This window comes from Mycobacterium sp. KBS0706 (genome assembly GCF_005938675.2).
Taxonomy (GTDB): domain Bacteria; phylum Pseudomonadota; class Alphaproteobacteria; order DSM-16000; family Inquilinaceae; genus Inquilinus.
On the sequence record NZ_VCCH02000041.1, the window covers coordinates 1 to 53,990 of the forward strand.

General features: G+C 70.9%; 59 protein-coding genes (1 of these 59 running past the window's edge). 30 read left to right on the top strand and 29 right to left on the bottom strand.

Annotation, left to right across the window (positions count from 1 at the left end; genetic code table 11):
* From FFK22_RS21705 to FFK22_RS21715, 3 genes are all read right to left on the bottom strand, one after another.
* The coding region (locus tag FFK22_RS21705) for a chromosome segregation SMC family protein (RefSeq protein WP_143956856.1) at nt 1-2,102 on the bottom strand (2,102 nt) is incomplete at its 3' end.
* A gap of 18 nt (nt 2,103-2,120) precedes the next feature.
* Nucleotides 2,121-2,747 (bottom strand): DsbA family protein, encoded by a 627-nt coding sequence (locus FFK22_RS21710; RefSeq protein ID WP_186002575.1) that lies wholly within the window; start codon nt 2,745-2,747, stop codon nt 2,121-2,123.
* 38 nt (nt 2,748-2,785) lie between these two features.
* Nucleotides 2,786-3,232 (bottom strand): DUF721 domain-containing protein, encoded by a 447-nt coding sequence (locus FFK22_RS21715; protein WP_186002576.1) that lies wholly within the window; start codon nt 3,230-3,232, stop codon nt 2,786-2,788.
* 102 nt (nt 3,233-3,334) lie between these two features.
* Here FFK22_RS21715 and mutY point away from each other — a divergent pair, with 102 nt between their 5' ends.
* The 6 genes from mutY to rimI all read left to right on the top strand — a co-directional run bounded on the left by mutY (nt 3,335) and on the right by rimI (nt 8,069).
* Nucleotides 3,335-4,414, top strand: coding sequence for an A/G-specific adenine glycosylase (gene mutY / locus FFK22_RS21720; protein WP_138888775.1), 1,080 nt, complete (start codon nt 3,335-3,337; stop codon nt 4,412-4,414).
* A 135-nt stretch (nt 4,415-4,549) separates the two neighbouring features.
* Nucleotides 4,550-5,176: a NifU family protein gene (locus FFK22_RS44820; RefSeq protein WP_221938761.1), complete on the top strand. Its 627-nt coding sequence runs from the start codon at nt 4,550-4,552 to the stop codon at nt 5,174-5,176.
* A gap of 118 nt (nt 5,177-5,294) precedes the next feature.
* A complete protein-coding gene (locus FFK22_RS21730) occupies nt 5,295-6,248 on the top strand; it encodes a glucosaminidase domain-containing protein (protein WP_138888777.1) in 954 nt (317 codons plus the stop codon).
* A 21-nt stretch (nt 6,249-6,269) separates the two neighbouring features.
* The gene (locus tag FFK22_RS21735) at nt 6,270-6,857 is read left to right on the top strand and encodes a malonic semialdehyde reductase (RefSeq protein ID WP_138888778.1); all 588 of its coding nucleotides are present in this window, start codon (nt 6,270-6,272) and stop codon (nt 6,855-6,857) included.
* Between the two features lie 88 nt (nt 6,858-6,945).
* The gene (gene tsaB, locus FFK22_RS21740; protein ID WP_138888779.1) at nt 6,946-7,617 is read left to right on the top strand and encodes a tRNA (adenosine(37)-N6)-threonylcarbamoyltransferase complex dimerization subunit type 1 TsaB; all 672 of its coding nucleotides are present in this window, start codon (nt 6,946-6,948) and stop codon (nt 7,615-7,617) included.
* Nucleotides 7,617-8,069 carry a ribosomal protein S18-alanine N-acetyltransferase gene (gene rimI, locus FFK22_RS21745; protein ID WP_138888780.1) on the top strand — a complete coding sequence of 151 codons (453 nt, stop codon included), beginning with the start codon at nt 7,617-7,619 and terminating at the stop codon, nt 8,067-8,069. Before tsaB ends, rimI begins: the two co-directional genes overlap by 1 nt.
* A 7-nt stretch (nt 8,070-8,076) precedes the next feature.
* Here rimI and FFK22_RS21750 read toward each other — a convergent pair whose 3' ends face one another.
* Entirely contained in the window at nt 8,077-8,985 is a 909-nt protein-coding gene (locus tag FFK22_RS21750) for a methyltransferase domain-containing protein (RefSeq protein WP_138888781.1), read from the bottom strand.
* 80 nt (nt 8,986-9,065) lie between these two features.
* On the opposite strand from FFK22_RS21750, the gene FFK22_RS21755 reads away from it, so the two are divergent.
* From FFK22_RS21755 to FFK22_RS21785, 7 genes are all read left to right on the top strand, one after another.
* Nucleotides 9,066-9,812: an SDR family NAD(P)-dependent oxidoreductase gene (locus FFK22_RS21755; protein WP_138888782.1), complete on the top strand. Its 747-nt coding sequence runs from the start codon at nt 9,066-9,068 to the stop codon at nt 9,810-9,812.
* Nucleotides 9,813-9,899: 87 nt separating this feature from the next.
* The gene (gene ggt, locus FFK22_RS21760) at nt 9,900-11,777 is read left to right on the top strand and encodes a gamma-glutamyltransferase (protein ID WP_138888783.1); all 1,878 of its coding nucleotides are present in this window, start codon (nt 9,900-9,902) and stop codon (nt 11,775-11,777) included.
* 9 nt (nt 11,778-11,786) lie between these two features.
* Nucleotides 11,787-12,551: a ComF family protein gene (locus FFK22_RS21765; RefSeq protein ID WP_138888784.1), complete on the top strand. Its 765-nt coding sequence runs from the start codon at nt 11,787-11,789 to the stop codon at nt 12,549-12,551.
* A gap of 96 nt (nt 12,552-12,647) precedes the next feature.
* Nucleotides 12,648-12,917 carry a glutaredoxin 3 gene (gene grxC, locus FFK22_RS21770; RefSeq protein WP_138888785.1) on the top strand — a complete coding sequence of 90 codons (270 nt, stop codon included), beginning with the start codon at nt 12,648-12,650 and terminating at the stop codon, nt 12,915-12,917.
* Between the two features lie 19 nt (nt 12,918-12,936).
* Nucleotides 12,937-13,788, top strand: coding sequence for a carbon-nitrogen hydrolase family protein (locus FFK22_RS21775; RefSeq protein ID WP_138888786.1), 852 nt, complete (start codon nt 12,937-12,939; stop codon nt 13,786-13,788).
* 10 nt (nt 13,789-13,798) lie between these two features.
* The gene (locus FFK22_RS21780) at nt 13,799-14,473 is read left to right on the top strand and encodes a YukJ family protein (RefSeq protein WP_138888787.1); all 675 of its coding nucleotides are present in this window, start codon (nt 13,799-13,801) and stop codon (nt 14,471-14,473) included.
* A 276-nt stretch (nt 14,474-14,749) separates the two neighbouring features.
* Nucleotides 14,750-16,504 carry an ABC transporter ATP-binding protein gene (locus FFK22_RS21785; RefSeq protein WP_221938762.1) on the top strand — a complete coding sequence of 585 codons (1,755 nt, stop codon included), beginning with the start codon at nt 14,750-14,752 and terminating at the stop codon, nt 16,502-16,504.
* Between the two features lie 66 nt (nt 16,505-16,570).
* On the opposite strand, the gene FFK22_RS21790 is transcribed toward FFK22_RS21785, so the two are convergent.
* The 5 genes from FFK22_RS21790 to FFK22_RS21810 all read right to left on the bottom strand — a co-directional run bounded on the left by FFK22_RS21790 (nt 16,571) and on the right by FFK22_RS21810 (nt 20,417).
* Entirely contained in the window at nt 16,571-17,284 is a 714-nt protein-coding gene (locus tag FFK22_RS21790) for a hypothetical protein (protein WP_138888788.1), read from the bottom strand.
* A 97-nt stretch (nt 17,285-17,381) separates the two neighbouring features.
* A complete protein-coding gene (locus FFK22_RS21795; RefSeq protein WP_186002578.1) occupies nt 17,382-17,942 on the bottom strand; it encodes an isoprenylcysteine carboxylmethyltransferase family protein in 561 nt (186 codons plus the stop codon).
* A 45-nt stretch (nt 17,943-17,987) separates the two neighbouring features.
* Nucleotides 17,988-18,683: a gamma-glutamylcyclotransferase gene (locus tag FFK22_RS21800; RefSeq protein WP_221938763.1), complete on the bottom strand. Its 696-nt coding sequence runs from the start codon at nt 18,681-18,683 to the stop codon at nt 17,988-17,990.
* On the bottom strand, nt 18,680-19,684 hold the full coding sequence (locus tag FFK22_RS21805; protein WP_138888790.1) for a Gfo/Idh/MocA family protein: 1,005 nt from the start codon (nt 19,682-19,684) through the stop codon (nt 18,680-18,682). The genes FFK22_RS21800 and FFK22_RS21805 overlap by 4 nt, the downstream gene beginning before the upstream one ends.
* Before the next feature lie 178 nt (nt 19,685-19,862).
* Nucleotides 19,863-20,417: a bifunctional 2-polyprenyl-6-hydroxyphenol methylase/3-demethylubiquinol 3-O-methyltransferase UbiG gene (locus FFK22_RS21810; RefSeq protein WP_221938764.1), complete on the bottom strand. Its 555-nt coding sequence runs from the start codon at nt 20,415-20,417 to the stop codon at nt 19,863-19,865.
* A gap of 94 nt (nt 20,418-20,511) precedes the next feature.
* On the opposite strand from FFK22_RS21810, the gene FFK22_RS21815 reads away from it, so the two are divergent.
* The 3 genes from FFK22_RS21815 to FFK22_RS21825 all read left to right on the top strand — a co-directional run bounded on the left by FFK22_RS21815 (nt 20,512) and on the right by FFK22_RS21825 (nt 23,481).
* Nucleotides 20,512-20,946, top strand: a complete 435-nt coding sequence (locus FFK22_RS21815) for a DUF1178 family protein (protein WP_138888792.1) — start codon at nt 20,512-20,514, stop codon at nt 20,944-20,946.
* A gap of 190 nt (nt 20,947-21,136) precedes the next feature.
* The gene (locus tag FFK22_RS21820; RefSeq protein WP_138888793.1) at nt 21,137-22,519 is read left to right on the top strand and encodes a UDP-N-acetyl glucosamine 2-epimerase; all 1,383 of its coding nucleotides are present in this window, start codon (nt 21,137-21,139) and stop codon (nt 22,517-22,519) included.
* Nucleotides 22,516-23,481 carry a Wzz/FepE/Etk N-terminal domain-containing protein gene (locus tag FFK22_RS21825; protein ID WP_138888794.1) on the top strand — a complete coding sequence of 322 codons (966 nt, stop codon included), beginning with the start codon at nt 22,516-22,518 and terminating at the stop codon, nt 23,479-23,481. Before FFK22_RS21820 ends, FFK22_RS21825 begins: the two co-directional genes overlap by 4 nt.
* 21 nt (nt 23,482-23,502) lie before the next feature.
* On the opposite strand, the gene FFK22_RS21830 is transcribed toward FFK22_RS21825, so the two are convergent.
* From FFK22_RS21830 to ubiG, 4 genes are all read right to left on the bottom strand, one after another.
* Nucleotides 23,503-24,459, bottom strand: coding sequence for an NAD(P)-dependent oxidoreductase (locus tag FFK22_RS21830; protein WP_186002579.1), 957 nt, complete (start codon nt 24,457-24,459; stop codon nt 23,503-23,505).
* A complete protein-coding gene (locus tag FFK22_RS21835; protein ID WP_138888796.1) occupies nt 24,447-25,589 on the bottom strand; it encodes a glycosyltransferase family 4 protein in 1,143 nt (380 codons plus the stop codon). Before FFK22_RS21835 ends, FFK22_RS21830 begins: the two co-directional genes overlap by 13 nt.
* Nucleotides 25,590-25,720: 131 nt before the next feature.
* Entirely contained in the window at nt 25,721-26,608 is an 888-nt protein-coding gene (locus FFK22_RS21840; protein ID WP_138888797.1) for an NAD(P)-dependent oxidoreductase, read from the bottom strand.
* Complete coding sequence (gene ubiG, locus FFK22_RS21845; RefSeq protein WP_138888798.1) at nt 26,605-27,351, bottom strand: bifunctional 2-polyprenyl-6-hydroxyphenol methylase/3-demethylubiquinol 3-O-methyltransferase UbiG; 747 nt, start codon at nt 27,349-27,351, stop codon at nt 26,605-26,607. The genes FFK22_RS21840 and ubiG overlap by 4 nt, the downstream gene beginning before the upstream one ends.
* Nucleotides 27,352-27,523: 172 nt before the next feature.
* Between ubiG and FFK22_RS21850 the strand changes: the two genes are divergently transcribed.
* The 8 genes from FFK22_RS21850 to FFK22_RS21885 all read left to right on the top strand — a co-directional run bounded on the left by FFK22_RS21850 (nt 27,524) and on the right by FFK22_RS21885 (nt 37,892).
* Nucleotides 27,524-28,744: an aspartate kinase gene (locus FFK22_RS21850; protein WP_138888799.1), complete on the top strand. Its 1,221-nt coding sequence runs from the start codon at nt 27,524-27,526 to the stop codon at nt 28,742-28,744.
* Nucleotides 28,745-28,757: 13 nt separating this feature from the next.
* The gene (gene ptsP, locus FFK22_RS21855) at nt 28,758-31,040 is read left to right on the top strand and encodes a phosphoenolpyruvate--protein phosphotransferase (RefSeq protein ID WP_221938765.1); all 2,283 of its coding nucleotides are present in this window, start codon (nt 28,758-28,760) and stop codon (nt 31,038-31,040) included.
* 157 nt (nt 31,041-31,197) lie between these two features.
* Nucleotides 31,198-32,379: a helix-turn-helix domain-containing protein gene (locus tag FFK22_RS21860; RefSeq protein WP_138888800.1), complete on the top strand. Its 1,182-nt coding sequence runs from the start codon at nt 31,198-31,200 to the stop codon at nt 32,377-32,379.
* A gap of 112 nt (nt 32,380-32,491) precedes the next feature.
* Nucleotides 32,492-33,631: a flavodoxin-dependent (E)-4-hydroxy-3-methylbut-2-enyl-diphosphate synthase gene (gene ispG / locus FFK22_RS21865; RefSeq protein WP_138888801.1), complete on the top strand. Its 1,140-nt coding sequence runs from the start codon at nt 32,492-32,494 to the stop codon at nt 33,629-33,631.
* A 75-nt stretch (nt 33,632-33,706) separates the two neighbouring features.
* On the top strand, nt 33,707-34,786 hold the full coding sequence (prfA, locus tag FFK22_RS21870; RefSeq protein ID WP_138888802.1) for a peptide chain release factor 1: 1,080 nt from the start codon (nt 33,707-33,709) through the stop codon (nt 34,784-34,786).
* Between the two features lie 298 nt (nt 34,787-35,084).
* On the top strand, nt 35,085-35,975 hold the full coding sequence (prmC, locus tag FFK22_RS21875; RefSeq protein WP_138888803.1) for a peptide chain release factor N(5)-glutamine methyltransferase: 891 nt from the start codon (nt 35,085-35,087) through the stop codon (nt 35,973-35,975).
* 146 nt (nt 35,976-36,121) lie between these two features.
* Nucleotides 36,122-37,273: a DUF4167 domain-containing protein gene (locus FFK22_RS43920; protein ID WP_221938766.1), complete on the top strand. Its 1,152-nt coding sequence runs from the start codon at nt 36,122-36,124 to the stop codon at nt 37,271-37,273.
* A 118-nt stretch (nt 37,274-37,391) separates the two neighbouring features.
* A complete protein-coding gene (locus FFK22_RS21885; protein ID WP_138888804.1) occupies nt 37,392-37,892 on the top strand; it encodes a PRC-barrel domain-containing protein in 501 nt (166 codons plus the stop codon).
* A 250-nt stretch (nt 37,893-38,142) separates the two neighbouring features.
* On the opposite strand, the gene FFK22_RS21890 is transcribed toward FFK22_RS21885, so the two are convergent.
* The 8 genes from FFK22_RS21890 to FFK22_RS21925 form a co-directional block, all read right to left on the bottom strand.
* Nucleotides 38,143-39,426: an aminotransferase class III-fold pyridoxal phosphate-dependent enzyme gene (locus FFK22_RS21890; RefSeq protein ID WP_138888805.1), complete on the bottom strand. Its 1,284-nt coding sequence runs from the start codon at nt 39,424-39,426 to the stop codon at nt 38,143-38,145.
* A gap of 8 nt (nt 39,427-39,434) precedes the next feature.
* Nucleotides 39,435-40,196, bottom strand: a complete 762-nt coding sequence (locus tag FFK22_RS21895) for a cytidylyltransferase domain-containing protein (RefSeq protein WP_138888806.1) — start codon at nt 40,194-40,196, stop codon at nt 39,435-39,437.
* Entirely contained in the window at nt 40,193-41,434 is a 1,242-nt protein-coding gene (locus FFK22_RS21900; protein WP_186002580.1) for an aldo/keto reductase, read from the bottom strand. Before FFK22_RS21900 ends, FFK22_RS21895 begins: the two co-directional genes overlap by 4 nt.
* A complete protein-coding gene (locus tag FFK22_RS21905) occupies nt 41,431-42,207 on the bottom strand; it encodes a GNAT family N-acetyltransferase (RefSeq protein ID WP_138888808.1) in 777 nt (258 codons plus the stop codon). Before FFK22_RS21905 ends, FFK22_RS21900 begins: the two co-directional genes overlap by 4 nt.
* A 148-nt stretch (nt 42,208-42,355) precedes the next feature.
* Nucleotides 42,356-43,294 (bottom strand): electron transfer flavoprotein subunit alpha/FixB family protein, encoded by a 939-nt coding sequence (locus FFK22_RS21910; protein ID WP_138888809.1) that lies wholly within the window; start codon nt 43,292-43,294, stop codon nt 42,356-42,358.
* A gap of 17 nt (nt 43,295-43,311) precedes the next feature.
* Complete coding sequence (locus FFK22_RS21915) at nt 43,312-44,061, bottom strand: electron transfer flavoprotein subunit beta/FixA family protein (protein WP_138888810.1); 750 nt, start codon at nt 44,059-44,061, stop codon at nt 43,312-43,314.
* A 170-nt stretch (nt 44,062-44,231) separates the two neighbouring features.
* Entirely contained in the window at nt 44,232-44,717 is a 486-nt protein-coding gene (locus tag FFK22_RS21920) for a hypothetical protein (RefSeq protein WP_138888811.1), read from the bottom strand.
* A 77-nt stretch (nt 44,718-44,794) separates the two neighbouring features.
* Nucleotides 44,795-45,391 carry an SCO family protein gene (locus tag FFK22_RS21925; protein ID WP_138888812.1) on the bottom strand — a complete coding sequence of 199 codons (597 nt, stop codon included), beginning with the start codon at nt 45,389-45,391 and terminating at the stop codon, nt 44,795-44,797.
* 99 nt (nt 45,392-45,490) lie between these two features.
* Between FFK22_RS21925 and FFK22_RS21930 the strand changes: the two genes are divergently transcribed.
* Nucleotides 45,491-45,706, top strand: coding sequence for a hypothetical protein (locus tag FFK22_RS21930; protein ID WP_138888813.1), 216 nt, complete (start codon nt 45,491-45,493; stop codon nt 45,704-45,706).
* Here FFK22_RS21930 and FFK22_RS21935 read toward each other — a convergent pair.
* Nucleotides 45,660-46,547 carry an AEC family transporter gene (locus FFK22_RS21935; RefSeq protein ID WP_138888814.1) on the bottom strand — a complete coding sequence of 296 codons (888 nt, stop codon included), beginning with the start codon at nt 46,545-46,547 and terminating at the stop codon, nt 45,660-45,662. The two genes, FFK22_RS21930 and FFK22_RS21935, sit on opposite strands and share 47 nt — an antisense overlap.
* Nucleotides 46,544-47,233 (bottom strand): phosphatase PAP2 family protein, encoded by a 690-nt coding sequence (locus tag FFK22_RS21940; protein WP_138888815.1) that lies wholly within the window; start codon nt 47,231-47,233, stop codon nt 46,544-46,546. The genes FFK22_RS21935 and FFK22_RS21940 overlap by 4 nt, the downstream gene beginning before the upstream one ends.
* A 225-nt stretch (nt 47,234-47,458) precedes the next feature.
* Here FFK22_RS21940 and FFK22_RS21945 point away from each other — a divergent pair, with 225 nt between their 5' ends.
* The 3 genes from FFK22_RS21945 to dmeF are packed head-to-tail and all read left to right on the top strand — an operon-like array spanning nt 47,459 to nt 48,907.
* The gene (locus tag FFK22_RS21945) at nt 47,459-47,725 is read left to right on the top strand and encodes a metal-sensing transcriptional repressor (RefSeq protein WP_138888816.1); all 267 of its coding nucleotides are present in this window, start codon (nt 47,459-47,461) and stop codon (nt 47,723-47,725) included.
* Between the two features lie 13 nt (nt 47,726-47,738).
* Nucleotides 47,739-47,924 carry a hypothetical protein gene (locus FFK22_RS21950; RefSeq protein WP_138888817.1) on the top strand — a complete coding sequence of 62 codons (186 nt, stop codon included), beginning with the start codon at nt 47,739-47,741 and terminating at the stop codon, nt 47,922-47,924.
* A 17-nt stretch (nt 47,925-47,941) separates the two neighbouring features.
* Nucleotides 47,942-48,907, top strand: coding sequence for a CDF family Co(II)/Ni(II) efflux transporter DmeF (dmeF, locus tag FFK22_RS21955; RefSeq protein WP_138888818.1), 966 nt, complete (start codon nt 47,942-47,944; stop codon nt 48,905-48,907).
* 7 nt (nt 48,908-48,914) lie between these two features.
* On the opposite strand, the gene FFK22_RS21960 is transcribed toward dmeF, so the two are convergent.
* Entirely contained in the window at nt 48,915-49,889 is a 975-nt protein-coding gene (locus tag FFK22_RS21960; RefSeq protein ID WP_138888819.1) for a dipeptidase, read from the bottom strand.
* A gap of 153 nt (nt 49,890-50,042) precedes the next feature.
* Here FFK22_RS21960 and FFK22_RS21965 point away from each other — a divergent pair, with 153 nt between their 5' ends.
* Nucleotides 50,043-50,747, top strand: a complete 705-nt coding sequence (locus FFK22_RS21965) for a hypothetical protein (RefSeq protein WP_138888820.1) — start codon at nt 50,043-50,045, stop codon at nt 50,745-50,747.
* Nucleotides 50,748-50,804: 57 nt separating this feature from the next.
* Here the strand turns inward: FFK22_RS21965 and FFK22_RS21970 are convergent, their stop codons facing one another.
* The 5 genes from FFK22_RS21970 to FFK22_RS21990 form a co-directional block, all read right to left on the bottom strand.
* Nucleotides 50,805-51,335 carry a peptidylprolyl isomerase gene (locus FFK22_RS21970; protein ID WP_138888821.1) on the bottom strand — a complete coding sequence of 177 codons (531 nt, stop codon included), beginning with the start codon at nt 51,333-51,335 and terminating at the stop codon, nt 50,805-50,807.
* Nucleotides 51,336-51,433: 98 nt separating this feature from the next.
* A complete protein-coding gene (locus FFK22_RS21975; RefSeq protein ID WP_138888822.1) occupies nt 51,434-51,829 on the bottom strand; it encodes a type II toxin-antitoxin system VapC family toxin in 396 nt (131 codons plus the stop codon).
* A complete protein-coding gene (locus tag FFK22_RS21980; protein ID WP_138888823.1) occupies nt 51,829-52,068 on the bottom strand; it encodes a type II toxin-antitoxin system VapB family antitoxin in 240 nt (79 codons plus the stop codon). Before FFK22_RS21980 ends, FFK22_RS21975 begins: the two co-directional genes overlap by 1 nt.
* 69 nt (nt 52,069-52,137) lie before the next feature.
* Nucleotides 52,138-52,767, bottom strand: coding sequence for a hypothetical protein (locus FFK22_RS21985; protein WP_138888824.1), 630 nt, complete (start codon nt 52,765-52,767; stop codon nt 52,138-52,140).
* Nucleotides 52,768-52,822: 55 nt separating this feature from the next.
* Entirely contained in the window at nt 52,823-53,302 is a 480-nt protein-coding gene (locus FFK22_RS21990; RefSeq protein WP_138888825.1) for an Lrp/AsnC family transcriptional regulator, read from the bottom strand.
* A gap of 188 nt (nt 53,303-53,490) precedes the next feature.
* Between FFK22_RS21990 and FFK22_RS21995 the strand changes: the two genes are divergently transcribed.
* Nucleotides 53,491-53,990, top strand: the start of a protein-coding gene (locus FFK22_RS21995) for a S1C family serine protease (RefSeq protein ID WP_138888826.1). The gene runs 520 nt beyond the window's last position; the window shows 500 of its 1,020 coding nt (coding positions 1-500); its start codon is at nt 53,491-53,493; its stop codon lies beyond the right edge, outside the window.

A 53,990-nucleotide genomic window follows, 5' to 3' on the forward strand; every position in this document is an offset into this window, starting at 1 on the left:
TCGGCCTGGGCCGCCTTGCTCTGCGCCTCGCGGGCGCGGCCGACGGCGGCGACGGCATCCTGCTGGCCGCGCCGGGCCGCTCGGTCGGCATCCTGCGCCGCCTGGGCCGCCTGGCGCGCCGCATCCGCCGCCCGCCGCGCCGTCTCGGCGGCCTCGGCCGCGGTCGAGAGCTGCACCTCCAGCTGCTCCAGCCGGTTGCGCTGCTGCAGCCGTGCCGCGGCGGGGGAGGGGGCGCCCGGCCGGGCCACCAGCCCGTCCCAGCGCCAGCGGCCGCCGGCCCTGGTCACCAGCGCCTGGCCTGGCCGCAGCGCCGGCTGCAGCGCTTCGGCCGCCGCCGCGTCCGCGACCACGCCGATATGGGCCAGCCGGCGCGCCAGGGCCGCTGGGGCAGTGACATGCCCCGCGAGGGGCTCGGTCCCGGCCGGCAGCGGGGCCGCGTCGTCATAGAAGGGCAGCTCGGCCCAATGCAGCGGCGCCGAGCGGTCGGCCGGCACCGAGGCCTCGTCGCCGAGCGCGGCGCCCAGCGCCGCCTCCCAGCCGGGCGCGACCCGCAGCTGGTCCAGGATCGGCGCGCGGGCGGAATCGCCCTTGCCGCTGCCGAGCGCGGCGCGCAGGCCGTCGGCCTCGGCCTTCAGCCGGGTCGCGGCGCCCTCGGCGGACTGGGCGGTCTCGCGGGCGCCGGAAAAGGCCGAATCGGCGGCCTGGCGCCGGCTCTCCGCAGTCTCGACCGCCTCCTGCGCCGCCTCCAGCCGAGCCTCGGCCTCGGCCAGCACCAGGGCGGCGGCTTCGGCGCCGTCGGCGCCGGCCAGCTCGGTCTCGACCTGGGCGACCTGGCGCAGCGCATCCTCGTGCCGGCGGACCAAGTCCAGCAGGCGACCCTCCAGCTCGCGCTGGCGCTTGGCCAGGCTCTGGCGCCGAGCCTCGTCGCCGGCCGCGGCCTCGGTCAGCGCGGTCAGCTTGCCGTCCAGCCCGTCGACGATCTCGCGCTGGGTGTCGATCAACCGACGCGCGCCGTCCTCGGCATCGGCCTCGCCGGCGCTCTGGCGCTCGATCCGCTCGCGTTCGTCCTGCAGCTTGGCCAGGGCCTGGGCGGCGTCGGCGCCCAGCGAGCGCTCGCGCACCAGGTCGCCCGTGACCTGCTCCAGCCGCCGATTGGTGTCGAGTATCGACTGGCTCAGCCGGCCGGCCTCGGCCTCCAGCGTCTCGCGCTCGACCAGGTAGCGCTGCAGCGCCGCGGCGGATTCGGCGTCGGCTTTGCGCAGGGCCGGCAGGGCGGCGGCGGCCTCGGTCTGCTCGGTGGTGCCGCGGGTCGCCGCGATCATGCGCTCGCGCACCACCTGCTCATTGGCGTCATAGGCGCGCCGGGCCTCGGCGAGGGCGGTGCCCGCCGCGCTCCACTGCAGGTGCAGCAGCGTCGCCTCGACCTGGCGGATCTGCTCCGAGACGGTGCGGTAGCGCACCGCCTGCCGCGCCTGCTTGCGCAAGCCCCCGAGCTGGGCGTCGAGCTGCACCAGCACGTCGTCGAGGCGGACCAGGTTCTCGTCGGCCGAGCGCAGCCGCAGCTCGGCCTCGTGCCGGCGGCTGTGCAGGCCGGTGATGCCGGCCGCCTCCTCCAGGATCTGCCGCCGCTCCGCCGGGCGGGCGGAGATCATCGCCGCGATCCGGCCCTGGCTGACCAGGGCGGGGGAGGCGGGGCCCGAGGCGTTGTCCTGGAACAGCAGCTGCACGTCGCGGGCGCGCACCGGCTTGCCGTTGACCCGGTATTCAGAGCCGGTGCCGCGCTCGATCCGGCGGACGATCTCGATGCTGTCGGCGTGGTCCCAGCCGGGCGCGGTGCGGTCGCTGTTGTCCAGCGTGATCGTCACCTCGGCCAGGTTTCTCGCGGCGCGGCCGGTGGTGCCGCCGAAGATGACGTCGTCCATCTCCTGGCCGCGCATGCGCCGGGCGGAGTTCTCGCCCATCGCCCAGCGCAGCGCCTCGACCAGGTTCGACTTGCCGCAGCCATTCGGCCCGACCACGCCGGTCAGGCCGGGCTCGATGGCCACGTCCGTCGCATCGACGAAGGATTTGAAGCCCGACAGGCGGAGCCGGGCGAAATGCACGGCGGCGGCTCCTGCCCGTCAGTTGGTGGCGACGCCCTTCTCGGCGAGCTTCTTGTCGAAGAGCGCCTTGAAGGTGTCGAAGCTGGCCTCGCCCTCGAGCTTCTCGCCCTCGACGACGAAGGTCGGGGTGGCGTTGACCTTGTAGTCGGCCTGCGCCTCCTGGCCCAGCTTGATGATGGCGTCGGCGACGGCGTTGTCGGCCAGGCAGGCGTCGAACTTGTCCTTCGGCAGTCCGGCCATGCCGCCGATCTGCGCCAGGGCGCCGATCGGGTCGCCGGCGGTGGCCCAGCTCTGCTGGGTCTGGAACAGCACCTTGGCGATGTTGAAATACTGCTCGCGCGGGGCGCAGCGCGCCATCATCCCGGCCCGCAGGTCCAGCCCGTTCAGCGGGAACTGGCGGAACACGATCTTGACCTTGCCGGTGTCGACATAGGCCTTCTCGAGCTGCGGCAGCACGTCGTTGGTGAAGGCGGCGCAATGCGGGCAGGTGAAGGACGCGAATTCCAGCATCGTCACCGGCGCGTCGGCCTTGCCCATCACATAGTCGGTGTCGGTGATCTTCGGATCCCAGGCCTGGGCCGAGGCCGATCCGGCCATAAATGTCGCGGCGGCCAGGGCCAGGCCGGCGAGGAGGGTCTTCAGCATCCGATGGTCTCCATGGGTCCGGGCCTCGTGCCCAAGTGTCATCGCGGTGGCGTCCGGGCATAGAGCGCCCGGCCGAAGGCCGCAAGTCGGGATTTCCACTCGGGGTCGTCGACCGATTCGAGCGGCCCCTCCAGCATCGCCTCTTCCGCCGGGGTCAGGGAACGGCGGCTCGGTGTCGCGGTCCGGCGGGCCAGCGGCGCCTGCACCAGCTTGATCCGGATGATCGCGGCATAGCCGAAATGGCCGTTGATCCGCTCGATCAGCCGGTCCTGGTCATGCTGCAGCAGGATGGCGTCGGCCGGGTCAACCCTCAGCGCCAGCGTGCCGCCGTCGCGCTTGCCGGCCGGGAAGCTCAGCTTCTCCGGCACGGCCCGGTCGGCCCAGTGGTCGCCGACCACCGACGGCCAGTCGGCGAACAGGCTGCCGATGGCGCTGCGCCCGCCGCCCAGCGCCTTGCGGGCCAAAGCGGGAACCAAGGCGGCCATGGATCTCGGATAGCTCATCGGCGGGAACGCGACTGCATGATCGAATTGCGGGACTCGGGTCCCTATAGTGGCGCAACGCACCCCCGAGCGGCAACGCGAGCCATGCCCGATACAGCCACGTCCGCCGAATTTACCCCCGCCGACTTCGCCCCGGCGCTCCTGGCCTGGTACGACCGGCACCGCCGTGTCTTGCCATGGCGGGCGCCGGCGGGCAAGACGGCGGACCCGTACCGGGTCTGGCTCAGCGAGATCATGCTGCAGCAGACCACCGTGGCGGCGGTGAAGGACTATTTCCTCGACTTCACCCGGCGCTGGCCGACGGTGGCCGACCTGGCCGCGGCGCCGGTGGAGGAGGTGCTGCGCGCCTGGGCTGGGCTGGGCTACTACGCCCGGGCCCGGAACATGCATCGCTGCGCCGTCCTGGTGGTGGAACGCCATGGCGGAGTGTTCCCGTCGCAGGAGGCGGAATTGCGGCAGCTGCCGGGGATCGGCGACTACACCGCGGCGGCGATCGCGGCGATCGCCTTCGACCGGCCGGCCGCGGTGATGGACGGCAATGTCGAGCGGGTGATGGCCCGGATCTTCGCGGTCGAGATGCCGCTGCCGACCGCAAAGCCGATCCTGAAGACCCACGCCACCACCCTGACCCCGCGCCGGCGGCCGGGCGATTATGCCCAGGCGGTGATGGATCTCGGCGCCACCATCTGCACCCCGCGCAGCCCGAAATGCATCCTCTGCCCCTGGTCCGCCCCATGCCGGGCCCGGAAGCGCGGCATCGCCGAGGACCTGCCGGCCAAGCTGGCCAAGGCGGCGAAGCCGACCCGCCGGGCGGTGGCCTTCTGGCTGACCGATGCGCGCGGCCATGTGCTGCTGCGCCGCCGGCCGCCCAAGGGCATGCTGGGCGGGATGATGGAGTTCCCGTCCTCCGCCTGGATCGAGCAGCCGATGCCGGAGCTCGCCGCGGTGCTGGCCGAGGCGCCGGGCGGCAGCGGCTGGCGGCTGCTGCCTGGCCTGGTGCGGCACGGCTTCACCCATTTCGACTTCGAGCTGACGGTGGCGGCCGGCCGGCTCAAGGCGCCGGTCGAGGGCGGACTCCTGATGTCGCCGGACCAGCTGGGCGAGGCCGGGCTGCCGACGGCGATGTGGAAGATCGCCCGCCATGCCCTGCGGCATCTTGAATGACCGGGGCGGGCGCCACAAATCAGCCCTAATCACCGCCCTCTATCCGACCTCGTCGGGACGGTGAGGTTGCGCAGATAACCGGTCCGGGACGGTCAGCGGCGATTGGCGTGCGACTCTGTGGCGCCCGGTTTCGTCTTGATCTTCCGGGCCGTCGTCTTCACCCTGCCGGCGCCCGGCCACGAGGCCGGGCATATCGAAGGAACCGTGTCCATGTTCATCCAGACCGAGCAGACACCCAACCCGGCGAGCCTGAAGTTCCTGCCGGGCCGCGCGGTGATGGATGCGGGCACCGCCAACTTCCCGTCGCCGGACACGGCGGCGCGGTCGCCTTTGGCGCAGCGCCTGTTCGAGATCGAGGGCGTCACCGGCGTGTTTCTCGGCACCGATTTCGTGACCGTGAGCAAGGCCGACACCCTTGACTGGTACGTGCTGAAGCCTTCGATCCTCGGCGTGATTATGGAGCATTTCACCGCCGGCCGGCCGGTCATCGTGGCCGAGGCGGCGGCGGAGGGCTCCCAGTCGGCCGAGGAATCGGAGATCGAAGCCCAGATCCGGGAGCTGATCGACACCCGTGTCCGGCCCGCCGTGGCCCAGGACGGGGGCGACATCATCTTCCAGGGCTATGAGCACGGCGTGGTATATCTGCACATGCAGGGCTCCTGCTCAGGCTGTCCCAGCTCGACCATGACGCTGAAGGCCGGCATCGAGAACATGCTGCGCCACTACATCCCCGAAGTGACGGAGGTGCGCGCCGTCGCCTGACGGCGGGCTGCGCTCCCCCCGGCGGCGCCCCCTGTTGGCGGGGCGCCTGCGGACCCGGTCGTGCCGATAGGCGGGGCGCCCGGGATCGCTGGCCCGGGCGCAACCAAGAACGAGGTCCATGCAGTTTCGTGTGTTTCGACCGGCCGCCGCCTTGGCCGGCCTTTTGCTGATCGTGCCCCTTGCCGCCCTGGCTGAGCCGGCGGCCCCCACCGATCAACCCCCGGCTGAGCTGCAGGTCGCCGACCTGCCGCCGCAAGACCTGGCGCTGCCGGCCTCGGCGGTGCCGCCGATCGACAAGACCTCGGACCTCGTCCTCAAGGTCGACAGCGCCGGCAAGCTCAGCGAGATCTTCGACAGCGCCGACTACGCCCTCGCCGATGTGCGCGATGGCGAGGCCGATGTGCCGCGCCTGCTGGTCGAGGCGATGCCGTCCGATCTGCGCCGGCTCGATTCGACCGATCTGCGCAAGGACGTGTTCTTCAACGCCCTGCTGCCGCTGGTGCTGCGGGTCAACGAGGACATCGGCCACGACCGCGACCGGCTGCTGGCGCTGCAGGGGCTGCAGCATCTCGGCCTGGCGCCCTCGGCGGACTCGCGGGCTTGGCTGGCGGAGCTCGGCGAGCGCTACGGCGTCGCCGACGGCGACCTCGACGCGCTGCTGCTGCGGGTCGACGTTATCCCGGTCTCCCTGGCCCTGGCGCAGGCCGCGGTCGAATCGGGCTGGGGCACCTCGTACAGCGCCCAGCGCCGCAACGCGCTGTTCGGCCAGACCGCGGGGTCGGCGGCGCGCTACGCCGCCTTCGACCGGCTGATCGACGGGGTCGCCTCCTACGCCCGCAACCTCAACACCCATCCGGCCTATATCGGCTTCCGCGCCCGCCGCGCGGCGCTCCGAGCTGCGCGGCTGGAGCTTGACGGCTATGATCTGGCGTCGACCCTTCTGCGCTATTCGACGCGCGGAACGGCCTATATCCGCGATGTCCGGGCCATGATCCGCGGCAACGATCTCGTCGAGCTCGATTCCGCGCGGCTTGCCGCGGATCGCGGGTTGGGCTTACCTGCCGCGAGCTGAGACTTTCTGCGACAAATGGCCATGGCGCTCGACAAGATCGCGCTCGACACGCTGTTCCGCGAGGCGCGCGCCCGATGCGTGTTCCTCGACGAGGCGATCCCGGAGGCGACGCTCCGCGCGATCTACGATCTGATGAAGCGGGGGCCGACCAGCGCCAATTCCTGTCCGGCGCGGATCGTCTTCGTCACCTCCGAGGAGGGCAGGGTGGCGCTGCGCCCCTCGGTCGACCCCGAGGTGCTGGGCGCGACGCTGCAGGCGCCGGTGACCGCGATCGTGGCCTATGACTCGGCCTTCCACGAGCATCTGCCGAAGCTGCTGCCGGACGAGCCGGAGACGGCGATCCGCTTCGCCGCCCGGCCCGATCTGGCGTTGGAGACGGCGCATCGCGACGCGGCGATGCAGGCTGCCTATCTGATCATGGCGGCGCGCGGCCTGGGCCTCGGCTGCTGGCTGGTGGGCGAGTTCGACAGGGCCAAGGTCGACGCCGCCTTCCTCTCCGGCACCCGCTGGCGCTCAAGCCTCCTGGTCGATATCGGTTATGTCGACCGCAGCAAGGAATTCCCCCGCCGCCCGCGCCTGGCCTTCGAGGAAGCCTGCCGGATCGTGTGAGCGCGTGTACGCATCGGATGATCCCTGGTTCAGCAATGAGTAACATCGACCGCGACCGGGCGCCTGCTGCAGGGGCGGGAGCCGGCGCATGATCGTGCTCGGGCTCGATGCGGCCGGCGCCGGCTGCGGCGTGGCGGTGCGGCGCGACGGCAAGGTCGTGGCCGCACGGACCGAGGCAATGGCCCAGGGCCATGCCGTGCGGCTGATGCCGCTGGTGCTGGAGGTGCTGGCCGAGGCCGGGGTCGCGCCCGGCGATATCGACCTGTTCGGCGTCACCACCGGCCCCGGCTCCTTCACCGGGCTCAGGGTCGGGCTCGCCGCGGTCGGCGGGCTAGCGCTCGGCGCCGGCCGGAAGATCGTCGGCATCCCCAGCTTCGACGCCGTACTGGCCGATCTCGGACCGGTCGCCGCGGGCAGCATCCTGGTGGCGCTGGACGGACGACGGACCGAGCCCTTCGCCCGGCTGTTCGCCGCGAGCGGGAACCCCCTGGGCGAGCCGCTGTGCCTGCCGGCAGTCGAGCTGGCGGCATTGATCCCGTCCGGTCCCCTGACCGTCGCCGGCGACGGTGTGCATCTGCTGCTGCCGGCACTGGCCGGCCGGGCGGATGTGCACCATGCCGGCCAGTCGGCGATCGATCCCGCCACCGTGGCCCGGCTGGCCGAGGACCGGGCAGACCAGGCGCGCGAAGGCCCGCCACCGCCGCTCTATGTCCGGCCGCCCGACGCGGTGCCGCTGGCCGAGCGGGCGCCGAAGCCGTGATGCGCATCGTCGAGGCCGGCCCGGCCGAAGCGGCGGTGCTGTCGGCCCTGTACGAAACCGCCTTCACCGAGGCCTGGGCGCCGGACCGGCTGGCGCAGCTGCTCGCCGGCCCCGGCGTGTTCGCGCTGATCGCCCTCGACGATGCCGGAGAGCCGCTTGGCTATGCCTTGGGCCGGGTGGCGGCGGACGAGGCGGAGCTGCTGTCGATCGCGCTCTTGCCCGGCCAGCGCCGCCGCGGCGGCGGGCGCCTGCTGCTCGACGCCCTGACCGACCTCTGCGCGGCGGCCGGGGCGGAAACGCTGTTCCTCGAAGTTGCGACCGACAACGCGGCGGCGCTGGCGCTCTACCGCGGCGCCGGCTTCAGCGAGGCCGGCCGCCGCAAGGGCTACTACAAGGTCGGCCCGGCCGCAGTCGACGCCATCGTCATGAAGCGGGCGCTGGGCGCGGCGTAGGCGCCGGTTACTGCCGCACTGGCCGCTCCACCGTGCCCAGCGCCTCGGCCAGCGAGCGGTTGGCGCTGCCGCGTGGGCGCGGCTGCTGCTGGCTGTCATGCGGCGCCCAGCCGGCCAGGAACAGCACCTCGAAGCTGGCCGGGATGCGCCCGTCCGGCTCGGCGAAGCGCTCGGCGTAGCGGGCGGCGACAGTCGGCCAGAAGGCGCGCGGCGGCGGCGCGGGGTTGCGGTTCAGCCCGGCATTGGTCTCGCCCATGCCGCGCAGGTCGGCGACCAGGCGGAAGGCGTTCTCGTAGCTGACCGTCACCGTCTCGGCATCCGCCACCGGCAGGGCGAAGCCGGCGCGCTGCAGCAGGCCGGCGGCGTCGCGCAGATCGGCGAAAGGCGACAGGCGCGGGCTGGCGCCGCCGGTCAGCTCGGTCTCGGCCTCGACCAGGGCGGTGCGCAGCTCGGCCAGCGTGCCGGCACCCAGCATTGCCGCCAGGAACAACCCATTCGGCCGCAGCGCCCGGCGGATCTGCAGCAGCGCCCCGGGCAGGTCGTTGACCCAGTGCAGCGACAGGTTGCTCAGCACCAGGTCCAGCGTGCCCTCGCCGAAGGGCAGCAGCTCCTCGTCGCAGGCCAGCGTCGGCCGGCCATTCGCGGCTGCACTTCGGGCCAGGGCGGGCGACAGGTCGGCCTGGACCAGCGTGTCGATCCTGTCCGTATCCGCCAGCGCCCGGGCCACGGCGCCGTCATGGCAGCCGAGGTCGAGCGCCACCGGGAAGCGGTGGGTGACGTCGAGCAGCCGGTCGGCCAGCATCGCCGCCACATGCTCGAACAGGAAATTGTGCCCGGCCAGGCCTGGCGCCGCGCGGTCGCGCCGCCGGCGCACCAGCGCCCGGTCGAACACCATCATGCCGTCGGATTGCGTCATGGCGCGCACTATAGGGGTTGCGGAGGACCGCCGCACCGCTCTTTGGTGGCGCGAAGGGCCGACAGCGAAGGACACGGATCATGACCGCAGCGGACCGGCCGGCGGCGCTGGTGACGGGATCGACCTCGGGCATCGGCGCGGCCGTCGCCCGGCGGCTGGCCGCCGAAGGCTATGCCGTGGCGTTGCATTCTCGCGCCTCGGTCGCGGCCGGCGAGGCGCTGGCCGCGGAGCTCGGGGGCAGCTACACCGCCGCCGACCTGGCGACCGATGACGGGCCGCCGGCCCTGGTCCGGGCGGTGCTGGCGCGGCATGGCCGGATCGACGCGCTGGTCAACAGCGCCGGCATCACCGCCACGGTGCCGCACTCCGACCTCAAAGGGGCGACGCCCGAGCTCTGGCGCCGGCTGCACCAGGTCAACGTCATCGCCCCCTGGCTGCTGGTGGCCGAGGCCGAGGACGCATTGCGGCAATCGGCGGCGGTGCGGGGCCAGCCGGCGGCGGTGGTCAATATCGGCTCCCATGCCGGGGCACGGCCACGCGGCGCCTCGGTGCCCTATGCCGCCTCCAAGGCAGCGCTGCACCATGTCACCCGCCTGCTGGCCAAGTCGCTGGCGCCGGCGATCCGGGTCAACGCCGTCGCCCCCGGGTTGGTCGACACGCCGATGACCGCCGACTGGACCGAGGCGCAGCGTCTCTGGGCCACCACCGCGCCGATGCGCCGCCCGGCGCAGCCGGCGGATGTCGCCGAAGTGGTCTTCGGCCTGATCCGCTCGGACTACGTGACCGGCGAGATCGTGATGCTGGACGGCGGCCTCAGCCTGACCTGACCGGCCCTGCCCCACACGGGGATTGGGAACTGGCCGCCGTCGTGGAATACTCCCTTATGCGGATATGACGCGATCGGCGAGGGAGAGATGCGGCGGACCGGTTGGTGGGTCGTGTTTCTGTGCGGCGCGGTCGGCGCCGGCCTGCTGTTCGTTGCCGTCGACGCGCTCTGGCCGGAGCCGTCGCCGCCCCCCGGCGCGGCACCCGTCGTCGCGAGCCAGGATGTGGCCGCCGGCCCCGTGGAACCTGCGGTCCGGCCGGAGCCGTCGCCGCCGGGCGGACCGGCCCCCGTGGTCGCCAGCCCGGCTGCGGCCGTCCGTCCCGCCGAACCCGCGGTCCGCGCCAAGCGGTTCATGGTGGCGGCCGCCGATCCGGTGGCGGCCCGGGCCGGCTACGACGCGCTGGCGGAGAACGGCACCGCGGTCGACGCCATGATCGCGGTGCAGCTGGTGCTCAACCTGGTCGAGCCGCAATCGGGCGGCATCGGCGGTGGGGCGCTGCTGCTGTATTTCGACGGGCGGTCGGGCCGGCTGACCTCGCTCGACGGACTCGAAGCCGCGCCGCGGGGCGCGGATGCCAACATGTTCCTGGGCCCGGACGGCCAGCCGATCTCCTTGGCCGCTGCGGCGATCGGCGGCCGCTCGGTCGGCGCGCCCGGCACGCTGAAGCTGCTGCTCCAGGCGCATCAGCGCTGGGGCCGGCTGTCGCTGGCCCGGCTGTTCCGGCCGGCGATCGATCTGGCGGAGAAGGGCTTCACCGTGTCGCCGCGGCTGGCCGGCCTGCTGACCGGCGACACGGCCGAGCGGCTGAAGCGGGATCCGCGGGCGCGCGACTATTTCTTCCCCGGCGGCCAGGCGCTGCAGGCCGGCCAGACGCTGCGCAACCCGGCCTTCGCCGACACTCTGCGCTTCATCCTGGGCGCCGGTGACGGGCCCTTCTATCTCGGCCCGATCGGCGCCGACATCGTCGGCGCAGCCCAGGGCGCGCCCGGCAATGCCGGCCGGCTGGCGCCGATCGACCTCGAGGTCTACCGGGTGGTCGAACGCCAGCCCGTCTGCGTCCCCTATCGCGTCTGGCGGGTCTGCGGCATGGGGCCGCCGAGCGCCGGCGGCATCGGGGTCGGCCAGATCCTCGGCATGCTCGAACATTTGAGGATGCCCACGACCGGCCCCGGCTCGGGCGATGCCTGGCACCTGTTCGCCGAGGCCGGCAAGCTGGCCACGGCCGATCGCGACCGCTATGTCGCCGATCCGGATTTCATCCTGGTCCCGACATCGAGCCTGATCGACGGCACCTATACGACCGCGCGGGCGCGGATGATCTCCGCCGACAAGGCGGTGCCCGTGCCGGCGCCGCCGGGCAACCCGCCGCGGCGCGTGGGACAGGAGCGCAGCGTCGACACCTCGACCGAGCCGTCGAACACCAGCCACATCTCGTTCGTCGACGCGGACGGCAGCGTCGTCTCGCTGACCACCTCGATCGAGGGCGCCTTCGGCTCGCATCTGATGGTGCGCGGCTTCCTGCTCAACAACGGGCTGGCCGACTTCTCCTTCGCGCCCTATGCCGGCGGCCGCGCGGTGGCGAACCGGGTCGAGCCCGGCAAGCGGCCGCGCACCTCGATGGCCCCGACCATCGTGCTGGACCAGGCCGGCCGGCCGGTGCTGGTGATCGGGACGCCCGGCGGCGCCCGTATCATCCCCTATGTCGCCCAGGCTATCATCGGCGTGCTGGACTGGGGGCTGGACGTGCAGCAGGCGATCGATCTGGGCCATGTCGTCAATCTCAACGGCCGCACCGAGCTGGAGGCCGGAACCGCCGCCGCGGGGCTGAAGGACGTCCTGGCGGCGCGCGGCCACGACGTCGTGGTGATGGAGCAGCCCAGCGGGCTGCAGGGCATCCAGATCGGCCCGGACGGGCTGGTCGGCGGCTCCGACTCGCGGCGCGGGGGCGTCGCCGTCGGGCGGTAGCCGACTGCGATGCGCCTGGCCTTCACCCCCTGGCTCGGCCGCGCCGGCACCGCCCTGCTCGATGCCGTGCTGCCGCAGCGCTGCCTGTCCTGCGGCGCCGAGATCGTGGCGCCGGGGGCGCTGTGCGCCGCCTGCTGGGGGCAGCTCGCCTTCCTCGGCCCGCCGCAATGCCGGCGCTGCGGCCTGCCCTTCGACCATGCGGCGGCGGAGGGCGCGGGCGACGACCCTGTCTGCGGCAACTGCCTCGCCTTCCCGCCGCTGTGGGACCGGGCCCGTGCTGCCTTCCTCTACGACGATCTCAGCCGCAAGCTGATCCTGGCCTTCAAGCATGGCGACCAGACCCATGCGGCGCCGGCCTTCGGCCGCCTGCTGCAGCGGGCGGCGGCGCCGTTCCTGGCCGAGGCCGACGTGATCGCGCCGGTGCCGCTGCACCGCTGGCGGTTGCTGCGCCGGCGCTACAATCAGGCGGCGCTGCTGGCCCTGGCGCTCGGCCGCGAAGCCGGCCGGCCGGTGGCGCCGGACCTGCTGCTGCGGCGCCGGCCGACGCCCAGCCAGGGCGGCCAGGACCGCCGGGCGCGGCGGCGCAACGTCGCCGGCGCCTTCGCCGTACGGCCCGGCCGCGAGGCGCTGGTCGAGGGCCGCCGCGTGCTGCTGGTCGACGACGTGCTGACCACCGGCGCCACCATCGACGAATGCGCCCGGGCGCTGCGGCGCAAGGGGGCGGCCGGGGTCGATGTCGTCACCCTGGCCAGGGTCCCGCCGCCCGGAGGCTGAGGCGCGCCCAGGGCATGGGCGCCATTCTTCGGGCGCAGACCCCTGGCATCCTCGGCCGAATGACCTCATATTCGAGGAACTCTTCGGAGGATCTTCATGCCACCGGTTACCGTCTACTCCAGCCCGTTCTGCCCTTACTGCTACATGGCCAAGAAGCTGCTGACCCAGAAGGGCGTCAGCTTCGAGGAGATCGATGTGGTGGCCGAACCGTCGCGGCGGGACGAGATGCGGCAGCGCGCCAATGGCCGCCACACCGTGCCGCAGATCTTCATCGGCGCCACCCATGTCGGCGGCAATGACGACCTCCAGGCGCTGGAGCGCGCCGGCAGGCTCGACCCGCTCCTGGCCGAATCTGCGCCCGCCTGAGTCCGCTTCGAGGCGAAGGATGACCCGCTTCACCGCCGCCTGCGTCCAGCTCAATGTCGGCACCGAGATCGAGCCGAATCTGCAGGACGCGGGGGCGCTGATCCGACGGGCCCGCGACGCCGGGGCGACGCTGATCGCGACGCCGGAGAACACCGGCTTCATCGTCCAGGGCCGGGAGGCCGTGCTCGAGCGCTCTCTGCCGGAGGACCGGCATCCCGGCCTGCCCTTCTTCGCCGACCTGGCGCGCGAGACCGGGGCGACGCTGCTGATCGGGTCGCTCTCGATCGGGCTCCCGGACGGCAAGGCCGCCAACCGCTCCTACCTGTTCGCGCCGTCGGGCGAGATCCTGGCGCGCTACGACAAGATCCACATGTTCGACGTCGACCTGGCCGGCGGCGAACGCTACCGCGAGAGTGCCACCTTCGGCCCGGGCGACCGGGCGGTGGTGGCGCCGCTGCCCACCGGCGGCGTGTTGGGCCTGACCGTCTGCTACGATCTGCGCTTCGCCTATCTGTACCGGGCCCTGGCCCAAGCCGGCGCCGAAATCCTCAGCGTGCCGGCCGCCTTCACCCGCAAGACCGGCCAGGCGCATTGGCACGTGCTGTTGCGCGCCCGGGCGATCGAGACCGGCAGCTTCGTCATCGCCCCGGCCCAGACCGGCACCCATGACAGGGGCCGCCAGACCTACGGCCATTCGCTGATTGTGGCGCCCTGGGGCGAGATCCTGGCCGATGCCGGCGAGGAGGTCGGAATCGTCACTGCCGAGATCGACCTGGCGAAGGTGGCGGAGGCGCGCACCGCCGTGCCGGCGCTGCGCCACGACCGCCGCGTCGCCCCGCCCGGCCCGCCGCTGCGCGCGGCCGGGGAATAGCCGGCGGAGCATGGCGATCGAGCGCTACGCGGTGCTGAAGGGCCGCCCGACCGACCGCCGCCTCGCCGCCGAGAGGGCGACCCATTACCAGATCCGCGTCGATGACGGCGGCCGCGACCACCGGGTGGCGATCAATGTCCAGGGATCTGCCTGGCCCTCGGCGGTGGAGTATGTGCTCGACCCTGATTTCGACCATCCGGTGACCGCGCGGCTGGCGGCGCTGTCTCCGGGCCTGACCGCGATCCCCTGGGGCCAGGGGCTGGACTATGTCCGCGACGGGCTGTTCGACCGGTCTCACATGCGGCCGCTGCCGGCGACGCTGCCGGGGCCGGACAACGACCTGAGCGAGAAGATCGACCGCATCGTCGCCCGGGCGATCAATGAGCCGGACGCCATGCTCTACGCCTTCGGCGAGCCGTTCGGGCCGGACCCGGTGGCCGATCACGGCTTCGGCTTCGCCCCGTCGCGCGGCATGCACAACATCCACATGAACCAGGGCAGCCCGGAGGAGCGGTTCCGCGGCGACAACGGCGTCGGCCAGGACGGCGCCCTGCTGATCGCCTTCCCGCAGGGGCGCTGGGCGGCACTGTTCCTGAAGTTCCAGTCCCAGTCCTGGCAGACCGACGACGCCACCGGCCACCCCCGCCAGCCGGCGCAGGCCAGGCGGCGGCGCATGCAGGCCTGACCCTCGGCGGCCCGACGGGTTGCCTGAGAGGAGCGGCTGCTCTATGGTGCGCCGCCGACCGATCCCAGGAGAGCAAGATGACGACGTTCATGTCCCAGCAGAAAGGAGTTCCCGCCCCTCGCAAGGACATGACGCTTCATGTTGTCCCGAATTCGGAGGTCGCCGGCGCCTCGAGACGCCGCACCTAGCCGCCTCGCTCTCCGGCCGCGCAGCCCGGCTGCCGCCGCGGTCGATACCCCCAGCGTCCAGCCCGCCTCCCCGCAGGCCTCACGCGACGTGCCGCGCGCCGTGGCCCGGGCGCGGATGCGCAAATTCCTGTCCACCTACCGGCCACACCTCCCGCTGCTGGCGGCCGACCTGTTCTGCGCGGTCGTCGTCTCGGCCACGGCGCTGATCCTGCCGCTCGGCGCCAACATCGTCACCAAGCGGCTGATCGGCCTGGGCGACGCCCCCGGGGCGCTCGACGAGGTGTATGTCCTCGGCGCGGCCATGCTCGGCGTGGTGCTGCTGCAGGCGCTCGCCGACCTGTTCGTCGACTATCAGGGCCATGTCATGGGCGCGAAGATGGAAAGCGCCCTGCGCCGCGAGCTGTTCGAGCATCTGCAGAAGCTGTCCTTCGGCTTCTACGACCGCCAGCGCACCGGCCAGTTGATGAGCCGGATCACCAACGACCTGTTCTCCCTCGGCGAGCTCTACCATCACGGGCCCGAGGACCTGGCGATCGCGGTGCTGAAATTCGCCGGGGCGATCGCCATCCTGGCCTGGCTCGACCTGCCGCTGGCCCTGATGATCCTGGCGGTGCTGCCCTTCGCGGTCGCCTATGCGCTGCACTTCAACCGTCGCATGAACCGGGCGCTCCTGCTCAGCCGCGAGCGGATCGCCGCGGTCAATGAGCGGGTGGAGGATTCGCTCGCCGGCATCCGGGTGGTGCAGTCCTTCGCCAACGAGGCGGTCGAGACCCGCCGTTTCGAGGCGCAGAACGCGGCCTTCCTGGACAGCCGCCGCGCCGGCTACCGCAGCGAGGCCTTCTTCTCGATGGGGACGGAGACGTTTCCGCAGCTGATCACGGTGATCATCATCGTCGCCGGCGCGGTCCGGGTCGCGGAGGGACAGCTCGCCGTCGCCGACATGCTGACCTTCCTGCTCTGCGTCGCGGCGCTGGTCGACCCGGTGAAGCGGCTGGCGAACTTCGCCCGGCTCTGGCAGGAGGGCTACACCGGCTTCACCCGGATGATGGAGGTCCTGGAGGTCGAGCCGGACATCCGCGACCGGCCCGGCGCCGTCGACCTGGCCCGGCCGCGCGGCGCGATCGCCTTCCGCGACGTCGGCTTCCGCTACGAGGACGACCGGCCGCTGGTGTTCCGCAACCTGACGCTCGACATCCGCCCGGGGGAGTTCGTCGCCCTGGTCGGCGCCTCGGGCGGCGGCAAGAGCACGCTCTGCGCCCTGATCCCGCGCTTCTACGAGGCGACCGAGGGTCGGATCCTGATCGATGGCACCGACATCCGCGACGTCACCCTGGCCTCGCTGCGGCGGGCGGTCGGGGTGGTACAGCAGGATGTCTACCTGTTCGCCGGCACCGTGGCGGAGAATCTGCGCTATGGCCGGCCGGACGCGACCGAGGCGGAGATCGTCGCCGCGGCCCGGGCGGCCAATGCGCATGATTTCATCATGGCGCTGCCGGACGGCTACGACACCGATGTCGGCCAGCGCGGCGTCAAGCTGTCCGGCGGCCAGAAGCAGCGCCTGACCATTGCCCGGGCCTTCCTGAAGGACCCGGCGGTGTTGATCTTCGACGAGGCCACCAGCGCGCTCGACAACGAGAGCGAGCGGGCGGTGCAGGAAGCGCTCCTCGACCTGGCGCGGGACCGCACCACGCTGGTGATCGCCCACCGGCTGTCGACGGTGCGCCATGCCGACCGGATCCTGGTCCTGACCGACCAGGGCATCGCCGAGCAGGGGACGCATGAGGAGCTGCTGGCCGCCGGCGGCGCCTATGCCGCCCTCTACCGGGTGCAGGCCAGCTTCTAGAAGAGCATCGGGGCGCGACGATGCCGTCGCGCCCCGTTCCGCTGCAGATCGAGCTGCCGCCTGCGCTCAATCGAACGGGCGGAAACCCTGCCGGGCGAGGGAGAGGTCGTGCTCGTCGACCACGCCGTTGCCGTCGACATCCAGATTGGTCGATTCCCAGCCTCCGGTCGGGCCGGTGCCGGGCTTCACCGCCTCGATCCGTTCGGCGAGTTCGACCTCCAGGGCGTCGATGACGCGCTGATCAGTGGTCGGGTCCGCCTTGAGATCCGCGATCCGGTCCTCAAGGGCCCGGATGCCGGTCTCCTGCGGCGTGCCGAAATTGCCCTGCATGGCGCCGACACGGGCGCCGTAGCCCAGCTCCTTGGACAGCGCGACCGAGGTGGAAACCCGGGCGCCGTGATTCCGGAATGTTCCGTCATCGAGTTGACGCGCCCGGCCCGGGCCGCTCACGGCGACGTCGGTGTCGTCGTCGAGACTGGTGTCGGCCGGTGCGCCCGATGCCCGGTCGACGGAGCCTCGATCGGCGCTCTTGCCGCGGGTGTCGCCGGCATCGCTCTTGCCGCCGGAATTCCCACCGGCATTCCCGCCGCCGTTCCCGCCGCCGTTCCCACCGCCGTTACCGCCCCCGTGGCCGCCGCCATTCCCGTCCTTGACGGTGATGAACATCGGGTCCCCGGCCGACGGGCCGGCCAGGGTCCAGGTCGCCGCGGTCGCGCCGGATGCGTAGAGCAGGCCGAGGGCCAGGGCGAAGGGAAGCGTCGTGCGCGAGGAATGGCGCATGGGAATCTCCGGGTTGTGATGCGGGCGGCAGGCCGCCCGGCTCACTACCCAGGACGATCGAGACGCGCGAATATTCCCAATTCGTCCGGCGCGATGGTCACCACAGATACGGCACCAGCCGGGCGGTGGCGCGGCGATAGTCGGCATAGGCCGGGCCGAAGGCCTCGGCCATGAAGCGCTCCTCGATTGCGATCTTGCGCAGGAAGGCGGCGGCCACCAGCGCCAGGGCGACCAGCCCGCTCCAGCGGTCATTGGCGACGACGGTGCCGGTCACGGCCAGCAGCAGGCCGGCGTAGATCGGGTGGCGCACCAGGGTATAGGGACCGTTGCGGACCAGCTCGTGGTCCTGCTTCAGCGTCACCGTGCCGCTCCAGTTGCCGGCCAGGTGGATTCGGGCCCAGACGGCGAAGCCGAGGCCGGCAGCGACCAGCACGGCGCCGATGACGGAGAAGCCGGGTCGATACGGAATAATCGGTGCTTCCAGTGCGGGTCCGGCAATCCCCGGCCGGATGAGCAGCGCCACGGCCAGCACCAGCGGCAGGATGTGGGACAGGCGGGAAGCCGGCGATTCCCGGCGCCGCACCGGCTTGGTGCCGACGGCGGCGACATACCAGTAGACGATCCAGGCCCCCCACAGGCCGTTGATGACGAACGCCATGGAAATCTCCGCGTTCATCGCCTCCCGGCGGCCATTCTAGACCGGTCAGCCCAGCCCGAGCGCTGCGATGCGGCGCCGCAGCGCCTCCAGCCCGTGGTCGCGGATGCCGAGCGCCACCAGATGGTCGAGGGTCGAGCGGAAATACTCCTGGCAGGTGCCGAGCTGGCCGCAGGCCCGGGCCAGCACCTGCGCCGTCTCGTCCTCGCTCAGCCGGCCGGCATAGCGCTGGTGGCCGCGGTTGATGGTGAAGGCGATCGCCCGCACCGGGCCGTCCGGCGTCGCCGCCGTGACCCAGCGCGGGGTGTAGGACGCGGTCACCATCTCGCGCCGCCAGATCAGGTCCAGCTCCTCCTCCACCGCCGCGGCGGCGATGCGGAACACCACGCCGCGGCAGGTGCCGCCCCGGTCGAGGCCCAGCACCAGCCCCGGCCGGTCGGGCGTGCCGCGGCCCAGCGACGTCCACAGGCAGAAGCGGCGGTGCCAGCCATGGATCAGCCCGGTGCGCCGCTCGACGAAATGGAAGGCCGGGTTCCAGATCAGCGAGCCGTAGGCGAACACCCAGACGTCGCCGCCGGCCGCGCCCTCCGCCGCCAGCGTCGCTTGGCGCGAGGCCGCCAGCGCTGCGAAGGACAGCACCTCCGCGGTCGGATCGCCGACGGCGATCATGCGCTGCAGCACGCCGTTCTTCAGCGATTCGCGGGTGATGGCGGTCGGCTCGGCGACCGTCGGCACTTCGCTCACGGCGTCTCCCACCGGCCGGTGTGGGCGGAGCGGAAGACGGCGTCGATCACCTGCATGTTGGCCAGCGTGTTCTCCAGCGGCACCGGCTGCTCGCCGTGCTTCAGGATCGCCTCGGCGAAGGCGGCGGCGGCGACGCCGTACTGGTCGCAGGCCGGGATCTCGATCGGCTTGACGCCGTCCCCGAACAGGCTGGACCCGTCGTCCAGGAACAGGCGGCAGGGCTGGTCGGCCGGCGCGTTGAACGGGATCTCCACCTCGAGCCGCCCCTTGGTGCCCAGGAACTGCATGCGCTGGTAGCCGGGGATCTGGGTCGAGTAGACGAAGCTGGCCTGGATCCCATCATAGTCCAAGAGGACGCTGCCCAGTCGGTCGACCTTGAACACCGGGTCGCGGTCCAGCAGCGACACCACCCGGCGCGGCTCGCGCCCGGTGACGAAGCGTGAGGTGGTGATCGGATAGCAGCCGATGTCCAGCAGCCCGCCGCCGCCGACATCGGCCTTGTTGCGGATGTTGTTGGGGTCGATGTTGCGGTAGGTGAAGGCGCCGGTCACGGCGCGCAGCTCGCCGATCGCGCCCTCCTGCACCAGCTCCCGCACCTTCAGCCATTGCGGGTGGGTACGCACCATGAAGGCTTCCTGGATACGCCGGCCGCTCTTGTCGCGCGCCGCGATCAGCCGGCGCGCCTCCTCGGCGTTCAGCCCGATCGGCTTCTCGCACAGCACATGCTTGCCGGCCTCGACCGCCTTGATCGTCCATTCGACATGCAGGTGGTTCGGCAGCGGGATGTAGACAGCGTCGATCTCCGGGTCGGCCAGCAGCGCCTCGTAGCTGTCATAGGCCACCGGCAGCCCGTATTTCGCTGCCGCGGCCGCGGATTTCTCCGCCGAGCGCGAGGCGATCGCCTTGACCCGGCAGTGCCGGGCCGCGGTCATCGGCGGGACGACCTTGTCGTTGATCTTGGCGGCGCCCAGCACGCCCCAGACGATCGTTCCTTCGGCCACGCCTGTCTCCTCCTGACTGCAAATGCCCGACGTTTTCGCAAATCCAGGCGATCCTAGCGGTTCCGGATGGCGATGGGGAGCGCGCAGAGCGCGATCGTGTCAGGCGGAAAGCAGGTTGCCTTCCGCCTGACACGTGAATCGCGCTCTCACTTATCGACTGAGCCAGCCGGAGGCTGGCTCAGGGCGCGGGCAGGGGATGCGGTTCGGGCGACCCGTCCAGCGCCGGCACCGGCGCCCGGTCGGCAATGGCGCAGATCCGCTGCACCACCGCCGCGCGCGGCGAGGCGACCTCGCCATGCTCATAGGCCACGACCTGCAGCCGCCCGGCCACGGCGTCCAGCAGCTCTCCGGCCTTGAGCAGATAGGCGGCGGTGGACGGCCGGCCGAAGCGCTGGTTGCCCTGGGCGAAGGTCTCGTAGATCAGCACCCCGCCCGAGGCCAGCGCCTCGACGATCGCCGGCAGCAGCGGCCGGTGCAGGTAGTTGGCGACGACGATGCCGGCGAAGCGGCGCCCGGCAAAGGGCCACGGGCCGGCCTCGATGTCCGCGCGCAGGATCTCGACGCCCTCGGCGCCGGTCAGGTCCGCCACCCCCTGCAGATCGATGTCGACGCCGGCCACGGCGTGGCCGCGGTCCCGGAAATGCCGCAGATGGCGGCCGCTGCCGCAAGCGAGGTCCAGCACCGGCGCGGTCCTCGGCACCAGCGGCGCGAAGCGCGCGACCCAGGCGGACACAGGGGGGATATGCGGCATCGGCGGGATTTGAGACGTCATTTTCTTTGCGGCCCGGGACAGACCATCGTATGACAAAAGCGGAGCATGGAATGCGATGATCCTGTACGAATTGCGATGTGAGGGCGGCCACGGCTTCGAGGCGTGGTTCCGCAACAGCGACACCTATGACGCGCAGGTCGCGGCGGGGGAGGTCAACTGCCCGATCTGCGGCAGCGGCTCGGTCGAGAAGGCGCTGATGGCGCCGGCGATCGGCAAGCGGTCATCGGCCAAGCGCTCGCCGGAAGACGGGCACCGCACCCACACCACCATGGCCGAGGCCCGCCGCGAGCTGGAAAGCTTGCGCCGCCGGATCGAGGAAAACTGCGAGTATGTCGGCGACCGTTTCGCCGAGGAAGCGCGCAAGATCCATCATGAGGAATCGGAGCATCGCGACATCTACGGCGAGGCGACCGAGGCCGAGGCGCGCGAGCTGGAGGAAGAAGGAATCGGGGTCGCCCGTATTCCTTGGGTGTCGCGCACCGATTCCTGACCGGCACCGGCCCGAGCGGCCCGCCATCACCACTATGATTTGATCGGCAGGGCGATTCTTCTCGCGGTCCGTGAGTCGTCCCTTGTCACCGCCTTCGCTTACGGGTTAGTGGATTATGGGCCGGTGGTGTGCCCCTGATCCATGGCTCGGAATAATGAATATATGTCTTTTGTCTAACAATTACCGGACCATGTTCTTCGAGAGGATCGGGCGTGGCCTCGAGCGGAAGGGGGTCGGGGTCTTCTGGGTCGCGGCCAGCCGGCGTTGGGCCGATGCGCTGATCAAGCAAGGCTGGCGTCGCGACCGGATCCTCTGCCTCGCCGATTTCAGGGATGAATGGCGCACGGCCCCACCGTCGGACCCGGACGATCCCGGGCTGACCGAGCTGGAGACCGGCGGGCTGGCCGCCAATGAAATCGTCCTGATGGACCGCGAGCTGTGCAAGCGGCCCTATGGCAAGGCCTATCTGGCCGTGGTCGCGCGGGAAATCTCTCGCGTCCTGCGGGCCCACGACATCCGCGCCGCCTTCGGCGAGCAGACCTGGGCCTTCGAGCTGGCCACGGCGCGGCTGTGCAGGGCCCAGGGGCGGGGCTACTTCGTGCCGGCCACGGTGCGGGTGCCGTCCGACCGCTTCGGCTTCTTCACCGACCACAGCCAGACCGGGATCCACGAGGTCCGCAAGCCGGACCGGTCGGACCGCGAGGCCGCCGAGGCCATCGTCGAGGCGCTGCGCAGCCGCGCCTACCGGCCCTATTATTTTCACATCAACAACAAGATCCGGTTCTTCCGCAGCCACTGGCTCGGCGAATCCGTGGTGCAGGCCTTCTCCAAGGCCACCGACGGCGACGAGACCCTGCCGACCCTGGCGCACCGCTCACGCTGGCGCTTCAGCCGCATCGTCAACACCTACCGCGTCCGCTGGCAGAAGCCGTTCCAGCGCGACGGCATCCCGGGGACGCGCCCTTTCGTGCTGGTGACGCTGCACATGCAGCCGGAGGCGTCGATCGACGTCGTCGTCCACCGCAAGGCGAACCAGATCGAGAATATCCGGGCCCTGTCGCGGGTGATCCCGCATGGCTGGGAGATCTACGTCAAGGAGCATTCGAACGCGCTCGGCTTCCGCGCGCCGCGCTTCTATGACGAGTTGCGGGGGGTCCCGGGCGTCCGCCTGATCGATCCCCATGCCGACACCTTCCGGCTGATGGAGGCGGCGCAACTGGTGCTGTCGCCCTCGGGCACCGTCTGCCTCGAGGCCGGTCTGCTCGGCCTCAAGGCCGGGACCTTCGCGTCGATGTACTTCGCCCCGGTGATGTCGCCGGGTACGATCGACCTGTCGGCGTTGACCCGCGCCGGTTTCGAGCGCCTGCTGCAGCAGGACGATCGCGACGGCCGGCCCGAGCCGGTCGCCTTCCTGAGCTGGCTCTACGCCCAGTCCTTCCCCGGCCGGGTGGGCGACCCCGTCCACGACCCGGGCAGCATGACCGAGGAGAATGTGGCGATCGTGGTCGATGGCTTCATGACGCTGCTCAGGGGCGTGGAAGCGCGCCGGCAACCGAATGCGAGTGCGGCATGACCGTCGCCGCCGACCATCATCGCCTCGGCCCCGTACCGAAGGCGGCCGACGCCGCGCCCGACCGCGAGCCTGCCCGTTCGAGCGAAACCATCGCCCAGGAGCTGATCGGCTCGGCCTGGCGCCACAAATTGCTGGTGGCTGTCATAACGCTGGTGGCGATCGGCCTCGGGGTCGGCTGGATCCTGATCTCGCCGAAGCGCTACACCTCGCGGCTCGTCGTCATGCCGACCGAAGCGTCGCAGCAGCTGTCCGACCTGCTGCGCAACGCCGGCGCCTCGGCGATCGCCAATTCCCTCGGCGGCCTGACCGGCACCGAGCAGGTCACCTATTTCGACCGTTTCTCCAAGCAGCTGACCTCGGTGAACACGGCGTCGGCCCTGAAGGACCATGCCGGGCTGATCGAGAGCCTGATGAGCCTGCGCTGGAACGACCAGAAGAAGATCTGGGAAAGCGATTCGTTCCTGACCCCGGTCAAGGCCTATTTCGGCCTCGACACCGATGTCGACACCAGCGCCCAGGCGGTCGCCGAATTCCTGCGCAAGAATGTCAACCAGGAGCAGGACCGCGATTCGCCGATCACCACCCTGTCGCTCGACGCGACCGACGCCGAGGTGGCACGCCAGACCCTGCGCTATCTGCACCAGTACAGCGATGACCGGATCAAGCAGGCGATCTACCAGCAGACTCAGAGCAAGCTCGAATACCTGCAGCGGCGGCTGCAGAGCGTCACCGTCAACGACTATCGGCAGACCCTGATCGGCCTGATCCTGGACCAGGAGAAGATCCTGATGCTGATCCAGCCGAACCTGCCCTTCGCCGCCGAGGCGCTGGAGCCGCCGGAGGTGCTGTCGGAGCCGACCTCGCCGAAGAAGAGCCGCATCCTTGCCCTGGCCATGCTGCTCGGCCTCGCGGTGGGCACCTTCGTCGCCCACCGCATCGACCGCAGGCGGCGCCGGGCCTGAGAGCGGCGGCAGGCTTCGGGATCAGGCGATCTTGCTCAAGGGGCGCGGCTCGGATGCGACGGTCCTCCGCACCAGGTCGCGCAAGCCCTCCTCGAGCGACCATTTCGGAGTCCAGCCGAGCGCCGAGCGGATCTTGCCGGTGTCGGCGGAAAGCGACGGGCGGTCGAATTTCCGGAACTGCTTCTGGTCCTCGACCACCGGCCGGGGGTCGCCGACCAGGCGTCGGATGGTCTCGACCACGTCGCGCACCGGCGTCGGCGCCGCGGAGGCGACGTTGAACACCTCGAACCGCCCGGTGTCCTGGAACAGCGCGGCGATCGCGGCATCGGCGATGTCGGCGACATGGATGAAGTCGCGGGTGGCGCCGAGATAGCCCATGCGGATCTCCGGCTGGGACCGGTCGCGCATCCGGCTCAGGGCGTCGGGGATCAGATGCGGGTTGGTCTCGCCCGGGCCGAAGGCGTTGGCGAAGCGCAGGGCCACGCCGGACAGCCGGTCGCTGGTGCGGGTGGCGTAGGCCAGCAGGGTCTCGCCCAGCAGCTTCGACAGGCCGTAGGCGTTGACCGGGGCGGGCTGGTCGGTCTCGCGATGGACCCGGTCTTCCGCGGCGTAGACATCCATGGTCGAGGCGAAGACGACCTTGCGCGCCGGGGTCCGCTCCAGCGCCCGCAGCACCAGCTCGGTGCCTCGGACATTGGTTGCGAAGGTCTCGTCCGGATGGCTCATGCAATAGGGGATGAAGTGGATCGCGGCGAAATGGATGGCGCCGTCCGGCTGGAACCCCTCGACCGCCTCCATGAGCTCGGTGCTGCTGCATGCGGCGAGGTCGAGGCGCTTGAGCACCGCCTCCTCGGGCAGCGAGCTCTCCCGGCCGAAGGACAGATTGTCGACGGCCAGGATCTCGTGGCCGTCGCGCGCCAGGCGCCGGGTGATCTGGCTGCCGATGAATCCGGCCGCGCCCGTGATCAGAATGCGCATGAATCCTGAACCTTCACGTTTGAAATTCCGCCCACGGCCCGGGCCTCGAGCTGTTCCGCGAGCGCCTGCCAATCCAGCTCGTCGGCGCGGCTCAGGCCGCGCCATGACAGCTCCTCCCATCGGTCGGCGGCGGTGATCAGCCCGCCGGTGAAGGCTTCCATCTCCGGCTCGGTGACGATGCCGCAGCCGTAATGGTCGACGACGTCGCCGGTGCCGTTCTCCGCGAAGCGCGCGGTCACCGTCGGCAGGCCGCTGGCCATGGCCTCGGCGACGATGCGGGGAAAGCCCTCGCGCCGGCTCGGGATCGCCAGCAGCCTGGCCCCTCCCAGCAGGTCGATCTTCTGCTGCTCGCTGACCGGGCCCAGGATCCGGATCTGCCCCGCGGCCGGCGAGGCCGCCGCATGGGCGCGCAGCGCCGGCAGCGCCGGACCGTCCCCGGCGATCACCAGCTCGTCGTCGCCCAGCGACCCGGCCCGGTTGTGGCCGGCCGCCTTCAGCCGGGCGAAGGCGTCGATCAGGAAGGTCAGGTTCTTGTGCGCCGTGATGCGGCCGAGATACAGGATGTCGCGGCGCTCCGCGGCCGGCAGGCTGCGATAAGCTGACCGGCGGATGCCGCTCGGCAGGTAGAACACCGGCCGGCCCGATGCGGCGCCGATGCGGTCGCACACCGCCGGGCCGACGCCCATGTTCTGCCCGCTCAGGCGGGGCAGCATCCATTGCATGAAACGGTAGAAGCGGGCCTCGCGCACCTCGCACCAGTCGAGCACGGCGCCCTGCCGGGCGCGGCGCGGCGCGAGGGCGATATGGGCCAGGGGCCATTGGTTGAACAGGCTGAGGTCGAAGCTGCGCGCCTTCAGCACGCCGCGCACCCAGGTTGCATATTTTAGTATGGTTACCGGATTCCGAGGTAATAGGCGGGATTGCGGCCGTTGATAGTGCTCGTCCACGGGAAAGCGGTGGACCTCGACGCCGCTCAGGGTTTCCTGTTTCAGCAAATCGCGCCTATGCGCGATGCAATATACCGAGACGCTGTGGCCGCGCTCTCGAAACACTTGCGCGAGTTCGGCAAAGCGAATTTCCTGCCCGCCAATGCTCGGAGGATACAACTCGGTAAAAATCCCGATATTCATCCCAACTCACCAGCAGGTGCGCATAAAATATCATGCGCTAATGTTGTCGCAACCGTTAACGAGAATTAGATAGCACGGTCGGACCGCCGGCAAGAACAAATTCTACCGCAAACCGCCTGGCGGACCGGCCTTCAGCCCGCATCCGGCGTGGCTTCGGACCGGCGCGGCCAGGCGTCGAGCCAGAGCTGCTCGGCCAGAGCCTCACGGAAATTATGCTGCGGGGCATAGCCGATCGCCTGCCGCGCCGCGTCGATCGACGTGACGCGGTCGATCGTGGCCGGCAGTCGCCAGCCGAGCTGCCGGTAGGCGCCCTCGACGAAGGGGTGCTGCCGGCGCAGCGCCGGCAGCGGGTCCCGGCGCAGCCGCCCGCAATCCTCCGCCGTGAACGGGCTGGCGGCGGCGATGTTCAGCACCCGGGCGCCGCCACCCGGCCATTCCGCCGCCAGGATATGCGCCGCCGCGACATCCCGCGGGTCGACGCCGCGATACAGCCGGTCGTTCACCGTCTCGTTCGGCGGCGCCGGGAAGAACCGGCCGCAGCGCAGGATCAGGCAGCCGTCGGGGAACGACCCGGCGGCCGCCAGGACCAGAGCCTCGGCGGCGCGCTTGCTCTCCTCATACGGCGTCTCCGGCATCGCCGGCAGGTCCTCGGTCACCCAGACCGCGGCGTCGGCGGACCGGATCGCGCCGCCGTAGAGCGCGGTGGTGCTGGTCAGCACCAGCCGGCGCACCCCGGCCTCGCGCGCGGCCGCGATCACCGCCTCGGTGCCGCCGACATTGATCCGCTGGAACTCCCCGGCCACGGACGGCGCTGCCGGGCCGCCGTTCAGTCCGGCGGTGTGGATCACCGCCCGGGCGCCGCGGAAGGCCCGGCGCAGGGTGACGCCGTCCAGGATGTCGGCGCGATGAGTCACGGTCGGCGCCTCGACCCGGTCGACCCCGGCCACCGGCCCGCCGCACAGCAGCGATGCGGCGATGCGGGAGCCGAGATAGCCGGCGCTGCCGGTGACGACGATCATCCCGGCCTGGCCGCCGCCAGGATGTAGTTGACCCCCAGTCGGTGCGGCGCCAGCCGCCAGCCGCCGCGTGGGTCCGGCAGCATGCCGGCGATGTCCCCGACCTCCAGCCCGGCCCGGCGCAGCGCCGCCGCCAGCTCGTGCGGCTTCAGGAATTTGCGCCATTCATGGGTGCCGCGAGGGATGATCCGCAGCAGGTGCTCGGCGCCGAGGATGGCGACGGCCCAGCTCCTCCGGGTGCGGTTCAGGGTCGACATCACCAGCGTGCCGCCCGGCTGCAGCAGCGCCGCCAGAGCGCCGCAGAAGGCGTCGACATCGGCCACATGCTCGACGATCTCCAGCGCCAGCACCGCATCGAAGCGCGCGCCGGAGGCGGCGAGGTCCTCGGCGCTGCTGCAGCGGTAATCGATGGCCAGGCCCGATTCCGCCGCATGAGCGCGGGCGATGCCGATCGCCTCGGCCCCGGCATCGACCCCGGTGACCGCGGCGCCCAGCCGGGCCATCGGCTCGGACAGCAGGCCGCCGCCGCAGCCGATGTCGAGGATGCTGAGGCCGGACAGCGGCTTCGGCGCCAGCGGGTCGCGGCCCAGCCGGGCGCAGATCCGGTCGCGGATATAGCCGATGCGCAGCGGATTCATCCGGTGCAGCGGGCGGAACTTGCCGTCCGGGTCCCACCAGTCCGCCGCCATCGATTCGAAGCGGGCGATCTCGGCGGAATCGATCGTCGCCGCCGGGCTTTGCGCCATGAAGAAGGGTCCTCGTCTTTCGGTTGTGCCAAACCTCGGGCCGCGCGAGCGCCACGCAGCACGGGGGACGTTGCGTCGGTCTCGGCGACGCAGTATGGGTAGCGGGCCTCGTGGCCGCAATGCTGGCATTCCGGCCCGGGGCGCCCCTGTCACCACAAACCCGCGGCGGCCGATGGCGCGCATTGTTCAGAAGTTTGGCGGCACGTCGGTCGCCGATGTCGAGCGGATCAAGAACGTCGCCCGTCGGGTGCAGGCGGAGGTCGCGCGCGGCAACCAGGTCTCGGTCGTGGTGTCGGCGATGACCGGCGTCACCAACCAGCTGGTGAAGTACTGCAACGACATCGCGCCGCTGCATGATCCGCGCGAATACGATGCCGTGGTCGCCTCGGGCGAGCAGGTCACCTCCGGCCTCCTGGCGCTGGCGCTGCAGGAGATCGGCCTGCCGGCGCGGTCGTTCCAGGGCTGGCAGGTCGCGGTGCACACCGACGGCGCGCATGCCAAGGCCCGCATCCTCGACATCGACGCGGAGCAGCTCGAGGCGTCGCTGGCGCGCGGCGAGGTCGCGGTGGTGGCCGGCTTCCAGGGCGTGGCCGAATCCGGCCGCATCACCACGCTCGGCCGCGGCGGGTCCGACACCTCGGCGGTGGCGCTGGCCGCCGCGCTGAAGGCGGATCGCTGCGACATCTACACCGATGTCGACGGCGTCTATACCTGCGATCCGCGGATCGTGCGCAAGGCACGGAAGCTCGATAAGATCACTTACGAAGAGATGCTGGAGATGGCGTCGCTCGGCGCCAAGGTGCTGCAGACCCGCTCGGTCGAGATGGCGATGAACCATCGGGTCCGGGTCCAGGTGCTGTCCAGCTTCGAAGATGTGCCGGGAACCCTGGTGGTGGACGAGGACGAGATCGTGGAGAAAGAGGTCGTCAGCGGGATCGCGTACAGCCGGGACGAGGCGAAGATCACCGTGGTCCGCGTCCCGGACCGGCCGGGCGTGGCGGCGGCGATCTTCGGGCCGCTGACCGATGCCAACATCAATGTCGACATGATCGTCCAGAACATCTCCGAGGACGGCCAGGCGACGGATCTCACCTTCACCGTCGGCAAGGCGGATCTGGAGCGTGCGGTCAAGGTGCTGTCCCAGCACAAGGACTCACTGGGCTACAGCCACCTGATCCCGGACGAGAACGTGGTCAAGATCTCGGTCATCGGCGTCGGCATGCGCAGCCATGCCGGCGTGGCCCAGCGCATGTTCAAGGCGCTGGCCGAGAACGGCATCAACATCCAGGTGATCTCGACTTCGGAGATCAAGATCAGCGTCCTGGTGGCCGAGCAATACACCGAGCTGGCGGTCCGCGCGCTGCACACCGCCTACGGCCTGGACAAGGCCTGATGGAGCGGGCCTGATGACCCGGCCGGCGGGCGGGCCCGCCCCGGGCATCGGGCCGTCGCGTCGCCTCCTCGCCCGCCTGCGCGACGTCATGGCGGGGTCGGGGACCGCGCAGTCGCGCCTCGACAAGATCGTCACCCTGATCGCCGCCGAGGTGGTGGCCGAGGTCTGCTCCTGCTACGTCGCCCGTCCCGGCGACGTGCTGGAGCTGTTCTCCACCATCGGCCTCAACCCCGACGCGGTGCACCGCACCCGGCTGCGGGTCGGCGAAGGCCTGGTCGGCGAGATCGCGGCGACGGCGCGGCCGGTGGCCATTGCCAACGCGCCGACCCATCCGAAATTCGCCTATCGCCCGGAGACTGGCGAAGACCCCTACGAATCGCTGATGGGCGTGCCGATCCTGCGCGGCGGCAAGGTGCGCGGCGTGCTGGTCATCCAGAACCAGATGAAGCGCAACTACTCCGAGGACGAGGTCGAGACGCTCGAGACCATCGCCATGGTGGTGGCCGAGCTGATCGTCGGCGGCGAGATCGCGCGGCCGGGCGAGGTGGCCAGCCCGACCGCCGTGTCGCTGCCGGCCCGGCTGCATGGCGTCGCCCTCAGCGGCGGCCTGGCCCAGGGGCTGGCGGTGCTGCACCGGACCCAGATCACCGTTCGCCAGATGGTCGCCGACGACCCGGTGGTGGAGGCGGAGCGCTTCCGCGACGCGGTCGAGCACATGCACCGCTCGATCGACGACCTGGTGGCGGACCACCGGGCCGGCGGCATCGGCGAGGGCGGCGAGATCCTCGAGACATACCGCATGTTCGCCGAGGACCGCGGCTGGCTCAGCCGGATCCACGAGGCGATCGACACCGGCCTGTCGGCCGAGGCCGCGGTGCAGCGCGTCCAGAACGACATGGCGGCGCGCATGGCCCGGGTCACCGACCCCTATCTGCGCGAGCGCCTGGTCGATTTCGACGACCTCGCCAACCGCCTGCTGCTGCACCTCGCCGGCCGCACCTCGGCCGCGGCGCTGGGCACCCTGCCCGACGACATGGTGCTGGTGGCGCGCGCCATCGGCCCGGCCGAGCTGCTCGACTACGACCGGCGTAAGCTGCGCGGCCTGGTGCTGGAGGAGGGGTCGGCGACCAGCCATGTCGCGATCATCGCCCGCGCCCTCGACATCCCGGTGGTCGGCCGCTGCGTCGAGGCGATGCGGCTGATCGAGCCGCTCGACCCGATCGTGGTCGACGGCGACCACGGCAACGTCTTCGTCCGCCCGTCCGAGGACGTGATCGACACCATCACCAAGGCGATCCAGGTCCAGGCCGGACAGCGCAAGGTCTATGCCGAGGAGGCCCGGCTGCCGGCGGTGACGCGCGACGGCACCGCCGTGTCGCTGATGCTGAACGCCGGCCTGCTCTCCGACATGCCGCATCTCGACGCGGTCGGCGCCGACGGCATCGGCCTCTACCGCACCGAGATCCCGTTCATGGTGCGGTCGGAATATCCCAGCGTCGCCACCCAGACCGACCTCTACGCCCGGGTCATCGACCTGGCCGAGGGCCGGCCGGTGGTGTTCCGCACCCTCGATGTCGGCGGCGACAAGCGGCTGCCCTACTTCGCCGAGATCGACGAGGACAACCCGGCCCTCGGCTGGCGCGCCATCCGCATCGGCCTCGACCGGCCGGCGATGCTGCGCCAGCAGCTGCGGGCCCTGGTTCAGGGCGCCGCCGGGCGGCCTTTCGGGGTGATGTTCCCGATGGTGTCCGAGGTCACCGAGCTGGACGCCGCCCGGGCGCTGTTCGACCGCGAGGTGGCGCGCGCCGTGGCCCTGGGCGCGCCGGTGTCGGACGAGATCCGCGTCGGGGTGATGCTCGAGGTGCCGTCGCTGCTGTGGCAGCTCGACCAGGTGCTGCGCACCGCCGATTTCGTCTCCGTCGGCTCGAACGACCTGATGCAGTACCTCTATGCCGCCGACCGCACCAACACCCGGGTGGCGCAGCGCTTCGACACGCTGTCGCCCGGGCTGGTCGCGGCCCTGGCCGAGGTGGTGGCCCGCAGCGATGCCGCCGGCCGCCGAATCAGCCTGTGCGGCGAGATGGCGTCGCGGCCGATTGAGGCGATGACTCTTCTCGGGCTGGGATTTCGCACCTTGTCGATGCCGGCCACGGCGATCGGCGCCGTCAGGACTATGGTCCGCAGCCTGGATCTAGGCCATTTCTCGCGCTGGTTGTCTCAGGTCCGCGCCAATGCTCGCGGCTCGCTGCGTCCCGCCATCCGCGCCTATGCTCGCGATCATGACGTCGCGATATAGTGCGACGAGTCTCGGATTCGTTTTGCTGTGCCGCCGGAATCGTCTTAATAAAGATTGTCGTCTCGGTCGTGGGGGAGTGGGCCTCGACATCATGACAGGGCGACGTGCCAGCTTTCATCTGTAACACTTCGCTCAAGCACAAAGCGGCTCGAACGACATGGCCCAGAGCAATCGGAAACACCTCGCCGTGGTGCATGAGACCACGGACTCCCCAGACAACCCTGTCGATGCCGGGGCGGTGGATCACGTGATCGACATGAACGCACCGGTCGGCCGCATCCTCGCCCAGGCCCGCGAGATCGCCGGCTACAGCCTATACGACGTGGCCGCGGCGCTGCGGATCCGGCATGGGCTGCTGCAGGCGATCGAGGACGGGCGCCACCAGGACCTGCCCGGCCCGGTCTACGCCATCGGCTTCGTCCGCACCTATGCCGAGTTCCTCGGCTTCGACGGCGACCAGGTGGTGGCGCGCTTCAAGCGCGAATCCACCGCGGTCGAGAAGAAGCCCGATCTGATCTTCCCGGCGCCGGTGCCGGAAGGCAGCCGCATCCCCGGCGGTGCGATCCTGATGATCGCGGTGCTGATCGGCGGCCTAGCCTATGCCGGCTGGTACTATCTGTCCTCGGCCAACCGCGACGTGGCGGCCGAGATCGCGGCGCTGCCGGGGCGCTTCGCGGCGTTGCTCGACGGTGGCACGCAGACCGAGCCGAACCCCGGCCCGGTGGTGCAGCCGGCCGCCCCGAACAGCGGGCCCAGCCTGCAGGCGGCGGCCCCCACGGCCGAACCCGGCCCGGGCGAGCGGATGACCGCCGGCCCGATTGTGCCGGGCCCGACCGCCCCGGCCGGCACCCCGGCCCTGCCGCTGCCCGCGGCCCCGGTCGCGCCGCCCCAGACCGCGGCGGCGCCGCCCGCCGCTCCCGCCCCCGCCGCGCCGCAGATCGCGGCGGCGCCGCAATCCCAGCCCGCGCCGGCCCCCCAGCTGCCCGCCACCATGGCCCTGGCCGACCGCCCGCTCGGCGCCGCCCTGGCGAACGAGCCGCCGGCGTCGCAGGTGCCGGGCCCCGGCGACAGCCGGATCATGCTGCGCGCCAGCGCCGACAGCTGGGTCCAGATCCGCGACCGCCAGGGCGGTCTGGTGATGACCCGGGTGATGGCGGCGGGCGAGACCTATGCCGTGCCGTCGCAGGAGGGCCAGCGCCTGACCACCGGCAATGCCGGCGGGCTGCAGATCGAGGTCGACGGCCAGGCGGTGGCGGCGCTCGGCGGCCCCGGCCAGGTTGTGCGCAACATCGCGCTCGACCCGCAGAAGCTGCGGGGCGCGCCGGCCGCAACCAATTGAGCGTGAGCGGCGCCGGCTGCACATGGTCGCATTGCCGCCTGCCGGATTGCGGGATCGGCGCGAAAGGGCCATGTTGTCGCGCAACGAACGCCGCATCACCTAGGGTCCCGTCATGAGCGCCGTCCGCGCCTATCGCCAGATTCAACGCCGGAAGTCCCGCCTGATCCATGTCGGCAAGGTTCCGGTCGGCGGCGATTCGCCGATCACCGTGCAGTCGATGACCAACACCCGGACCACGGACATCCAGGGCACGATCGACCAGATCCGGGCGCTCGAGATCGCCGGCGCCGACATCGTCCGCGTCTCCTGCCCGGACGAGGAATCCAGCGCGGCGCTGAAGCACATCGTGCCGGAAGTGACCGTGCCGATCGTCGCGGACATCCATTTCCACTACAAGCGCGGCATCGAGGCGGCCCAGAACGGCGCCGCCTGCCTGCGCATCAACCCCGGCAACATCGGCTCGAAGGAGCGGGTGGCCGAGGTGGTGAAGGCGGCGAAGGACCACAATTGCTCGATGCGGATCGGCGTCAATGCCGGCTCGCTGGAGCGCGAGCTCTTGGAGAAGTACGGCGAGCCCTGCCCGGAGGCGATGGTCGAGTCGGCGCTCAACCACATCCGCATCCTCGAGGACCACGACTTCTTCAACTTCAAGATCTCGTGCAAGGCGTCGGACGTGTTCCTGGCCGTCGCCGCCTACCAGGCGCTGGCCGAGGCCTGCGACTACCCGCTGCATATCGGCGTCACCGAGGCCGGCGGCCTGCGCACCGGCACGGTGAAGTCGTCGATCGGCCTCGGCATGCTGCTGTGGTCCGGCATCGGCGACACCATCCGCGTCTCGCTCTCCGCCGATCCGGTGGAGGAGGTCAAGGTCGGCTTCGACATGCTGAAGTCGCTCGGCCTGCGCCACCGCGGCGTCAACATCATCTCCTGCCCGTCCTGCGCCCGGCAGCAATTCGACGTGATCAAGACCGTCGAGGTGCTGGAGCAGCGCCTGGCCCACATCACCACGCCGATGACCGTCTCGGTGATCGGCTGCGTGGTCAACGGCCCGGGCGAGGCGACGATGACCGACATCGGCTTCACCGGCGGCGGCAAGGGCACGCATCAGGTCTACATCAACGGCCTGCCGAACCACCGGCTGAAGGACGAGGGCATCGTCGACCACCTGGTCTCCCTGGTCGAGGACAAGGCGAAACAGATTGATGCGGAGCGCGCCGAGGCCGAGGCGGCCGCGGCCCAGGCGGCTGAATGACCCGCCTGTCCGGCCGCTAGCGGGCTTCGGTAGATCATCCGACCGACCGGCCCGTTCCCTTGATTTGAGCCTTCCGTGCAACTCGACGAAAACCTGAACCGTGTCCTGTCCCGCGTGGCCGAGCTGCGCGACGGCATGGGCTCCGGCAAGCTGTCGCCGGACCAGTTCACCGCCTATTCCAAGGAATATTCCGAGCTCGAGCCGCTGGCCGAGGAGATCGCGGCGCTGCATCGCGGCCGGGCCGAGCTGGCCCAGCTCGAGGCCATGGCCGCGGCCGAATCCGACCCCGAGATGCGGGCCCTGGCGCAGGAGGAGCTGTTCGCGCTGCGCGACAGCCTGCCGGCGCTGGAGCGGCGGGTGCAGGTGCAACTGCTGCCGAAGGACGAGGCCGACGACCGCAACGCCATCCTCGAGGTCCGTGCCGGCACCGGGGGCGACGAGGCGGCGCTGTTCGCGGCCGACCTGTTCCGGATGTACCAGCGCTATGCCGCCATCCGCGGCTGGCGCTTCGAGGTCATGGACATCGCCGACACGCCGCTCGGCGGCTACAAGGAGGCCTCGGCCGAGATCAGCGGCCGCGGCGTCTTCGCCCGGCTGAAGTTCGAGAGCGGCGCCCACCGCGTCCAGCGCGTGCCGGAGACCGAGACCCAGGGCCGCATCCACACCTCGGCGGCCACGGTGGCGGTGCTGCCGGAGGCGGAAGAGGTCGACATCCAGGTCGACGACAAGGACCTGCGGGTCGACGTGTTCCGGGCCCAGGGCGCCGGCGGCCAGCACGTCAACAAGACCGAGAGCGCGGTCCGCATCACTCATCTGCCGACCGGCATCGTGGTGGTGATGCAGGACGAGAAGTCGCAGCACAAGAACCGCGCCAAGGCGATGAAGATCCTGCGCGCCCGGCTGTATGAGGCCGAGCGGGCGGCCAAGGACGCGGCGCGGGCGGCCGACCGGCGCAGTCAGGTCGGCTCCGGCGACCGGTCGGAGCGGATCCGCACCTACAACTTCCCGCAAGGGCGGGTCACCGACCACCGCATCAACCTGACCCTCTACAAGATCGACAAGGTGCTGGCGGGCGAGGCGCTGGAGGAGCTGGTCGAGGCGCTGATCGCCGAAGACGAAGCCGCCCGCCTCGCTGCCCTCGCCGACCAGCCGTGATTTCTTCCTTCCCGTCCGCGAGAGCGCTTCGTGACCGTTCGATCGCGTTGCCTCTCCCGCTTGCGGGAGAGGTCGGAGACGCGAAGCGGCTCCGGGTGAGGGCCTGCCGGCCGGGATCCCGGGATGAGCGCTTCAAGATGGGGGGGATCGCGCGTGCCCTGCCGTCAAGAGTTGCACGCGCGGCGGCGCCGCTTTGCCCTCACCCGGTCGTCCTGCGGACGCCCGACCTCTCCCGCAAGCGGGAGAGGCAACGCGTTCCTGCGTTCGGGGTCGCTTTTCGCTGCGGGATGGTCGCGCCATGACCCCCCGTCCTCCCGAAATCGCCGAGGCCCTGCGCGACGGCACGGCGCGGCTGGCCGCCGCCGGCATCGACGGTGCTCTCACTGACGCCCGCATCCTGCTGATGCACGCGCTCGGCATCGACCGCACCGGCCTGCTGTCGCGTGGCGGCGAGCCGATGCCGCCGGACGCAGCCGCGCGCTTTGCCGGATATCTCGATCGCCGTGCCGCACATGAGCCGGTGTCGCGCATCCTCGGGCACCGCGAATTCTGGAGCCTCGATTTCGCCCTGGGCCCGGCGACGCTGGACCCGCGGCCGGACAGCGAGACCCTGGTCGAGGCGGCGCTGGCCGCCGTGCCGGACCGGCCATTGCGCGTGCTCGACCTCGGCACCGGCACCGGCTGCCTGCTGCTTGCCGTGCTGCACGACCGGCCTTCCGCCTTCGGCATCGGCGTCGACCGCAGCGAGGCCGCGGCGCGGGTCGCGCGGGACAACGCACGGGCGCTGGGCCTGGCGGATCGCGCCGCCTTCCTGGTCGGCGATTGGGCCACGGCGCTGGCCGGCCGCTGCGACCTCGTCCTGTCCAACCCGCCTTATATCCCGGAGGCCGATATCACGGCGCTGGAGCCCGAGGTGCGCGACCACGATCCGCGCCTGGCCCTGTCCGGCGGCACCGACGGGCTCGACGCCTATCGCGCCTTGGCCGCGGCGCTGCCAGATTTGCTGGTGCCGGGCGGCACCGCGGTGGTCGAACTCGGCATCGGCCAGGCGGCCGACGTGTCGGCGCTGTTCCGCGGCGCCGGCCTTGACATCGTCGGCACGCCGCACGATCTCGCAGGCATACCGCGTTGCGTGGTCGCGACGTCGGGGACGAAAAAAAGCATTGGCCCGACGCGGGATTGCCGTTAGGGTCCCTTATTCCGTCATTTCCGGGCTTGACCGCTTGAGGCGGCCGCCATTCCGGCGCTGGAAGCGACGATGACGCTGGGCCCGGTCGCGTCAGGCGGCGGCGAGGGACGGCAGCGCGGAAACAGCGATCTGCAGAAGCAAGGCTGATGAGACCAGGACCGAATTCGCGGCGTGCGCGCGGCAGGAACGGCGGCGGTAGCGGTGGTGGCGGCGGCGGTGGCGGCCAACAGCAGCGCCGGCCGAACGCTCTGCCCAATCGCAACCAGACCATCGACAGCAACGGACCGGACATCCGCATCCGCGGCAACGTCTTCCAGGTCTATGACAAGTACATGGGGCTGGCGCGCGACGCCCAGGCGTCGGGCGACCGCGTCATGGCGGAGAACTACCAGCAGCATGCGGAACACTATGTCCGCATCATCAATGCCATGAACGAGGCCTATGGCGGACCGCAGCACCAGCCGGGCCAGGACAGCGGCCGCGACCAGCCGGGCGTCGATTCCGACTACGATCCGCTCACCAGCCCGCCGCCGCAGCAGCCGCAGCGGCGGGAGTTCGAACCACGCAACGATGGCGGCGACCGCCAGCAGCGCCGAGAGTTCGAGCCGCGCAACGACGGCGGCGACCGCCAGCAGGGCCGCGATTTCGAGCAGGGCGGCGACCGCCCGCAGCGCCGGGAGTTTGAGCCGCGTAACGATGGCGGCGACCGCCAGAACCGCGACCAGGGCTTCCGCAACCGGGACCAGGGCTTCCGCGAGGGGCGCCCGCCGCGCGACCGCGACCAGGGCTTCCGCGACCAGAATCGCGATCAGGGCCAGGGCCGCGATGAAGGGCAGCGCGACCGGTTCCGCGGCCCGCGCGACGGCCGTCCGGATTACCGCAGCGACCGGCCGCAGCCGCCGGACCTGAACGCGCCGCAGCCGCATATCCCGAGCCCGCTCGATCCGGCGCCGGCCGATATGGCCGCCGCGGCCAGCTTCGGCGCCGATCCGCGGGATCAGGAGGACAGCGGCCTCGACACCGAACTCGCTCTGCCGGCCTCGATCGTCGCCCGGCCGCGCCGTGGCCGCCCGCCGCGGACGGCCGCTCCGGCCGAGGCCGTGCCGTCGGAGCAGCCGGCTCCCGCCGCACCGGCGGCAGTGCCGGTGCAGCCACCTCAGCCCGAGGCCTCGGCACAGCCCGGTCTGCCCGGCGTCGCGGCGGAAGAGGCCCCGGCCGCTCCGCCGAAGCGCCGGCCCGGCCGGCCGCGCAAGGTGAAGGTGGAGGACAGCCCCGCCGAGCCTTCGGGCGGCGAGTAAAATTCCGATCCAAGCGAAAGCCCGGCCCTCCGCCGGGCTTTCGTCGCTTCGGCGGAACCGCGCCGTCGAACCTCCTGTTGCTCAGGTATCTCCATGAGATCCTCGAGGAGGACCAATCATGCGCAAGACCTTGATGGCCGCTGCTTCCGCCGTCGCCCTGCTGGCCGTGCCGGCATTGGCGCAGACGACGACTCAGCCGCCCGCGGACAAGACCGCTCCGGCTACGACCGCCCCGGCGGCGGCTGCCCCCGCCACCACGGTTCCGGAGGGTCAGCAACAGCTTCCGGAATCGCATATCCTCGGCTCCGACCTGATCGGCGCCAGCGTCACCAACGCCAACGGCGATTCGATCGGAAAGACCTCGGACGTCCTGGTCGACAAGAGCAACAAGACGGTCGATGCCGTGGTCATCGACGTTGGGGGCTTCCTCGGCATCGGCTCAAAATCCGTGGCCATTCCGCTCGACAAGTTGACCATCGGCGCCCGGCCCGATGAGGGCGTGAGAACCGCGATGACCAAGGAACAGCTGGAATCGCTGCCCGCCTTCGAGGGCCGCAAGGCTGAAGCACCCGCGGCTCCGGCCACAGGCACGACCGGCACCACCGGTTCGGGCGGCTAGCACGCCCGGCTGATTCGCCGCCGGCAGGGGCGGCGAAAGACCCACCTCGTCCGGCCGGAACACCCTGGCCGGGCGGGGTGGTGTCGTTTTGGGGACTGTGCCGCCCGGGAGATCGTTCCGAACCCGCTGTGACGAGTCAGCTGGCGTGGTTTTCGAGAACCGGCGCGCAGCGGACGTTCAAGTCCGTGAGCACCGGAAGCGGAGAAAAGCGCGTCAGATGGCCGTCGCAGTAGGGTTCGGGGCGATCTCCCTACCGGACGCGGAACAGCGGCACCAATGGCTCGCAGCGCAGCTCCGCCCGCACCCGCTGCTGGCCGATCGCCGCCGACAGCAGGGCGAAGACCTCGTCATAGACGGTCAGCACGTGGTCGACATCGGCCGGGCTGTGGGCATAGCTCATATTGTGGCTGCCGAGCGAAAGCAGGCCGCGGGCGAAGATCTCCTGCAGCCACAGCGTCTTGATCTCGAAGGCGCTGGCGTCCGGCTGGTCCTTGATCGCCAGGAAGGTCCAGGACGGGTGGCCGGACAGAGACAGCACATCGCCCAGCTTGTGCCGCTCGATCAGCGCCGCGGTGCCGTCGCGCAGGCTGGTGCCCAACTCGGCCATGTGCCGGGTCACCGGCTCGCGCACCACCTTGTCCAGCGTCGCCCGGGCCGCGGCCAGCGACAGCGTCTCGCCGCCCATGGTGAAGGAGAAGAAGATCTCCTCCATCTCCATCATCAGGTCGCGCCGGCCGCACACCGCCGACAGCGGATAGCCGTTGGCGATGCCCTTGCCCAGCGTGGTCAGGTCGGGGATGACGCCGAACAGCTCCTGCGCGCCGCCATTGGCGACGCGGAAGCCGGTGATGGTCTCGTCGAACACCAGCACCGCGCCATGCCTGATCGCCCGTTCGCGCACCCCCTCCAGATAACCCGCGGCCGGGAAGGCGACGTTCATCGGCTCCATCACGATCGCGGCCACGGCATGCTCGTCCAGCAGCCGGTCCAGCGCCGCCAGGTCGTTGTAGGGGAAGGTGTGGGTCAGGGCGCGGGTCGCTTCCGGCACGCCGCGGTTGCGGGCGGTGGCGCCGATATACCAGTCCTGCCAGCCGTGATAGCCGCAGACCAGCACATGGTCGCGGCCGGTATAGGCGCGGGCGACGCGGACCGCGCCGGCGGTGGCATCCGACCCGTTCTTGCCGAAGCGCACCATCTCGGCCGAAGGCACGATCGCCACCAGGCGCTCCGCCACCTCGGCCTCGAGCGGGCTCGACAGGCTGAAGATGGTGCCGTCGTCGACCTGTGCCTTGACCGCGGCGGTGACGTCCGGGTCGTTGTAGCCCAGCGTCACCGAGGCCAGGCCGTTGATGAAGTCGATATACTCGTTGCCGTCGACATCCCACAGCCGGCTGCCCTGGCCGCGGGCGGCGAAATAGGGCGACACGCCGAGCGGATACTGTGTGATGCTCTTGCTGAAGGTCTGGGCGCCGAGCGGGATGGTCTGCCGGGCCCGGTCGAGCATCGCCTCGGATGCCGCATAGCGTTCTGCCACTGTGGTCCTCACGGTTTGGCGGCGTCCTGGGCGAGCGAGCGCTCCAGGGCCTCGTTCCGCCGGTGGGCGCGGTTGAGCGCGGCGATCTCCGGATGCGCCGCCAGGAAAGCCAGGATGTCCTCTGTGCCGAAGGCCGGGTTGGCCGGGTACAGCGCGGCATACACCGCCCGCACCATGGCCAGGTCCTCCGGCGTGTCGACGGTCCAGCGCTGGTCCGACAGGTCGGTGTCGCCGACCAGGCTGCCCAGCCGGAACCGTTCCGGCCGGGTGTAGATGAAGCGGGTGACGTGCTCGCGGTCCGACGGCAGCACCGCCTCGCGCCACGCCGCCTCCAGCACCTCGGCGCGCATCACCTCGGCGTCCAGCCCGTCGGGCCAGCGCGGGTTCAGCGTGTTGCAGGAATGGTCGTAGCCGCCGGCGACATGCAGCTCGACCAGCCGGTCGATCAGCTCCGGATCGGCCAGCGGGCAGTCGCCGGTCAGGCGCACGATCTGGTCGGCGCCGTGGCCGGACGCGGCGGCGTGGAACCGGTCCAGCACGTCGTCCAGGCTGCCGCGGAAGCAGTCGATGCCGATCCGACCGGCCAGATCGCCCAGCGCGTCGTCGGCGGCGTCGGTGCTGGTCGCCAGCAGCAGCCGGTCGATCATCCGGCAGCGCCGCAGCCGCTCGACCTGCCGCGCCAGCATCGGCTCGCCGAGCAGATCGGCCATCACCTTGCCGGGCAGCCGCGACGACGACATCCGCGCCTGCAGGATCGCCAGCACCGTCATGTCCGCTCCCAATAGCTCTTATCGTCCAGGATGAAGCGCCCCCCGGCGCTGGTCCAGCCGGCGCGGGCGCAAGGGGCGATCAGCCGGCGCAGCCCGAGCTGCTCGAAAGCCAGCCGCGAGGCCAGCGCCACCGCCTCGTCCTGCCAGGTGGCGGGCAGTCCCTCCGCATTCTGCAGGGCCAGGGTTGCCTCGCCGGCGGCGCGGTCGATCGGGCCGATCCGCACGGTGCCACGGGCTGCGCCGGCCTCCTTGGCGTGCACGGCCAGCACCACGGTGTCGCCGGATGCCGTCGGCCGCAGCGCCACGGCGGCGCCGGTCAGGATCGCGGCCGGGCGGCCGCCGGACGGCCACAGGGCAGGGTTCAGCACCAGGTCGTCGGTCGACTGCACCGGCGCCACCGGCGGCGGCGCCGCGGCGACGGCCTGCAGGATGCCGGCCAGCTCCTCCGGCCGGGTCACGCCGACCAGGGCGGTGCCGATCTCCGGCCGGCCGATCACCGCGCCCAGCGCCGCCGCCAGCGGGTCGGCGCCCGAAGCGGCGACGGCGTCGCGCCAGCGCCCGACCAGAGCCCCCGCCTCGGGCGAGACCTGGACGGCATGGGCGGGCGGGGCGAGCAGCAGGCCCTGCAGGAACACCGACCGGGCGTGCAATTCGATCCCCTGGTCCGCCAGCGCCGCCAGGCGGGCCAGGTCGATACGGCCGTCCACAGCGTTCCAGGGCAGCTGCACCATGTCGAGCGGGTAGCGCGCCAGCACGGCGTCGAGCTGCCCGGCGCTGTAGATCGACGCGCCGATGTGCTCGACCTCCCCAGCCCGCTTCAGCTCCGTCATTGCCGCCCACAGCGCCGGGCCGCCGGGCCGCAGCAGGTCGTTGGCGTTGTGGGTCAAGAGGCCGGCCAGCCGGCCGCGGCGCAACTTCGCCCGCGAGGCCGTGAAGGAGTCCCGCACGGCGCGCCGGACCTGGCCTTCGTCGCGCAGCCCGGCCAGATGCGGCGTCTTGGTGACGATGCGGAAGCGATGCGTCGACGGCAGCACCTCGCCCAGCACCTGCTCGGCGGTGCCGTAGGCCGGGGCGGTGTCCAGCACCCCGATCCCGGCAGCGGCGGCCGCCTCCAGGATCGCCGCCACATCCTCGGGCGGGCAGATGCCGCGGTCGTTGGCGATGCCGTAGTCGAGCCCGAACTGGGCGGTGCCGAGGCCCAGCGCCGCGGCGCCGCGCCATGGCGGTGAGACGCTCAAGATCCGGCCAGGCGGCGTCTCGGCGCGGCCTCTTCATCCTCGCCGTCCCGGACGCGGCGCTCGACCGTCTCGATCTCGGCCTTGTACCGGGGTAGCTCGCGCTCCAGGAACTCGGCGAGCCGGCCGGCGAAGCCGTGTTTCGGCATCGCCTTGACCAGGCGCAGCATGACGTCGTTGCCGGGCCAGAACTGGCCGCCGCGCCGGGCCTTCAACGCTTGGTAATCCTCGACCAGGCAGCCGATCATGACGGCGTTGTCGACGGTCTCGCGGCCCTTGACGAAGCCGCGCCGCAACACCCCGTCGGTGAAATAGCCCAAGAGCTCCAGCCACTGGTTCCAGCGCGCCAGGCCGGGATGGGCCTGGCCGGCCCAGACCCGGTCCAGCCCCATGCGCTGGAAGGCGTGCTCGGTCACCCGCGCCATGGCCTCCAGCTGGATCAGCTGGCGTCCCGGGGGCGGCTTGCCGACCACCAGCGAGATCTGGGCCGAACGGGCGATCCAGTCGATCGCTGACAGCGAGATGATGCCGTACAGCGGCCCGCCGCCCTTGCCGCAGATCAGCACGGCGAAGCGGTCGCGCCTGCGGATCGAGTCCAGGAAGCTGCGCTGGTCCTCGACATGGTTCGGGTAGATGCCCTGGGACAGCCAGCGCGTCGTCCGGGCGTCGTTGAACCAGTCGGCCCAGCCGTCCTCGATCGCCGCCTCGGACGGCACGCACAGATCGACGGTCTCGCCTTCAATGAAGACGGAATAGCGCGGCGCCTCGTCCCCCATCCGGACGCATCCCCCTGCTGCTGCCCTCTACAGCAGCGAACAACCCGCTGGTCCTGTCAAGGGGAAGACGGCGGCCGGGATCGGCCCGCCGGCAGCAAAAAGGCGCATCCCGAAGGATGCGCCTTGCCGCGTCGCCTGGGGCGGCCGCTCAGGCCTTCTTCAGCTCGGCCTCGAGCTCCGGGATCAGCTTGAACAGGTCGCCGACCAGGCCGTAATCGGCGACCTGGAAGATCGGCGCCTCCTCGTCCTTGTTGATGGCGACGATGACCTTGCTGTCCTTCATGCCCGCCAGGTGCTGGATCGCGCCGGAGATGCCGACGGCGATGTACAGGTCCGGCGCCACCACCTTGCCGGTCTGCCCGACCTGGTAGTCGTTCGGCACGTAGCCGGCGTCGACCGCGGCGCGGCTGGCGCCGATGGCGGCGCCGAGATGGTCGGCGATGCCCTCGAGGATCTTGAAGTTCTCGGAGGAGCCCATGGCGCGGCCGCCGGAGATGATGATCCGGGCCGAGGTCAGCTCCGGCCGCTCGGACTTGCTCAGCTCCTGGCCGACGAAGCTCGACAGCCCGGCATCGGCCTTGGCTTCGATGGACTCGATCGCAGCCGAGCCGCCCTCGGCGGCCGCCGCCTCGAAGGCGGTGCCGCGCACCGTGATCACCTTGATCGGGTCGGCCGACTGCACCGTGGCGATGGCGTTGCCGGCATAGATCGGCCGCTCGAAGGTGTCGGGCGCATCGACCGCGGTGATCTCAGAGATCTGCTGCACGTCCAGCAGCGCGGCGACGCGCGGCAGCAGGTTCTTGCCGGCGCTGGTCGCGGTCGCCAGCACATGGCTGTAGCCGCGGGCCAGGTCCACGACGAGCGGCGCCACGGCCTCGGCCAGCTGGTGCTCCAGCGCCGGGGCCTCGGCCAGCAGCACCTTGGCCACGCCGGCCACCTTGGCCGCGGCCTCGGCGGCCGGGCGGGCGCCGGCACCGGCGACCAGCACATGGATGTCGCCGCCGATCTTCTGCGCCGCGGTGACGGCGTGCAGCGTGGCGGCTTTCAGCGTGGCGTTGTCGTGGTCGGCAACGATCAAGATCGACATGTCTTGGTCCCCCGCCCTCAGATCACGCGCGCTTCGGTCTTCAGCTTGGCCACCAGCTCCTGCACGCTGGCGACCTTGACGCCGCCCTTGCGCTTCGCCGGCTCGACCACCTTCAGCGTCTTCAGCCGCGGCGCCGGGTCGATGCCGAGATCGGCCGGGCTGACGGTGTCCAGCTGCTTCTTCTTCGCCTTCATGATGTTCGGCAGCGAGGCGTAGCGCGGCTCGTTCAGGCGCAGGTCGGTGGTGATGATCGCCGGCAGCTTGACCCGGATGGTCTCAAGGCCGCCATCGACCTCGCGGGTCACCAGTGCTGTGCCGTCCTCCAGCACCAGCTTCGAGACGAAGGTCGCCTGGCCCCAGCCCAAGAGGGCGGCCAGCGCCTGGCCGGTCTGGTTGGCGTCGTCGTCGATCGCCTGCTTGCCCAGGATCACTAGCTGCGGCTGCTCCTTGTCGACCAGCGCCTTCAGCAGCTTGGCCACGGCCAGCGGCTGCAGCTCGACATCGGTCTGCACCAGGATGCCGCGGTCGGCGCCCATCGCCAGCGCGGTGCGGATCGTCTCCTGCGCCTGGGCCGGCCCGATCGATACGGCGATGACCTCGGTCGCCTTGCCGGCCTCCTTGGCGCGGATCGCCTCCTCGACCGAGATCTCGTCGAAGGGGTTCATCGACATCTTGACGTTGGCCATGTCGACGCCGGACCCGTCGGCCTTGACCCGGACCTTGACGTTGAAGTCGATCACCCGTTTGACCGGGACCAGGATCTTCATCGGCTCGCACTCCATGGACCGCGCTTTTTGCGCTGCAGAAGGACGCTTTTAGTGCCCGCGGACGGGATCGGCAACCGGCCAGGGGCGGATAGCGAACAGAGGCCCGATTTCCGGGCCCCGGGTCCATCCGATCCGCGACGGTTTGTGCTCCGCCGCCGACGGCGGTGCGCTTAGGGCTTCGGCTGGCCGGGGTCGAAGGTCGGCCCGCCCATGCAGGGCGCGACGATGTCGGAGCATTGGGCGGTGCGGAGATAGCCGCCCGAGGTGCGGTAGCGGACCTCGGCGACGCGGCCGTCGACCAGGGTGAAGGTCGCCTCGCAATAATTCGGGTCCAGCGCGCTGGTGCCGATCTTCTGGCCGACGCCGGCATTGACGGGTTCGATGCCCATGCCGCTTCCGGCCGAGCTGCCGCCGAAGGCGCCGATGCTGGCCGCCTCGTCCGCGGCCATCCCGGCGCTCTGATAGGTCAGGTACTGGGTGTTGCCGGTGCTGCGGCTGCGGGCGGGCGTGCCGGCGCAGGACAGCAGCCGGGCCTCGCTCAGCCCGACCAGGTCGTTCTGGGCCGTCAGCGCCTGCTGCTGCCGGGCCTCGCGCTCGGAGCAGCCGTTGAGGACGAGGAAGGCGATCCCGGCCAGGGCGGCGTGGCGAAGGGTCATGAGGCGACTCCGAGAACGATAGGCAGGATCGGGCCACGATAGCACGCCGGGCAGGATCGCAACCCCGTTCCTGCCGGTCAGAGCTGTTTGCCGATCCGCTGGGCCATGTCCTGCGGCGACATCTGCGGCGGCAGGATGTCCAGCACCTGCCAGTCCGGCCCCATCATGTAGACGAAGGCGGAATGGTCCATCGAATAGGCGCCGTCCTTTTGCGGCGCCTTCTTGTAGTAGACGCGGAAGGCCTTGGCGGCCTGGGCGATCTGCTCGGCCGAGCCGGTCAGCCCGACCATGCGCGGATGGAAGGCCTGGGCGTACAGGCCGACCACCTCGGGCGTGTCTCGCTCCGGGTCGACGGTGACGAACACCGGCACCACCCCTTCGGCCTTCGGCCCCAGCGTGTCCAGCGCCGCCGCCATGGTCGTCAGCTCGGTGGGGCAGACATCGGGGCAGTTGGTGAAGCCGAAGAAGACCAGCACGTCCTTGCCGGCGAAATCCTTCTCGGTGACCGGCTTGCCGGCTTGGTCGACCAGCGCGATCGGCCCGCCGACCGAGCCGAAGCCCTGGCCGACGACGCCGCGGCTGCCGGGGGGGCCCAGCCAGAAGGCCACGGCGGCCGCGATGGCGATCGCCGGCACCGCCAGCGCCAGGATCCGCAGGATCCGCTTCGTCCACATCTCGACCGGCCTTCCTCCGTGAGTCATTGTCCTCCGTCATAGGGCCTGCGCCCTTCCGGTGGAAGCGCGCGCGGCGTCGCAGAACGGGCGGACGATATCATGGCGGACAGGGCGGAGCCCGGCGCGGCGGGCGGCGATGCGGATGCGGAAAGCGGCTCGGTCGGCGACGACAACCGCGGCCGGGCCCTGGTGGCGCTGGAGATCATGCGCCGGCGCGGCCTGATCGACCCGGCCACCTACGAGGCGCGCAAGCGGGAGATCGAGCAGTCTACGCCATCAGCACGGCCAGCAGCACCGGCAGGGTCAGCAGGCTGATGATGGTGCCGACCACGACGGCGCCGGCCACCTCCTGCACCGGGCCGCCGTAGCGGGCGGCGAACAGGTAGTTGAACACCGCCGGCGGCATCGCCGATTGCAGAATCAGGATCGCCGCGGTCGGATGCGGGATGGCGAACAGCCAGACCACCCCGTATCCGGCGGCGAGGCCGAGCGCCAGGCGCAGCCCCGCCAGCCACAGCGCATGGCCCAGATTGGCGATGCGCAGGCTGGCCAGCGACACGCCGAGCGCGATCAGCATCAAGGGCAGGGTGACGCCGCCCAGGAGCTCGGTGGCATTGGCCAGCCAGCGCGGCGTGTCGATGTCGCCGGCGGCGAAGGCGATCGCCAGCAGGATGGCGTAGATCGTCGGCGTCTTGACGATCTCGGTCCAGCGGCTGTGGCCGGAGGCGCAGGAGACGCCGACGGTGAACTGCAGCAGCGTCATGGCGGCGGAGAAGGGCAGGGCCAGCGCCAGCCCCTCGTCGCCGAAGGCGAAATAGGCGATCGGCAGGCCGAGATTGCCGGCGTTCGGCAGCATCACCGTCGGCAGCAGCGGCCGCACCGTCCGGCCGCTGAGATACAGCGCCAAGCCGCCGACCAGGCCGCAGGCGAAGACCGACAGCATGGCCAGCCCGGCCTGGCCGACGATCTCGCCGGCCGGAACGTGGAACTTCGTCAGGGTCGAGAACACCAGGCAGGGCGACCCGACATAGGTCACCAGCCGGGTGACGAAGCCGAGGTCGAAGGGGTGGCGCGACCGGGCCCAGACATAGCCGACCCCGGCCGCGGCAACCACCGGCGCCAGCACCGGGATCAGGGCGGCGATCAGCGCGATCATCGGGTCACCGTCACCGGCCCGCCGGTCGCCTCCAGGCAGCGGCGCACGGCCAGAGCCACCACCACGCCCAGCCAGGCGCCGGCGACGATGTCGGCCGGGTAGTGCGAGGTGACCACGACCCGGCTCAGCGCCACCAGCCCGCCCAGCAGCCCGAAGGGCCAGCCCCAGCGCGGGAACAGGATCCACAGCGCCGTCATCGCCGTGGCCATGGTCTGGGCGTGGCCGGAGGGGAAGCTGTTCGAGAACAGGTCCCAGCCGAAGGGGTGCGGCGCGAAGGCATCCTGGCGGAACAGGTGGCGCGGCCGCGGCCGGCCGATCGCCGCCTTCAGCAGCCAGTTGGTTAGCGTTGTCGCCACCAGCGCCGCCACCATGAAGCCGAAGCCGCGGGCCCGCTTCAGGCGTTGCGCCCGGACGTCGCCATAGGCGGCCAGGAAGGCGGCGAAGCGGAAGCCGAGCCAGCCCAGGATCGCCAGCGCGTACCACCAGATGCCGAGGCCGATATCGGTGAACAGCTTGACCGCGGCGATGACGCCGGAGCCGCGATGCGCCTCGAACCACAGCGCCGCCGGCCGGTCGGCGAAGGCGACCAGCAGCAGGCACAGCATGGCGGCGACAAGCCCGCTGGCCAGGACCGGCCGGCCTGCCAAACCGGCGCGCTTCGCCGCGATGTTCTCCGATCGACCCACTGCCCCTCCGCTCTGCTCCGTCGTTTACGACGGATTGGCGGAAGCCTGAAACGGCGTTCCGGTCATCCGAGGGTCCCGGATCTGCAATGACTGGCCAAAGGCGGCATTTATTGAGATCTCCACCTTGGGAACGTCTTTTGGGCACACGCCGCGCTCGTGGCGGGTGCAGGCCTCTGCGACCAGCTGTCCCTTGTCCTATCCCCTCCAGGGGGATAGGTTCCTGTCATGAGCCATGCCAACAATCCCGAGATCCTCGGCCGGCTGAAGCGGGCCCAGGGGCATCTCGCCGCCACGCTGCGCATGGTCGAGGCCGGCGAGGACGGCCTCGCCATCGCCCAGCAGCTCCAGGCCGTGGTCAAGGCGGTGGAGAAGGCGAAGACCATGCTGATCCTCGACCATGTCGACCATTGCGTCGCGCATCTGGCGAACGGCGCGTCCGACGGCCGGGAGGCCCGGCTCGCCTCGTTGCGCGAGATCACCAAGTATCTGTAAGGGCATCGAGACCATGTGCTGCCGCGTCGCCGTCGAACGGGTCTATCGCGAGCTCTGCGCCCGGGCCGAACCGCCGGAGTGGGCCTTCGACGCCGCCCTGACCCTGTACCGCCACAACCACCCGGACGTGCCGGTCGCGGTGGCGACGAAGGACGTCTGCGACTGGACCGGCCATCCGGCCCAGCTTCTTCTCCACTGATCACTCGGGAGCCGGCGATGCACAGCCATTCCCTCGACGACTGGCGGCACGACCACCTGTTCCTCGGTGCCGACCATGCCCGCAACGAGCGCCGCACCCGCTGGGTGGTGGCGCTGACCGCGGCAATGATGCTGGTCGAGATCCTCGGCGGCCTCGCCTTCGGCTCGATGGCGCTGCTCGCCGACGGGCTGCATATGGCGACCCATGCCGGGGCGCTCGGCGTCGCCGCGCTGGCCTATCGCTATGCCCGCCGCCATGCCCGCGACCCGCGCTTCGCCTTCGGCACCGGCAAGCTCGGCGACCTCGCCGGCTTCGCCAGCGCCCTGGTGCTGGCGGTGGTGTCGATCGGCATCGGCTGGGAATCGGTCGTCCGGCTGCTGAACCCGGTCGCCATCGCCTATGACGAGGCGATCGTCATCGCGGTCGTGGGCCTCGCCGTCAACATCGCCAGCGTCTGGCTGCTGCATGACGGCGGCCACCACCACGGCCACGATCACGGTCACGGTCACCACCACGACCATGGGCACCATGGCCACGACCGTCACGGCCATCACCGCGACCACAATCTCCGCGCCGCGTATTTCCACGTGCTGGCCGATGCCGTGACCTCGGTCGGCGCCATCCTCGGCCTGCTCGCCGGCCGCTTCTACGGCTGGGCCTGGATGGATGCGGTGATGGGCATCGTCGGCGGCATCATGATCGCGCGCTGGTCCTGGGGCCTGTTGCGCGATTCGGGAGCGGTGCTCCTCGACACCGTGCCGGATCCGGCCCTGGCCGAATCGATCCGCGGCCGGCTCGAGACCGGGGGCGACCGCATCGCCGACCTGCATCTCTGGCGCGTCGGTCCCGGCCACGCCGCCGCCATCGTCGCCCTGGTCAGCGACCGGCCCGAGCCGCCGGCGCAGTACAAGGCCCGGCTCGGCGGCCTGCCTGGCCTGTCGCACGTCACCGTCGAGGTCAACCGCTGCGACCACGCAGCCTGATCGGGCGTCAGCTCCAGGCCGCCTCGGCCGCCCGCAGGAAATTGCCGCCGAGAATGCCCAGCACATCGGCCTCACTGTAGCCGCGGCGCAGCAGGATCTCGGCCACCTCCGGCAGCTGCTCCGGCTGCACCAGGGCGATCGCGCTGTGGGCGCTGCCATAGCCCGCCTCGGGCGGCCACCAGTAGTCGCGGTCGCGGCCGGGCGGCGAATCGTCCACGTCGGGCGCGAACAGGAAGTCGAGGCCGATGCCGGCATGGTCGGCGCCGGCCAGCTGGGCGACGTGGTCGATGTGCCGGGCCATGGTCTCGCTTTGGGCATCACCCAGGAACAGGCTGATGCCGTTGATGCCGACCACCCCGCCGGTGGCGGCGCAGGCGCGGATCTGCTCGTCGGTGATGTTGCGCGGATGGTCGACCAGGGCGCGCGGATTTGCATGGCTGAACACCACCGGCCGGGTCGAGGCCGCCATGATGTCCAGGCTGCTGCGATGCCCGGTGTGCGAGCAGTCGAGCAGCATCCCGATCCGGTTGGCCTCGGCCACCAGGTCGCGGCCGAAGGCGGGCAGCGGGATGTCCCGGTCGTGGCAGCCGCCGGCGGCCGGGTTGTTGCGGTTGTAGGCGAAGTGGATCTGGCGCACGCCGAGGTCGTGGTACAAGCCGACCATCGCCAGGTCGCCCATCAGCGGCAGCGCGCCCTCCAGGTCGAAGCTGACGGCCAGGCGTCCGGCGGCCTTGGCGGCGCGGATCTCGGCGGCGCTGCCCGCCAGTGCGTAGTCCTCGGGATGGCGGCGGATCCAGTCGCGGAAATGGGCGGTGGTGCGGATCACCGTCTCCAGCGGAGTCATGTCCATGCCGATGTTGATCGAGACGTAGTCGATCCCGGCCGCCTTGTGCCGGGCCAGCGGGGACACGTCGGCATCGGGCACCAGCGGCAGGCAGCTATGCGCGTCCCAGACCAGGGCGCAGTCGTACAGGGTGGGCATGGCGGATCCCCGGCTCGGACCGTTCACCCCAGCCCAGCCCGCGCCGCCGCCGCGGTCAAGCCCCCCTGCGGCGGATTGCCGTGGCGCCTTCCGGCCGCTATGCAGCCATCCTGCGCCGCGCCGGCCCCGGCCGGCCGGGAATTGAGGAGACCGATGGTGCGCCGCCTGCCGATCGTCGCCGCCGCTGCCGCCCTGGTGCTGACCGCGCCGCTCGCCTTGGCCCGGGCCGAGGTGGCGAGCAACCAGGAGGCGGGTGCCGCCGCCCTGTCCGACCGGCTGGCGCTGACCGCCCTGGTGCAGTCGGTGCGCGCCGGGCTCGGCGCCACCGACAGCGCCACCCTGTTCCTGGAGGATTGGTGCGGCCGCTACGGCCTGGCGCCGACGGCCAAGATCGTGGCGAAGCGGGTGTCCGGCGAGGTGAAGCTGACCGACCAGCAGCGCCAGGAGCTGGAGATCGCCGACGCGGCCGAGCCGGTGGTCTATCGCCGGGTCCAGCTGGTCTGCGGCGACCAGGTGCTGTCCGAGGCCGACAACTGGTACCTGCCGAACCGGCTGACGCCGGAGATCAACGCGACGCTGACCGGGACCGACACGCCCTTCGGCCGCGCCATCCGGCCGCTCGGCCCGTCGCGGCGCACCCTGTCCTCGACCGTGCTGTGGCAGGTGCTGCCGGACGGGTGGGAGCGGATGCCGTCGGCGGCGCTGGCCGGCTGGGCCGCCGCGGCGCCGGCCCCGGCCTATGACCCTTTGGCCTCGCTGTTCGAGAACCGCGCCATCGTGCTGCGCCAGGACGGCAAGCCGATCTCCGAGGTGCGTGAGACCTACAAGATGCCGCTGATCGCCTTCCGCTTCCGCTGAAACGCAGAAGCCCGGCCAAAAGGCCGGGCTTCGCGTCGATCGATCGGGGACCGTGCCTTACTGGGCGTCGGCCGCGACCTGCAGCTTGACGATGATGTCCGGGTTGGCCGGCGGCTCGCCGCGCTTGATCTTGTCGACGAACTCCATGCCCTCGACCACCTTGCCCCAGACGGTGTACTGGCCGTTCAGGAAGCTGCCGTCGGCGAACATGATGAAGAACTGGCTGTCGGCGCTGTTCGGGCTCTGCGCCCGGGCCATGCCGAGGGTGCCGCGCTTGAACGGCTCCTGGCTGAACTCGGCGTCGATCTTCTGGCCGGAGCCGCCCATGCCGGTGCCGGTCGGGTCGCCGGTCTGGGCCATGAAGCCCTCGATCACGCGGTGGAACTTGATGCCGTTGTAGAAGCCCTGCCGCACCAGCTCCTTGATCCGTTTGACATGGTTCGGCGCCAGGTCGGGGCGCAGCTCGATCACCACCCGGCCATAGGTCAGGTCGAGATAGAGCGTGTTTTCGAGGTCGCGGGCCGAAGCCCCCTGGGTGATGGCCATGGCGAGGAGAAGACTCCCGAGAAGTTGCAAGAAACGCGTCATGCGCTGGGCGCTCCGGACGGGTCGCGAGAAGTGGCGAGACACAAGCACGGGTCGCGCTCCGGGGCAACCCGGTGCGGCATGCGGCCCTCGTCCTGCCGCTATCCGACCAGGATATCGGTGTGGACGAAGTCGTTTCCCTTGAACAGCAGCGGCACGCGGGAGACCTTCGCGCAGGCGTAGGCGAAGCAGTCGCCGAAATCGAGGCCGGCCCGATGCCGGCCACGGCCATAAAGGCGGGATGCCTGGATCGCCTCTCGGCCGATCGCGGCCCCGATCTCGACCATCTCGGCCCCGGTCTCCTCGACGAATTGGTCGACCAGCGCCTCCGCCTGCTCGAACGGGATCTGGGCTTCCCGGGCGAGCCCGATGACGGCCTCCCAGGCCGACAGGGCGGAGACCAGGGTGCGGGGCGCCTGCGAGAGGCGCGAGGCGAGTGACTCCCAGCCCTCCTCCTGCGCAATAATCGCGATGATGGCCGAAGCGTCGATGAACATCAGAGGCCACCGCCCTCCTCGTCGAAGAACGCCTTGTCGGCCTTCAGCCCTGTCTTCGGATAGCGCGCATAGCGGTCTCCGATGGCCCGCAGCCGCTCGACCAGCGGCGCCGTTCCCGTGGCCCGATGGTATTCGTTCTCGACCGCCTCGCGGATGGTCTCGGTCAGGCCCTTCTGCTTGAGCTTGGCGAGGCGTCGCACGGCCGCGTCCGTAACCTCGTCCTTGACGGAGAAAGCCATTCCATACCTCCTGGTATAGACTTCTATATAATCTCGTATTGAAACGCTTTCAAACGGGGTCTCGGCGGCTCAGCAGCCATCGGCCGTGTCCGGCCCGCCATAGCTCTTGGTCAGCGGGATGCCGAACTGGCGTAGCAGCGCCTTCTCGGCATGGCAGAACTTGGTTGTGGACTGCACCGTCTCGACCGGCTGGAACATGTCGGTGGTGGTGCCCACCTCCTCGCCCGGCACCAGCCGGTAGACGGTGGTGTCGACTAAGCTCGGGCCCGGAATGCCCTCCTCCGGGTCGAAGCCGCGCTGGGCGACGAAGACCATGGTCGCCGCCTCGCCGTCGATCTTGCCGCGGACGAAGCGCACGCTGCGCACCACATCCTCGCCGGTGTGCGGGTCGTCCCGGATGGTGTCCTCGAACCCGCCGCCATCCCGGGTCAGGGTGTCGAAGCCTACCACCTCCGGCACGCCGCTGTTGCCCGCCATCAGCACCAGGTACAGGTCGTAGCCATGGGCGTTGCCGTTCTCGCGCCAGCCCAGGGTGACGATGGCGCTGCGGCCGTCGGGCGCGAACCGTTCGATCGTGTTCGGCCCGGATTTCAGCGGGATCGGCACCAGGTCGGTGAAGCGGTGCTTTGGCTCCGCCGCCGCGGCCGGGCCTGCCATGCCGAGGGCGAGAAGGGCGGCCAGCAGCGGGCGGAGGATCATGGTCGGTCTCGTCTGATTCGGAAGATCGGAGGATGCGGCGGCGAATGCGGCGCGCTCAGGGCGTGGGCGGCAGCGGCAGGCGGCGGCTGTCCTTGATGGTGTCGAGTACGATGCGCGAGCGGATGGCGGAGACGCCGTCGATCCGCATCAGGCTGTCCATGATGAAGCGCGACAGATCCTTCAGATCGGGCGCCACCACGCGCAGCTCGTAATCGGCGTCGCCGGTCACGGCGCAGCATTCGACGATCTCCGGATGACGCTGCACCGCCTCGCGGAAGGCCTCGGCGGTGAAGGCGCCGTGCTTCTCCAGCGTGATCGAGATATAGGCGGCCACCGACAGGCCGATGCGGTCGGGGTCGAGCAATGCCGCATAGCCGCGGATCACCCCGGCCTCCTCCAGCCGTTGCAGCCGGCGGGCGCATTGCGACGGCGACAGCAGGACGCGCTCGGCCAGGGCGATGTTGCTCATCCGGGCGTCGTCCTGCAGCGCCGCCAGGATCCGCCAGTCGAAGCCATCCAGCGTTTCCGTCGCCATCTCCGGGCATCCTTGCCATGACCGATGCGCGATTCGCGCATGCCGGACCATACGCCCGGCCACAGGCCCCGTCAGCCCGGCGGCCCGGCCTGGCGATGTTCCCCTTGGGTTCTCCTTGCGGCGTGCCTACATCTCCGGAGACGGGGCGCACCGGCCGGTGCCGCCTCTCCCGCTCCCAAGGTCCTGCCATGCCCGGCTACGAACCCCGCTTCCTCCTCGACGCCTCGGCGCCGGGGCCCGAGGCCTCGACACCGTCCGCTGCCTCCGCCGGCGGCGACGCGCTCGACGCCTATTCCCGCACCGTGATCGACGCCGTGCGTGCCGCCGCGCCCTCGGTCGTGCATCTCCGCATCTCCGGCAAGGGGCCGGACGGCGCCGTGGTGCCGCAGGGCAGCGGGTCCGGCGTCATCTTCACCCCGGACGGCTTCGTCCTGACCAACAGCCATGTGGTGCATGGTGCCGTGTCGATCACCGCCACGCTCAGCGACGGCCGCAGCGTCGTCGCCTGGCCGGTCGGCGAGGACCCGGACACCGACCTGGCGGTGCTGCGCCTGCATGACAGCGTGCCGGGCTGGGCGCCGCTCGGCTCCTCCGCCGCGCTGCAGGTCGGCCAGCTGGTGGTCGCCATCGGCAATCCGCTGGGCTTCGAGGCGACGGTGACGGCCGGTGTGGTCAGCGCCCTCGGCCG

Bases quoted from the DNA above. Each gene is read 5' to 3' on its own strand.
- FFK22_RS21975 (WP_138888822.1), bottom strand. From the start codon at position 51,829: ATGTTCATCGACGCTTCGGCCATCATCGCGATTATTGCGCAGGAGGAG.
- FFK22_RS21830 (WP_186002579.1), bottom strand. From the start codon at position 24,459: ATGCGCATTCTGATCACGGGCGCGGCCGGATTCATCGGCAGCCAGATC.
- FFK22_RS21820 (WP_138888793.1), top strand. From the start codon at position 21,137: ATGTTCTTCGAGAGGATCGGGCGTGGCCTCGAGCGGAAGGGGGTCGGG.
- FFK22_RS21925 (WP_138888812.1), bottom strand. From the start codon at position 45,391: ATGTGGACGAAGCGGATCCTGCGGATCCTGGCGCTGGCGGTGCCGGCG.
- FFK22_RS21835 (WP_138888796.1), bottom strand. From the start codon at position 25,589: ATGAATATCGGGATTTTTACCGAGTTGTATCCTCCGAGCATTGGCGGG.
- FFK22_RS21790 (WP_138888788.1), bottom strand. From the start codon at position 17,284: ATGCGCCATTCCTCGCGCACGACGCTTCCCTTCGCCCTGGCCCTCGGC.
- FFK22_RS21710 (WP_186002575.1), bottom strand. From the start codon at position 2,747: ATGCTGAAGACCCTCCTCGCCGGCCTGGCCCTGGCCGCCGCGACATTT.
- FFK22_RS21840 (WP_138888797.1), bottom strand. From the start codon at position 26,608: ATGATCGTCGTCACCGGCAGCGCCGGCTATCTCGGCTCCCGCATCGCC.
- FFK22_RS21895 (WP_138888806.1), bottom strand. From the start codon at position 40,196: ATGACGGTGCTGGCGATCCTGCAGGCGCGGATGTCGTCGTCGCGGCTG.
- FFK22_RS21730 (WP_138888777.1), top strand. From the start codon at position 5,295: ATGCAGTTTCGTGTGTTTCGACCGGCCGCCGCCTTGGCCGGCCTTTTG.
- FFK22_RS21935 (WP_138888814.1), bottom strand. From the start codon at position 46,547: ATGATCGCGCTGATCGCCGCCCTGATCCCGGTGCTGGCGCCGGTGGTT.
- FFK22_RS21970 (WP_138888821.1), bottom strand. From the start codon at position 51,335: ATGACGCGTTTCTTGCAACTTCTCGGGAGTCTTCTCCTCGCCATGGCC.
- dmeF (WP_138888818.1), top strand. From the start codon at position 47,942: ATGCACAGCCATTCCCTCGACGACTGGCGGCACGACCACCTGTTCCTC.
- FFK22_RS21960 (WP_138888819.1), bottom strand. From the start codon at position 49,889: ATGCCCACCCTGTACGACTGCGCCCTGGTCTGGGACGCGCATAGCTGC.
- FFK22_RS21775 (WP_138888786.1), top strand. From the start codon at position 12,937: ATGACCCGCTTCACCGCCGCCTGCGTCCAGCTCAATGTCGGCACCGAG.
- FFK22_RS21780 (WP_138888787.1), top strand. From the start codon at position 13,799: ATGGCGATCGAGCGCTACGCGGTGCTGAAGGGCCGCCCGACCGACCGC.
- ubiG (WP_138888798.1), bottom strand. From the start codon at position 27,351: ATGGCGCAAAGCCCGGCGGCGACGATCGATTCCGCCGAGATCGCCCGC.
- FFK22_RS21715 (WP_186002576.1), bottom strand. From the start codon at position 3,232: ATGGCCGCCTTGGTTCCCGCTTTGGCCCGCAAGGCGCTGGGCGGCGGG.
- FFK22_RS21905 (WP_138888808.1), bottom strand. From the start codon at position 42,207: ATGGGGGACGAGGCGCCGCGCTATTCCGTCTTCATTGAAGGCGAGACC.
- FFK22_RS21750 (WP_138888781.1), bottom strand. From the start codon at position 8,985: ATGACGCAATCCGACGGCATGATGGTGTTCGACCGGGCGCTGGTGCGC.
- grxC (WP_138888785.1), top strand. From the start codon at position 12,648: ATGCCACCGGTTACCGTCTACTCCAGCCCGTTCTGCCCTTACTGCTAC.
- ggt (WP_138888783.1), top strand. From the start codon at position 9,900: ATGCGGCGGACCGGTTGGTGGGTCGTGTTTCTGTGCGGCGCGGTCGGC.
- FFK22_RS21755 (WP_138888782.1), top strand. From the start codon at position 9,066: ATGACCGCAGCGGACCGGCCGGCGGCGCTGGTGACGGGATCGACCTCG.
- FFK22_RS21795 (WP_186002578.1), bottom strand. From the start codon at position 17,942: ATGGCGTTCGTCATCAACGGCCTGTGGGGGGCCTGGATCGTCTACTGG.
- FFK22_RS21930 (WP_138888813.1), top strand. From the start codon at position 45,491: ATGGCGGACAGGGCGGAGCCCGGCGCGGCGGGCGGCGATGCGGATGCG.
- FFK22_RS21825 (WP_138888794.1), top strand. From the start codon at position 22,516: ATGACCGTCGCCGCCGACCATCATCGCCTCGGCCCCGTACCGAAGGCG.
- FFK22_RS21990 (WP_138888825.1), bottom strand. From the start codon at position 53,302: ATGGCGACGGAAACGCTGGATGGCTTCGACTGGCGGATCCTGGCGGCG.
- rimI (WP_138888780.1), top strand. From the start codon at position 7,617: ATGCGCATCGTCGAGGCCGGCCCGGCCGAAGCGGCGGTGCTGTCGGCC.
- FFK22_RS21910 (WP_138888809.1), bottom strand. From the start codon at position 43,294: ATGTCGATCTTGATCGTTGCCGACCACGACAACGCCACGCTGAAAGCC.
- FFK22_RS43920 (WP_221938766.1), top strand. From the start codon at position 36,122: ATGAGACCAGGACCGAATTCGCGGCGTGCGCGCGGCAGGAACGGCGGC.
- FFK22_RS21815 (WP_138888792.1), top strand. From the start codon at position 20,512: ATGATCCTGTACGAATTGCGATGTGAGGGCGGCCACGGCTTCGAGGCG.
- FFK22_RS21915 (WP_138888810.1), bottom strand. From the start codon at position 44,061: ATGAAGATCCTGGTCCCGGTCAAACGGGTGATCGACTTCAACGTCAAG.
- ptsP (WP_221938765.1), top strand. From the start codon at position 28,758: ATGACCCGGCCGGCGGGCGGGCCCGCCCCGGGCATCGGGCCGTCGCGT.
- tsaB (WP_138888779.1), top strand. From the start codon at position 6,946: ATGATCGTGCTCGGGCTCGATGCGGCCGGCGCCGGCTGCGGCGTGGCG.
- FFK22_RS21985 (WP_138888824.1), bottom strand. From the start codon at position 52,767: ATGATCCTCCGCCCGCTGCTGGCCGCCCTTCTCGCCCTCGGCATGGCA.
- FFK22_RS21965 (WP_138888820.1), top strand. From the start codon at position 50,043: ATGGTGCGCCGCCTGCCGATCGTCGCCGCCGCTGCCGCCCTGGTGCTG.
- FFK22_RS21945 (WP_138888816.1), top strand. From the start codon at position 47,459: ATGAGCCATGCCAACAATCCCGAGATCCTCGGCCGGCTGAAGCGGGCC.
- FFK22_RS21765 (WP_138888784.1), top strand. From the start codon at position 11,787: ATGCGCCTGGCCTTCACCCCCTGGCTCGGCCGCGCCGGCACCGCCCTG.
- FFK22_RS21850 (WP_138888799.1), top strand. From the start codon at position 27,524: ATGGCGCGCATTGTTCAGAAGTTTGGCGGCACGTCGGTCGCCGATGTC.
- ispG (WP_138888801.1), top strand. From the start codon at position 32,492: ATGAGCGCCGTCCGCGCCTATCGCCAGATTCAACGCCGGAAGTCCCGC.
- FFK22_RS21885 (WP_138888804.1), top strand. From the start codon at position 37,392: ATGCGCAAGACCTTGATGGCCGCTGCTTCCGCCGTCGCCCTGCTGGCC.
- FFK22_RS21920 (WP_138888811.1), bottom strand. From the start codon at position 44,717: ATGACCCTTCGCCACGCCGCCCTGGCCGGGATCGCCTTCCTCGTCCTC.
- FFK22_RS21860 (WP_138888800.1), top strand. From the start codon at position 31,198: ATGGCCCAGAGCAATCGGAAACACCTCGCCGTGGTGCATGAGACCACG.
- FFK22_RS21950 (WP_138888817.1), top strand. From the start codon at position 47,739: ATGTGCTGCCGCGTCGCCGTCGAACGGGTCTATCGCGAGCTCTGCGCC.
- prmC (WP_138888803.1), top strand. From the start codon at position 35,085: ATGACCCCCCGTCCTCCCGAAATCGCCGAGGCCCTGCGCGACGGCACG.
- mutY (WP_138888775.1), top strand. From the start codon at position 3,335: ATGCCCGATACAGCCACGTCCGCCGAATTTACCCCCGCCGACTTCGCC.
- FFK22_RS21980 (WP_138888823.1), bottom strand. From the start codon at position 52,068: ATGGCTTTCTCCGTCAAGGACGAGGTTACGGACGCGGCCGTGCGACGC.
- FFK22_RS21735 (WP_138888778.1), top strand. From the start codon at position 6,270: ATGGCGCTCGACAAGATCGCGCTCGACACGCTGTTCCGCGAGGCGCGC.